Source organism: Proteus sp. TJ1640 (assembly GCF_003144445.1).
In the GTDB taxonomy this organism is placed as follows: domain Bacteria; phylum Pseudomonadota; class Gammaproteobacteria; order Enterobacterales; family Enterobacteriaceae; genus Proteus; species Proteus penneri.
Window position 1 is genome coordinate 1 of sequence record NZ_PENY01000018.1, and the last position, 57,671, is coordinate 57,671.

The window sequence follows — 57,671 nt, forward strand, 5'->3', positions numbered from 1 at the left end:
GTGGCTTGTTGTTTGCTCATCGCCGGTCAGTGGATGCGCATTATAGGGAGATCTCGGATTAGCGCAAGTGTTTTTTTAAAATAATTTTCTGTTCGGTCAAAACTCCAACAAGACGTATAAAAACCCCACAAAAAAGATTAAATATCACTCAATTTTGGCAAAATGCGTCGCAAATTCGCTTACTTTATTCCAATCTGTATATTCAATTTCTTTTGTAGGATCCGTTTCACCTTTAGTCATCTTCATAATTAACTGGATCATGACTCTATCAATCCATTTATAGCGAGGATAAAAAAGTGCACCAGCAAATACACCCGTTAACGTTGGCTTCCATGGAGTCTTATCTAGAAACTTACGCATATAAGCATTCGTCTCAGGTGTATTCTTTTCTGCTTTTCTTGCCGTAAGATTAACGCCAAAGAATGCGGACGGCATGCTATTCAATTGAACAAGATGACGAGTGATAAATTTATCGAGAGCTTTATTAAAGTAACCATAACGAATAGAAGCACCCACTAAAACTTTATTATAAGCAGATAAATTTAAACTCTGCTGAACAGAGGTTAAATCTCTCACATCGCATTCATGACCGTGTTGTCTTAATTCATTTGCGATTTGTGTCATTATCTTTTTAGTTTGACCATCAGTACTACAATACAATAATAGCGCGCTCATACATTACTCCTTGTATTAGGTTAATCACGCCAAAACGTTGGGGTAAATAAAACCAATAGTGTGAAAACTTCTAGTCGTCCAAATAACATTGTTACAACCAATATCCATTTTGCCGCTGGATTCATTGTCGTGAAGTTGTCAGCGACAATACCTAATCCAGGACCAAGATTATTTAATGTGGTAGCAATAGCAGAAAATGCAGAGAATTCATCAACGCCTGTCGCTATCAACAACATTAAACTAATAATAAATACCAATGCATAAGCAGAGAAAAATCCCCACACGGCTTCAATAATACGTTCGGGTAATGCTCGGTGACCAAGTTTGATGGTATAAACTGCATTCGGGTGAACAAGACGTTTTAATTCACGATTGCCTTGTAGAAATAAAAGCAAGATACGAATGACTTTCAATCCCCCGCCGGTTGATCCCGCACAACCACCAATAAATGCCGAACATAATAATAGAAGAGGTAAAAATGCAGGCCATTGTGCAAAACTATCCGTGGCAAAGCCCGCTGTTGTCGCCATAGAAACAACTTGGAAAAAGGCCTGATTTATCGTTATCCATCCAGAATCATATACAGAATAAAGCCAAAGAATACCGCTGCAGATAATGACCAATCCCAATTGAATTGAGATAAACATACGAAATTCAGGATCACGCCAATAGATATTTAAACTTCTTCCCGTTAGTACAGCAAAGTGCAAACCAAAGTTACAACCAGAGATCAGAAGGAATACACCAATAATGATGTTAATGGTTGGACTATTAAAATAACCAATACTGGCATCATGAGTAGAAAATCCACCAATCGCAATAGTTGAAAAACTATGAGAAATTGCATCAAACACATCCATGCCTGCAATCCATAATGCTAAAGCACAAATGATCGTTAATAAAACATAGATAAGCCAAAGTGCTTTTGCTGTTTCTGCAATTCGAGGTCGCATTTTATTATCTTTCAATGGCCCCGGCATTTCTGCACGATAGAGCTGCATTCCCCCAACACCTAAAAGAGGAAGAATAGCGACAGCTAAGACAATGATCCCCATCCCCCCTAACCATTGAAGCATTTGTCGATAAAACAAAATAGCTTTAGGTAATGAATCTAGCCCTACAAGCGTTGTGGCACCTGTTGTAGTTAGTCCTGAGAATGATTCAAAAAAGGCATCGGTAATAGAAAGATGAGGTTGTTCAGAAAAGATAAACGGCAATGCCCCAACACTACCCAGTACTGTCCAAAATAAGACAACAATCAAAAAACCTTCTTTAGGTTTAAGCTCACTTTTTTTATGTCGGTTGGGGATCCACAGCATTAACCCAATGATCAACGCTACAATAAATGTTTGGCTAAATGCACGCCCTGCACCATCTCGATATATTAGTGCGACAATACCAGGAATGATCATCGTGACAGAAAATAAGATAACAAGCAGTCCGACAATACGGGTTATTGAACGAAAATGCATTTAGCGATTTCCTTGATAGCAAAGATTATTCATTTTTATCTAACGGGATTAATTGCATACTGCCACGACTTATATCACGTAGTTTAACTTCAACTTCGCCGCTATGCACTGCAGGCAATGAAAGTATAAAAGTAACTTTATCAGTATATTCACTTGAAAGTACTTGCCCATGATATTGTTCAACGACTTGTTCAAGTAATGAAACAAGTGAATATTCACACGCTACACTAAAACGTAACTGTGGCACTTTCGTTTTTGTTGGCAAAAGCTTTAATGCTTGTTGAACGCCACTACCATAAGCTCTAACTAACCCACCGGTTCCTAATTTGATCCCACCGAAATACCGAACAACCACGGCGGTAACTTCTCCCATCCCACTCCCTAAAAGAGGTGCAAGAATAGGTTTCCCCGCCGTACCTGTTGGCTCACCATCATCAGAAAAACCTAACTGTTGTGAATCATCGGGCCTTCCTGCAACAAAAGCCCAACAGTGGTGTCGGGCATCAGGAAATTGCTCTTTGATAGACTGGATATAAGCTTTTGCTGAATCAATACCTTCAGTGTGAGCAATAAATGTAATAAAACGACTCTTCTTTATTTCTTCACTGAATTCTACAGTTTCAGCGGGGATCAAATACGCTTTCATCAGGCTAAGTGTAAGTCTCTGGTCATATTTTCAATTTTGTTATCGTGGATAATAATATTATCTTCAATACGAATGCCACCAAATGGTTTGAAATGCTCAATAAGCTTCCAATTGAAATGAGTACTGTATTTTCCTTCTTTCCAAGGCTCTAATAAAGAATCGATGAAGTAAAATCCAGGTTCAATGGTTAATACCATGCCTGGTTCAACAATACGAGTGCAACGTAAGAATGGATACATTGCAGGAGCCGCTAAATGAGTTCCTTTATCATCTTGCATAAATCCTGCCGCATCATGAACTTGCAGACCTAAAGCATGCCCTAAACCATGAGGTAAAAATGGTGTGGTTAACCCAGCACTTACCATCTCTTCTTCACTCACGCCTTTAACAATACCGTACTTATTAAGTAGCCCAGCAATACGTTGATGCATTTGAACATGGTATTCAGTATAACGCACACCCGCTTTCATTGTTGCAATCAGCGATTGTTGTGCATCATTCATATCTTTAACTAATGAAGTAAATTCATGGTTTTCTTTTGCGCTATAAGTACGAGTTATATCAGCAGCATAACCATTATATTCAGCCCCTGCATCAATAAGGAAACTACGATATTCATCCGGTGATTCATGATCTAATTTTGTGTAATGCAAAACAGCGGCATGTTCATTTAAAGCGACAATATTACCGTAAGGAACATCGGTATCACGATGACCCGTAGCCATTAAATACGCCATATTAATATCAAACTCACTTAATCCCGCTTGAAAAGCTTCTCGAGCGGCAATATGCCCGTTGACAGCCATTTTTTGTGCTTCACGCATACAAGCTAATTCATAACCTGTTTTATAGGCACGATAGTAATGATAATAATCAAGAAGAGATTGCTTGTTGATATTATCAATACTCACACCTAATGATTCTGCTCGCTGTGTATTTGGGCCAATATAAGCGGTATTTTTATTAATATAAGGTGCTAACTCTTTTTGAATATCATCAACATTTTTGAGATGAATTAACTCAATTTCATGCGTCCAATAGCTACTTGGTAAAGCTTCAACACTGTGCCAATAGTCAACAGGAGAATAGAACCATAATTTAGGTTTATTAACGCCATCCGCTAATAACCAACAATGTGGTACATCTGTTACAGGCACCCATGCTTTAAAGTGAGCATTCACTTTAAAAGGATAATCACTGTCATCAAGGAAAACACGGATAGGTTCACCAGAATGAATTAATACAGAATCAAGATGGTGTCTGGATAAAGCATCACGAGTACGATTTTGTAGAGTTTTGATATGTTCTTGGTACAGAGAGAGCAATTTTTCCATTATTAATTACCTTATCTTATTCATTGTTAATGATTCAGCTTAACACGCCAACTCTTTTAGTGGCTAACACCATAACAAAAATAGATTATTAGCGATTTATTTCACTTATTTTTATCAAATAGAGCAACAATATAAAATTCAATAAGTTAAATAATTTCACTGTGATCCCCTTTGCAGTTTTTTAATCAATAATTTGCATTTATTTAACATTGTATTCACACTCTCACTATCTGGTCATACCAGTCTATACTTTTAGGGAGAATACAAATGCTCTATCAAAGCGAAAATATTCAAGTCGATTGGGTGAAACAAGGTATTGTTGAACTCGTTTTTAACGCCAAAGGCTCTATTAATAAATTAGATACCAAAACAGTTGCGATGCTAAGCGAAGCTTTAACCGTATTAGAGGCAACACAAGATCTAAAAGGTGTTATTTTACGTTCTGAAAAACCTGCCTTTATTGTCGGTGCTGACATCACTGAGTTTCTGTCCCTATTTGATGCCCCTGAAGAAGAATTGACTCAGTGGCTACATTTCTCTAATCAGATTTTTAGTCGACTTGAAGACTTACCTGTTCCTACTATTTCCGCTATCAATGGCTATGCACTTGGTGGCGGCTGTGAGTGCGTCCTTGCTACTGATTTTCGTATTGCTTCTCCTGATTTACGTATCGGTTTGCCGGAAACAAAACTGGGGATCATGCCGGGCTTTGGCGGTTCAGTACGTCTTCCTCGTTTGATCGGTGTCGATAATGCATTAGAAATTATTACTACCGGTAAGGATATTGATGCTCAAACAGCACTTCAAAATGGATTAATTCAAGCAATTATTCCTTTAGAAAATTTAAAAGAGAGTGCTATTTCATTAATCGAACAAGCGATTGATGGTCAAATTGATTGGAAAGCAGCACGTCATCCAAAAACAGCGCCATTAAGACTGACAGAGCTTGAACACAAAATGTCTTTCAGTGTGGCTAAAGGTATGGTGATGAAAGTAGCAGGCCCTCACTATCCTGCGCCTATCACCGCAGTAAAAACGATTGAAAAAGCAGCCTTCCTAAATAGAGATGAAGCGCTGGCTCTCGAAACTGAAAACTTTGTTAAGCTCACACGTACTGATGTTGCAAAAGCCTTAGTTGGTATTTTCCTTAATGATCAGTACGTCAAAAATATCACAAAAAAACGGCATGCCGAATTGCCTAAACAGGCTGCTGTATTAGGTGCGGGGATCATGGGCGGTGGGATTTCCTACCAATCTGCCTTAAAAGGTATCCCTGTTGTCATGAAGGATATTAACCAAAAATCCCTTGAGCTGGGAATGAATGAAGCGTTAAGCCTGCTACAAAAACGTCAAGAAAAAGGTCGAATGAGTGCTGTAGATATGGCAAAAACGCTCGCCTCTATTCAACCAACACTAAATTATGCCGCTATCAGCGATGTCGATATTGTGGTTGAAGCCGTTGTTGAAAACCCAAAAGTAAAAGCAACTGTACTTGCTGAAACAGAAGCATTATTAGCCGATAACGCGATCCTTGCTTCCAATACCTCAACGATACCTATCTCATTGCTCGCAAAATCCTTAAAGCGCCCAGAAAATTTCTGTGGTATGCATTTCTTTAATCCTGTCCATCGCATGCCTTTAGTGGAAATTATTAAAGGTGAAAAAACCAGTGAAGAGACCATTAACCGTATTGTGAGTTATGCAAGCAAAATGGGAAAAACACCGATCATCGTTAATGATTGTCCCGGCTTCTTTGTAAACAGAGTCCTTTTTCCTTATTTTGCGGGTTTTTCTCTATTACTAAGAGACGGTGCTGATTTTATTGCTGTTGATAAGGTGATGGAAAAAGTATTTGGTTGGCCAATGGGTCCAGCTTATTTACTTGATGTTGTGGGTATTGATACAGCTAATCATGCTCAAGCTGTTATGGCTCAAGGTTTCCCTGACAGAATGGGGACGATTGAGCGAGATGCTATTGCTCTTTTATATGAGCAACAGCGATATGGTCAGAAAAATAATCATGGTTTCTATAATTACTCTGTTGATAAACGGGGTAAAAAACAGAAATCTGTTGATGGTCAAATTCAAACGCTTATTCAGCAAAATGCAGGCAAAACACAAGAGTTTAGCCAAGACGCAATTATCGCTCGCATGATGATCCCAATGATCAATGAAGTTATTCGTTGTCTAGATGAAGGCATTATTGCTTCACCAGCCGAAGCTGATATCGCACTAGTATATGGCTTAGGCTTCCCTCCTTTCCATGGTGGTGTATTCCGTTACCTCGATACTATTGGAACAGCGAAATTTGTTGCAGATGCACAACAATATGCGTCATTAGGGCCACTCTATCAAATCCCTGAAAGCTTAAAACAAAAAGCGCAACACAACGAAACCTATTATCCAAAACCCGCAAAAGTAGATGTTAACATCAGAGAACTCGCTTAAGGAGAGATGAAATGGAAAAGGTTGTCATAATTGATGGTATTCGTACTCCTATGGGACGCTCTAAAGGCGGTGCTTTTCGCCATGTTAGAGCAGAAAACCTCTCTGCTCACCTGATGCAAGCACTACTAAAACGTAATCCTAATATTAATCCTAATGATATTGGTGATGTAATTTGGGGTTGCGTACAGCAAACCTTAGAACAAGGTTTCAATATTGCACGTAACGCTGCATTATTAGCCGAACTTCCTCATAAAGTGCCGGCTGTCACGGTTAATCGCTTATGTGGTTCATCAATGCAAGCATTACATGATGGCGCTCGCCAAATTATGCTTGGTGATAGCCAAGTGGCATTAATTGGTGGTGTTGAACATATGGGTCATGTGCCAATGACTTATAATGCAGATTTTAATCCATCTCTTAATCTTTCTGTTGCTAAAGCCTCATTTTCCATGGGCTTAACAGCAGAAATGCTAGCAAAGTCATTCCAAATTTCACGCGAAGAGCAAGATAAATTTGCTTATCGCTCACACCATTTAGCCGCGATTGCAACACAGCAAGGCTATTTTGATAATGAGATAGTGGCTATCAATGGTCATGATGCAGCAGGTAATTTCATCAATGTCAAAAATGACGAAGTTATTCGTTATAACCCAAGTCTTGATGATTTAGCACAACTGAAACCTGTATTTGATCCCGCAACAGGCTCTGTAACAGCCGGAAATTCATCCGCAGTTTCGGATGGCGCATCAGCGATGTTTATTACCAGTGAACGTTATGCTAAAGAGCACAATTTAAAGCCTCGAGCTGTTATTCGTGCTATGGCTGTTACAGGGTGTGATCCCGCAATTATGGGTTATGGCCCAGTTCCTGCAACAGAAATCGCATTGAAAAAAGCAGGATTAACATTAGGTGATATTGATATTTTTGAGCTAAATGAAGCTTTTGCCGCACAGTCATTAGCTTGCATGAAGAAAATGAATTTACTCGATAGTATTGATGACAAAATTAATTTAAATGGTGGAGCGATTGCCTTAGGACATCCTTTAGGTTGCTCTGGATCTCGAATAACTACTTCATTATTAAATATTATGGAGCGTAAAGATGCGCAGTTTGGCTTAGCCACAATGTGTATTGGATTAGGACAAGGTATTGCAACGATTATAGAACGTGTTTAATACGGCATTCTGTCTATCCACATTCTTATCGTTGGGAAAGTATTCACTTCGATTGCATGGTTAGAAACCATTTTCCCGCCGTCAGGGGCGGGTTTTTTTATGGTTTTAAAAACGAAAATAATAACAAATGATGGGATATTATCGTTTTATCAGATAAATTCAAAAGCATCACTAAATAAGCGTGTTTTATCTGCATTGCGCTCATTACAAAAACGATCTCTGGCAATTTTAGCCATCTCAAAACGCCCTGCGATGTAAATATCATATTCTGATAAATCGCCAAAATCTTCGCTTATCGCCGTTAATACCGTACCTTTTCGACCTCGCCAATTTTCATCCGGTTGCTCGACTACAGGCACGACCGTTAAAGATGGATACAATTCTGATAATTCTTGTAATTCATTAAGGTCATAGAGGTGAACGCTTTCTCTTCCCCCCCAATAAATCGTAATAGAGCGTTGTGGGTTTTCAGCTAATGCAGCCAATAAAATTGAGTGGGTATAAGAAAATCCCGTACCGCCAGCAATTAATAGTAAAGGACGTTGACTCTCTTTTTTAAACCACGCATTTCCATGAGGAATATCAATGGTAAGCTGCTGTTTTTCTAATATCACATCAAGTACTGCCATCGCATAAAGATTGAGTTCAGACGCACCAATATGAAGTTCAATAAAGTCTTTATTTTCAGGTATAGATGCAATAGAAAAAGGGCGTTTATCACGTTCATCCATAACGGCTAAAAGATATTGCCCAGCCTGAAAATCAAATTCGCCATCGGGTAATAGCCTTACCCGATAAACCGTATCTGTCATCGGCTCAACAAGTGAGACTTTACAATTCAGTATTGCCATGTTGTTCCTCTGTTATTATTTAAGAATATCGAGCTGTTCCCAAATAGTATCGACTCGTTGCTTAACTTCATCAGACATCACAATAGGTCTACCCCATTCTCTATCTGTCTCACCAGGCCATTTGTTGGTCGCATCAAGACCCATTTTTGATCCTAATCCTGAAACAGGTGAAGCGAAGTCGAGATAATCAATAGGCGTATTTTCCATCATAATGGTATCTCTCGCAGGGTCCATTCTGGTCGTGATTGCCCAAATCACGTCTTTCCAATCTCTTGCATTGACATCATCATCGCAAACAATCACAAATTTTGTGTACATAAATTGCCGTAAGTAAGACCAAACCCCCATCATTACGCGTTTAGCATGACCCGCATACTGTTTCTTCATTGTCACAACGGCTAAACGGTAAGAACATCCTTCAGGGGGTAAATAAAAATCTACAATCTCAGGAAACTGTTTTTGTAATATCGGAACAAGCACTTCATTCAATGCAACACCTAATACTGCGGGTTCATCGGGTGGGCGCCCTGTATAGGTGGAGTGATAAATTGCATCTTTACGGCGCGTTAAATGCGTAATGGTAAACACAGGAAAAGAGTCAATCTCATTATAATATCCAGTGTGATCGCCATATGGCCCTTCTGGGGCTAATTCGCCTGGTTCAATGTAACCTTCAAGGATAATCTCAGCACTTGCTGGCACTTCAAGATCATTGGATAGGCATTTTACAACTTCTGATTTATTACCCCGTAATAATCCAGCAAATGCATATTCAGATAATGTATCGGGTACTGGTGTTACGGCACCTAAAATAGTGGCAGGATCAGCTCCTAATGCCACAGATACAGGAAATCGCTCGCCGGGATGTTTTTGACACCATTCTTGAAAATCTAACGCACCACCACGATGCGATAACCAGCGCATAATCACTTTATTTTTACCCAGCACTTGCTGGCGATAAATACCCAGATTTTGGCGCTCTTTTAATGGGCCACGAGTTACCGTTAATCCCCAAGTAATCAAAGGTGCTGCATCTTCAGGCCAACAATGCATAACGGGGATCTTTGTTAAATCAACATCATCACCCGTTAAAACGACTTCCTGACAAGGTGCTTTACTTAAGCGTTTTGTTGGCATATTTAAAACTTGCTTAAATTTAGGTAACTTATCGAAGAGATCACGAAAACCTTTCGGAGGATCAGGCTCTTTTAGAAAAGCTAATAACTTTCCAACTTCGTGTAAGGCTTTAACATCATCTTGCCCCATTCCCATTGCCACACGCTCAGGTGTACCAAATAAGTTACAAAGCACTGGCATATCATACCCTTTAGGATTTTCAAACAACAGTGCTGGCCCACCGGCACGTAAAGTTCTGTCCGCTATTTCGGTCATTTCAAGGTAGGGATCTATTTCATAGGTGATACGTTTTAATTCACCTTTTTCTTCTAGTAATGAAAGGAAATCTCTTAAATCGCGGTATTTCATCATAATCTTACGAGCCAGTGAGTGAAAGAAAAGAGGGACAATGCCCTCTTTGAGACGCTATAAGCTAAACGCATAACTCACTAAAATGCAATGCTTTTTATTTAGTAACATTCACGATACTTATAAACAGCGGAATGGAACCCACTCTGAAAGTAATTTTGTATCAAACTGTTCAGGGAATGTTTTTCCATGTTGGAAGATTTTAAAACCTTCATTTTTAGCGCTGTAATAATGTAATTCTTCACCTTGAATATGTAAGTAACTACCTTCACGGATAGCCACAACAATCTCTTCAGGGTTAATAGCACAAAACTCGGCAATACGCTCATCGCGTGTTTCACCCATATGGCCACTAATAGAAGCATCAATATAATGTGGGTTAATTTGAACAGGGAATAAACCAAGCGATGGCATAATAACAGAGGAACGTACTGGCATATCATTAGTGGTACGAATTGTCGGGGTTGCAACGTTACAACCTGCGCTCCAACCAATATAAGGAATATTACGTTCACGGACAGCTCGTTGAATAGGAACAACTAATCCTTTTTCATGCAACATTTGGTTTAATAACCAAGTATTACCACCGCTAACTAAAATACATTCCGCATTATTGATTGCATCAACTTCTGAGTCGAAATGCTCAATACAAGTCACTTCAATACCTAACACTTCTGATAAATCACGAGCACGTTGGTCATGATCAGAACGAATAACAGCATAGGCAATTAATACAGCAGAACGAATACCACGTTTTTTGATCATGCTATCGATATTATCTTTTGCATAACTTAACCAACGTGGATCCCCGGCAATTTTTCCGTTACTTAATAAAAAAACTTCCATTACAGAACCTCTTTATAATTATGAATAAAATTCTAAGATAATTATCTTGAAAGCTTTTTCTTGTTTTTACCATCACTTTTTTGTCAACTTGTTACCTCTATCTGAGATCCAATTGAAACTAACAAAAATGACCTCTTTTATTGCGTATGAACACAGCTTTTCTATTTTTTTCTAGTATAAGATCGCGTTAAACTATTTTTTATTTAACCTCAATAGATAGCTGTTACCTCAACGATAAATTTGCTATTATTTCGTAAATTAAAATCAACTAACTTATTGTCTCTACTATGAAAAATTGGTACTTGCTGTATTGTAAACGAGGACAAATCCCTCGTGCTATCGAACACTTAGAACGTCAGCAAGTGGGCTGTTTCACACCGATCGTAACCATAGAAAAAATAGTAAGAGGAAAGCGCACTGCGGTAACCGAGCCTCTTTTTCCTAATTACCTTTTTATCGAGTTTGATCCTGAAGTGATCCATACCACGACCATTAACTCAACACGTGGAGTGAGCTCGTTTGTTCGCTTTGGGAAATATCCTGTCACAGTGCCTCAAGATGTGATTGATACACTGCAGATACCTCAGCTTTCTACTCTCTCTTACAGTGAAGAAAATGTACCTCATAGTGGTGATAGTGTGTTAATTACAGAGGGTATTTTTCAAGGGCTCCAAGCTATATATCAAGAGCCTGATGGTGAGGCTCGCTCAATTTTGCTTTTAAATATATTAAATAGCGAAGTGAAAAAATCAGTGAGTAATAAAGAATTTAAAAAAGAGTCCCCCTAAAAAAATTAACCCAGCTATTGCTGGGCTAATATCATATGATTTTAGAAAATTGTTTCTAAAATTATTTTTGTTGCTCTGTTTCAGCTTCCGCCTCTGCTTCTTCAGCTTCTTCTTCAGGTGTTTTTCTTCGGCCATTACCCACATAAAAACGCGATACCATGACACCAATTTCAAACAGTAAGTACATAGGTATTGCTAATAAGGTTTGAGAGAAAACATCTGGAGGTGTCAATACCATACCAACAACAAAGGCACCCACAAGAATATAAGGACGTTTTTTCTTTAACGCATCGGGTGTTGTTACACCACTCCAGCACAGTAAAATAATCGCAATAGGTACTTCAAACGCCGCACCAAACGCCATAAAGAGCGTCATCACGAAGCTGAGATATTTACTGATATCTGGAATAAAGTTAACCCCTTCTGGGGTTGTATTAACAAAGAAACCAAACGCAAGAGGGAACACAACAAAATAAGCAAACGCCATACCGAGATAGAATAATACTGTACTTGAAACAAGTAATGGCAGCATTAAGCGACGTTCGTGTTTATACAATGCTGGTGCGATGAAAGCCCATACCTGATAAAGAATAACAGGTACAGAAGCAAAAACGGATACCATGATTGTCAATTTAATCGGAGTCAAAAATGTAGAGGCAACATCCGTCGCACTCATATTTGACCCTTGTGGCAACTTATCAAGTAATGGAGCCGAGACTAATTGATAGATATCGTTAGAAAAATAAACCAGCGCTAAAAAAACCACAAGAACTGACACCAAGCTATACATCAAACGCTTGCGTAATTCTATTAAATGGCTGATCAGCGGTTGGGTATCATTTACTGCCATGTTTTAATGCTCACCATTGACCTGATCAGTTATTTTTTTCTCTATTGTTACTGGCTGAGTAACAGGAACTTCTGTCTTTGTAACACTTTCTGCCACAGGTTTATGGCGATTAGCATCATCATTAACTTCATTAGCTTCAGCAAGTGCGGCTAAATCAGAAGGTGAAGGTTCCGTAGAGTCGGTTTTTACAGACTGCTCTTTAGTGGGATCTGGCGTTGTAGGTGCTTGATAAGTTTGTTTTAAAGACTGTGCAGCCTCTTTTAACTCATCCATAGACGCCTTCAGCTCTGGTGATAATGTTTGTAAATTCGCTTTCTCTTCAACTTTTTTCAAGCTCTCTTGGAGTTCTTGAAGTTTTAGTTCTTGAGTCAGTTCATTTTGCACATTCGCAGCCAAAGAGCGTAGCGCCCTTACCCAGCCAGCAATTGTTTTTACTGCTACGGGCAAACGTTCTGGCCCCAGAAAAACAAGACCAATCACCATGACCAATAGCAGCTGACTAAAACCAATGTCAAACACGGTTTATACCTGCTCTTTGTTTTTGCTCTCAGTTGTAGACTTCTCTTCTGTTGAAGTCTTCTGCGCTAAATTTTTAGTATCAAAATCTGCGTCGTTATTTGTTTTTTCAGCGTTGTTGGTGTCTTTATCTGCAGCTTCATCACCAATCGCTTTTTTAAAGCCTTTTACTGATGCACCTAAATCTGAGCCCAATGTGCGCAGTTTATTTGTACCAAATAATAAAACAACGATGACAGCAATGATAAGTAATTGCCAAATGCTAATACCGCCCATTTTATGTTCCTCAACTATTTTCGGGGTTATACTTAATAACAGTGCCCATTATATACAACGAATTCAATTTTCGGGAATCTCGAATTCATCTTTTAACTTGCTCAAAGACAAACTTTGATGTGTTTTTATTGTGGATTACCAGATCTAAACCAACCCAAAATCCATGCAAGAAGGCCTAAACTGATAAAAACACTGAATAATGTTTTAAAACCAGAAACAAAAAACAGGCTACCGCATAAAAACAGTGTTGTACCTATACCCAATAAAAATAGAGACTGTCTATGTTTGACTCTTTGCGAACTTATTTGTTCCGTCAATTTATCTAGCGTTAACTTCATATTTTTATGTTGCTTCAGACTATCATAAACCAGCTCTGGTATCTCTGGCATTTTTTCAATCCAGTAAGGCGCTTTACTCTTTATACCATTCACTAAGGCCGTGATACCAATTTGACTATGCAACCAATCTTCTAAAAACGGTTTTGCCGTTTTCCATAAATCCAATTGTGGATATAACTGACGCCCAAGCCCTTCAACATAAAGTAATGTTTTTTGAAGTAAAACTAACTGCGGTTGTACTTCCATATTGAAACGACGTGCGGTATTAAACAGATTAAGTAACACATGTCCAAATGAGATCTCAGACAGAGGTTTTTCAAAAATCGGTTCACATACCGTGCGGATCGCAAATTCAAAATCTTCTACATTGGTATCTGCGGGTACCCAGCCTGAATCAACATGTAATTCTGCAACTTTTCGATAATCACGGTTAAAGAAAGCTAAAAAGTTTTCAGCTAAATAGCGTTTATCTTCTTTATTTAATGAGCCAACGATACCGCAATCAATACCGATATAATATGGATTCTCAGGGTGATCATAACTAATAAACACATTACCTGGATGCATATCTGCATGGAAAAAACTATCTCTAAACACCTGAGTAAAAAAGACTTTTACACCACGCTCCGCAAGAAGTTTCATATTTGTCTTTTGTGCATTCAACGCTTCAATGTCAGAAACGGGAATACCATAAATACGCTCCATGACCATCACGTTTTCATGACAATAATCTGAATACACTTCAGGAATATACAACATCGAGCTATTTTCAAAATTACGACGTAGCTGAATAGCATTTGCAGCTTCACGCAGTAAATTTAGCTCATCAAGTAATGTTTTTTCATATTCGCGGATCACCTCTTTTGGTCGTAAACGACGACCATCAGGTAAAAACGGTAATAAGTTTGCCAAGCGATACATCAAACGGATATCCGCTTTAATCACTGGTTGAATATCGGGACGAATAACCTTGAGCACCACTTCTTTGCCGTTTTCTTTTAATTTTGCAGTATGAACCTGCGCTATAGAAGCAGAAGCCAATGGGGTTTCATCAAAATCATCAAACCATTGGTCAATAGGGCCACCAAATGATTTTTCAATATATTGTCGTGCTTTCTTACCATCAAAAGGAGCAACTTTGTCTTGCAATAAAGCAAGTTGGTCAGCAATTTGAGGAGGAAAGAGATCACGTCGAGTTGATAACATTTGACCTAATTTAATCCAAACAGGCCCTAATGTTTGCAATGCGAGTCGTAAGCGTTCACCTAATGGTTTTTCTGGATGTTGATTTTTGATCCAAAATAGTGCTCGGCATCCTAATCTTGCAGGTAAAGTAATTCGATGCTTAGGAATTAACTCATCAAGCCCATAAGATAAAAATACCTGAATAATATGATAGAGGCGCTTTAACTCACTAAGGAGCATTATTTTTTCTCCAATAAGCCTAACCGTTTTTCCAGCTCGGCGGTTTGCTGTGCAACTTCTTCTATTTCATCATAAAAATGGACGGTTTCTAATGCACTAGGTGCGGTTTTCCACTCTTCAATTAACGCGTCGCGCAAATAATCTTTTTGATGATTTAAGAGTGCAGAAAATAACTGAACGCCCTTTCCTGCAACAACAGTCAGGCTTTGCGCCGCAATGTCACCAATATAAGGTGCTAAATATTGCGCAGGGTCCCACTGCGCCATATCTAATAATGCAGACCAATTTTGGACAACCTGCATATCACCATCAATAGTGATATCGCCACGATTGATTAGTTCTGACATTTTTTGACGGTCACGAAGCTTAATCAAAGTTAATAGTTTTGTTTTTATCAAACAATCAATTTCATCATCCCACTGACTTAACACATCAACTTGTTGTTCACTAAAGACTAAGTAAATGGAACGAGGAAACTCATTGATAGAAAGCGCCAATACTTTGCCCGCAAGGCGATTGCGGGCAGGTTTAAGCACATTTTCCTGATATAAAACATGATTAAGTGCTGTCTCCATGGATGCCGTTAACAGCGGATACAGTACTTGAGAGGCAATATCATGAGAAAAAGTGGCTTTTTCCATCTCAGAATTTAAATCCTTTGTGTAATGCAACTATACCTCCAGTCATATTGGTATAGGTAACTTGATCAAATCCCGCTTCTTCCATCATACCTTTTAATGTTTCTTGGTCTGGATGCATGCGAATTGACTCAGTTAAATAACGGTAACTTTCAGCATCATTTACAATCACTTGACCAATTTTGGGTAGGATATGGAAAGAGTAAGCGTCATAAATCTTGCTTAAAGGTTCAAGTACAGGTTTAGAAAACTCCAGCACCAGCAGGCGTCCACCTGGCTTTAATACACGAAACATTGAACGTAAAGCTTTTGCCTTATCGGTCACATTACGTAAGCCAAAGGAGATAGTGATACAATCAAAATGGTTGTCAGGGAAAGGTAATTCTTCAGCATTCGCTTGTACGTAGTTAACATTACCCACAATACCGTGATCGCGTAGCTTCTCACGTCCCATTTTCAACATTGAGTCATTAATATCAGCTAAAACCACTTCCCCATTTTCACCCACAAGACGAGAGAATTTAGCCGTTAAATCACCAGTACCGCCCGCAAGATCAAGAACGCGTTGGTTACGTCTTACACCACTAGCTTCAATGGTATAACGTTTCCAAATCCGGTGAACACCAAATGACATCAAGTCATTCATTAAATCATATTTAGACGCGACAGAGTGAAAAACTCTTGCAACCATGGTTTGTTTATCATCTTTGTCAACGGTTTGGAAACCAAAATCTGTTGTTTCCTTCGTTTGTTGAGTCATATTATTTGCCCGCTAATTAATCAAAATTTAGTAAATTTAGTACTGGTCGTTTTCAGAAGTCTTTATCTCTTTATTTTATCAAATCAATCAGATGCTGATTTTTCAATGAGATCATTATCAATCGTTTTTTTTATCTCAACCCCTAAGGATTTAAAGCCTTCCGCTTGACTGATAAGATTTCCACGACCTTCAGAGAGTTTTTTCATCGCTAATAGATAGCCAGACTGCGCTTTTTGAATACTGTTTCCTAGCCCTTGCATATCATCAACGAAAAGTCTTAATTTGTCATACATTTTAGCCGCTCTGTCTGCAATTTCTTGCGCATTTTGACTTTGATATTCATATCGCCACAATGCAGCTATTGTACGCAAAGCAACAAGTAAAGTAGATGGCCCAACTAACATAATATTGTTTTTCAATGCTTCTTCTAACAAGTCAGGAGAATGACCAATTGCAACAAGATAAGCTGGCTCTATGGGTATAAACATTAAAACATAGTCTAAAGACGTTACACCCGGTAGTTTATGATAATCTTTTACACTCAATCCTTTAATATGCGCTTTAATTGAGTTCACATGCGCATAAAGCGCTTGTTTACGTTCACTATCGTTATCACTACTAAAATACTTTTCATATGCCACCAGCGACATTTTAGCGTCGATAATGACATCTCTGCCATGAGGTAAGTGCACAATAACGTCAGGTTGATAGCGACCGCCATTTTCATGGCGAATACTCACCTGCGTTTCAAACTCATGACCTTCACGTAATCCCGAAGACTCTAATATACGCGCTAATACCGTTTCACCCCAATTACCTTGGACTTTATTGTCCCCTTTTAAGGCATTTGTTAGGTTCACCGCTTCTTGTGCCATTTTGACATTTAATTGTTGAAGCTGGCGAATTTCATGAACCAAAGTATGCCGCTCTCTCGCTTCTTGCCCAAAACCATCTTGAACTTGTCGTCGAAAGCTTTCGAGTTGTTCACGAAATGGTGAAAGTAAATGTGTTAATCCTTGGCGATTTAACTCTTCAGCTTTACGCCCACTCTGTTCGAAAATACGATTAGCTAAGTTCTCAAACTGTGTAGCAAGCCGTTGTTCACTATTAATTAATAATCGCTGTTTTTCCTCTGCGGATATTCGGCTTTCTTCCCAACGAGTTGTCACTTCTCTTAATTCAGCTTCTTGAGAGGTAATAATTTCTCTCTGAGCGCGTAATTCTTGTTCTAGCTGTTCTATATGTTGTTGTAAAGATGGGATAATCACCGCCTTTTCTTGGGCGATAGCAAGCTGTGTATGATTTTCACGTAGCATGGTTTCTTTATCGGATAAACGTTGTTGGATAGACCACCAAACCAGCGCCCCCCCAACAAGTACCCCACCTAATAAACCAATGATCCCATATAACAACTGAATATCCACTAAAGTGACCTTTTTACTTTCCAGCGGGCTACGTTAAAACGCATAGATAATATTGTCTAGCAACAATTTATATCATGACTTGATTTGCGATAAAGGACGCAGTTATCCGATCCATTTCGCAAGCCATTGCAAACCAAAAGCACCGGGCGCCAAAATACCAAAAGCCCAAATCATGGCTGATGTTAAATTAGCTATTTGAAAATAACGTTGTGGCATCGCACAAATACCGGCAACTAACGGGACAATTGCACGAAAAGGTCCAAAAAATCGTCCAATAAACACCCCCCAAATCCCCCATCGATTAAAGAATTGATGACCTCTAACCAATGTTTGTGGTGAACGTGAAATTGGCCACAAATTTCTTACCCCCTCTTTATAGTGAAACCCTACCCAGTACGATACCCAATCACCAAAGAAAGCCCCTAACGCAGCAGCTAGCCAAATCGGCCAGAAAAACAGACCACTCTCACCAATTAAGGCGCCTAATCCCAATAAAATAACTGTGGCAGGAATAAGCAAAGAGATAAACGCGAGTGACTCACCAAAAGCAAGAAAAAACACGATTGGAATAGCCCAAACTTCGTGCTCTTTTACAAAAAGAGTGATGGTATGAATAATGTCTTGTACTGTCAAAATAGACGACCTTATATTCGGTTAACCTAAATAATATTAACCGAATATAAATCACTTTATCATTCGAGAAAATAATTTTGTAGGGTATCTCGGCTAGCAGCATCTAAACCGATATCTTTTTCTAGCCAAGTATCAACATTACCATAATGCTGATTAATACTGGCCAATGCCGTTTGCAGAAACTCTTCTTGTACTGAGTAAACATAGGCAAATTTATCAACAATGTTATCACTCATTGTTTTAGCATGTTCTTCTAAAAGATAGGCGCGATAAGGCGCTAATGTTTCATTAGTAAGCAAGTAATCTTCCATCACCACATCTAAAGATGCACCAAGAGCAAATAACACTAAAGCAGAGCCAACACCTGTTCTGTCTTTGCCTACCGCACAGTGTTGCACAACCCCCCCTTTTTCAGGCTGCTTTAATAACATAGCTAATTGTTTGTAGGCAGGATTATTAATAGGTAATAATTTATATAGCTGAAACATAAAGGCTTTAGCATCAAATTGCTCAAGTATTTCAGGTGTCAACTTTTCAAGGTTTGCAGAAACTTCTTTGGATAATGGGTTTGCAGGAGCATGATAATATTGCGCGCCTTCCCAGACACGGTCTGGTTTATCAACGATTTCCCCACTATCACGATAATCAATGATTTGAAAAAGATTTTTGTCAATGAGCAGAGATTGGTCAGTATTGGTTAATCTATCCAGTGAGCCAGAGCGAAAGAGCATTCCGGGTTTAATAACACCACCGTTACTCAATTTTTTACCGCCTAAATCACGAAAGTTAATTCCGCCGACTAAAGGCAACACCGAAGGATGTGTTTGTAAGATATCAGTCATAATGCCTCTTCTCATTATTGTATTGTTAAGACCTCAAAGACCTTAACAGAAATTAGTGTCTGTTAATACATTAACGTGATGAATTACCATACAAAAAAAGCCCTTAACACCAGAGTATTAAGGGCTTTTATATTTGATTAAAAAAACTTATTTCATTAAAGCACGAGCGGCTTCGATAACGATACCTAGCGCATTATTTTCAGTTTTCTTCAGTAATTCCGCATCTGGAATTTCTTGTTGAGTACGGTTTACGATAACACCCGCAACCATACCTGCACGTAAACCTTGGCTTGCACACATTGTTAGTAATGTTGCAGATTCCATTTCATAGTTCATAACGCCCATTTCTTGCCACTCTTTCATAGAGCCTTTGAAACGGCGAACAACGCGACCAGTATAGGTGTCGTAACGTTCTTGTCCTGGATAGAATGTATCTGAAGATGCAGTAACACCTACGTGAACAGTTGAGCCATTGTCTTTAGCCGCTTTATACAGTGCGTTCATACATTCAAAATCAGAAACAGCAGGGAATTCCATTGGTGCGAAATGCAAGCTTGCACCATCTAAACGAACTGCAGCAGTCGTCACAAGAATATCACCGACATTGATATGTTCTTGAATTGCACCAGTTGTACCAATACGCAAGAAAGTGCGGATACCTAGCTGTGCTAATTCTTCAACGGCGATAGAGGTAGATGGACCACCAATACCTGTTGAACAGACAATAACAGCTTTGCCATCAATTTCGCCACGCCACGACGTGTATTCACGTAAAGAAGCCAGATGAACTGGGTTATCCATTAATTTTGCAATTTTTTCAACACGCTTCGGATCACCGGGAACAATTGCTAAAGTGGCACCCTGTAGGTCATTTTTGGTTAAACCTAAGTGAAATACATCAGACATATCGGACTCCTCAATGGGACAAAACCAATCTTCATTAAATTAAAAGCTACTGTATCAGTTTTACAGACCTTTTTAGTGACCAAAATCACCTATAAGGCACCGAGCAAAGTAACAATTTCATAAAAATGTGAATACAATCACGAAAAATGACATTAAAAATACATTCTCAGTAAATACATTATCAATATTCGCTCACTTCAATCATTAACTAAAACAAACATTCATCTCATCAGTATAGACGAGGCAAATACCTTAAGGCACATATACTCAATACAAATAAATATCCTCGCGAACATCTACTCTAAATAATTCAAGGTGTAGCTAGGCGACAAATGAATGAGTCGCTAGGAACATACAATAGTATGTGACTAGTGCGAATGAGTGCAGTCAACAACGCTACAACTTGAAGTATGACGAGTAGCTAGGAGCATACATAAGTATGTGACTACTGCGAATGAATGTAGTCAACAACGCTACAACTTGAAGTATGACGAGTAGCTAGGAGCATACATAAGTATGTGACTACTGCGAATGAATGTAGTCAACAACGCTACAACTTGAAGTATGACGAGTCGCTTGAAGTATAACGAGTATAGCGCGTACACTACCCGCCCTTAAAACAAACATCTTAATGTGACAAACACCTGTCACTGGAGTAAACATGAGCTTATTTAACCAAATTGCAAGCCTATTGGGTGGCGAAAAAATCAATCAATATAAAACGGTCCTCGACTGGGTTGAGTCTCAAGGTGGCATTGAAGGCTTAATAAAGCAATTTGATACAGCGGGTTTAAGTGAGCTTATTCAATCTTGGATAAGTACAAATACAAATTTACCTATCAGTGCTGAACAAATCGTAGCGGTTTTTTCATCACCTGTTATTAATGAACTTGCGTCAAAAATTAATTTAAGTGCAACTGAAGCCTCTGAAATGGCGGCACAATACCTACCTAAATTAATTGATAAAGTCACGCCAGATGGCGTTGTGCCTAAAGACTTAGATTTAGTCAGTGCGGGGATGGATATTTTGAAAGCGAAAATTTTCGGTGGCTAAATAAATACGCTATTTTAATGCGTTTTCCCTTACAAGCCCCCATAAGAGAGAACGCATCATATTTTTAATCATCAAAATTGATTACAGCAAACCCTCTTCAATCAACGCTTCATGAAAACGTTGCTTCTCTTCTGGCGTTGCTTGAATACGTTCTAAAGGCACATCCAAAGCATAAGGGATATTCTGTTGTGGTGAATAAACGGCTAATACGTAGGTGTTTCCATTTTGCTCAATCACAATAGGCGGTGTTTTCTTATTCCCTGAATAAGTAATACGAATATCTTTACCCTCTAAATTAAGATGATAAGTGGCAATAAATTGCTTATTACTTACAACCACCTTCGCAGGAACAGCGATTAATTTTAAAGGCTGAGTGCCCACGGATAATAATGCTTTTCTCACTTTACTCGTCAGTATTTGACGATAAATAAAAAATATCACGCAAAAACCAAATAATCCGACAAAAATAATCGTGCTAATTAAACGAAGCCAAATATTATCTATCGCCACATCAACGGTCATTTTAGTCAGATCGTTTTCATCCGCAACGGGTTCAACCAATATATCTTTATTACCAAAATCAAGAAAAGTAAAATTACGTGAAACCTCGTTACCTTCATACCGTAAATCAACACTACAATTAGTTAAAATAAATAGTTTTGAACGACAAGTACCATCAACATCAGCATTAATAAATACGGGATTTTTGCTAATTTGGTAATCATAAACAATATTAGGAATTTGATAAGCACTAAATACAGTCAATGCTAACATCACAATCACTAAAAATAAGGTGCGGAATAGTCCACCATCGCCTCTTAGTGGAACTAATTTCAAAGGCCGAGTTGGAAAAGCATCTAATATTTTATCCGAAAGTTGAATGCTCGTTTGCACAATAATTATATCCATAAATTAGAGAATTTTTTGCAGTATAACAACTCTCTAGAATATCAATAATAAGATTTGCTCCTAGTTTTAATTAATACTCTTTTTTATTTATATAAAATTAGCCTGCTATTTGGATAGTGTGACTTTTTATCAAAGTAACCATTCAAAAATAACAGGCTAACAGGTAATTATTTTATTATGCGTTCTGACGTAAATATTTAGCAGCTTCAACCATATTTGCTAATGCTGCACGTGTTTCAGGCCAGCCTCGTGTTTTTAATCCACAGTCTGGATTTACCCATAAACGCTCTGCAGGAATACGTGATTGCGCTTTTCTTAATAATCCCACAATCCACTCTACATTTGGCACGTTAGGCGAGTGAATATCATAAACACCTGGCCCAATTTCATTTGGGTAATCAAAGTGTTCAAAGGCTTCTAAAAGCTCCATATCTGAACGTGATGTCTCAATAGTAATCACATCTGCATCCAAGGCCGCGATAGATCCCATGATGTCGTTAAACTCGCAATAACACATATGTGTGTGGATTTGTGTTTCATCATCAGCAACAGCGGCACTTAATTTAAAAGCATCGACTGCCCAGTCAAGATAAGCCTGCCACTCATTACGACGTAATGGTAATCCTTCACGTAATGCTGGCTCATCAATTTGAATAATACCAATACCTGCTTTTTGTAAATCATCCACTTCATCACGCAGTGCTAACGCGATCTGTTTTGCAATGGTTTCACGCGTCACATCCTCACGAGGGAACGACCAACATAAAATTGTCACAGGGCCTGTTAACATGCCTTTGACTGGCTTTTCAGTTAATGATTGTGCGTAAGTTGCCCAATCCACGGTAATAGGGGCTGGGCGACTAATATCACCGATAATCACTGGTGGTTTTACACAACGTGAACCATAGCTTTGTACCCAGCCATTTTGCGTAAACACATAACCATCAAAATGCTCACCAAAATACTCTACCATGTCGTTACGTTCAGCTTCACCATGAACTAATACGTCGAGGCCTAGGTTTTCTTGCTCCGTTATCGCTTGCTTAATATGCTCACTGATATTTGTGCGATAAGCAGCCGTATCGATACGCCCTTTCTTAAAATCAAGGCGCACAGTACGAATTTCTGTTGTTTGTGGGAATGAGCCAATTGTGGTGGTTGGCCATAATGGCAAATTAAACCGTGCACGTTGTATTTCTGCGCGTTGGGTATAAGGTGAATTTCTTTCACTGTCTTGCGCTTCAATTGCCTGTAAACGAGCTTCAACTTTTGCATTATGTACACGGGTTGAGTGCTGACGTTGACGAATTGGTGCACTGTACTGTGCCAATTGATCATCATACTCGCCTTCGGGCGCATTTAGTGCCTTAGCCAACAAAGCGACTTCTTCACATTTCTGAACAGCAAAAGCAAACCAGCTTTTTACTTCATCATCAAGTTTCGTTTCTACATTTAAATCAATTGGGCTATGCAGTAATGAACAGGATGTTCCGATCCACAAAGGACGTTTACCTTTGAGCGCAATCACTTGCTGATAACGTGCACTTAAATCAGCTTTCCAAACATTTCGACCATTAATGGCACCTAATGACAGCACCCAATCTTTGGGTAATACTTGATGTAAGTGCTGCAAATCATCTTGCCCTGCTGAAATATCAACATGAAGCCCATTAACAGGTAAATTTTTAATAATATCAAGATGATGAGAAATACCATCAAAATAGGTCGTCAGCAGTAATTTAACTTTCCCTGTTAATGTTTGATAAGCTGTTTGATACGCATTTTGCCATTCAACAGGTAAATCCAGTACTAAAGCCGGCTCATCAATTTGCACCCACTCAATACCTTTCTCTTTTAATGCAGAAATAACTTGTTGATAGATAGGTAAAATATCTTTCAATAGCGTTAATCTATCAAATTCAGGGCCTTTTACTTTACCTAACCACAAGTAAGTCACAGGACCGAGTAAAACGGGTTTTATTTTATGACCCAATGCTAATGCTTCATCGACTTCTTCTAGTAGCTCTTTCCATGCAAAGGTAAATGACTGTCCTTGCTGAAATTCAGGTACGATATAGTGATAGTTAGTATTAAACCATTTCGTCATTTCAGATGCCGCAACAGGTTTACCTGTTGGCGCACTACCACGAGCGACTCTAAATAGGGTATCAAGATCGAGTGAACCATCTTCATTACGATGACGAGGTGGCACGTTGCCTAACAATAGACTTGTTCCTAATACTTGGTCATACCAAGCAAAATCACCAACAGGTAATAATTCAACACCCGCATCTGCTTGTTTTTGCCAGTGACGAGCACGAAGTTCTTTACCAACAGCGATAAGTTCTTCTTGTGAAATCTTGCCTGCCCAATAATTTTCTTGTGCTTTTTTTAGCTCTCTATCTAAGCCAATACGAGGGAAACCCAGTGTGTGATTGCGAATTGTCATAATTAAAATCCTGTTTTTAGCCGTCTAGATGTTTACACATCCATAATCTACAGGTAGTGTATAAATCACAAGCGCAAATTTTTCATCAACAACTTGAAGGTTTCTCATGATAGAAATAAAACACTTAAAAACGATATTGGCACTAAAGCACACAGGCTCTCTTGCCAATGCAGCAAATCAATTGCATCAAACACAATCTGCCCTTTCGCATCAATTCAGTGAATTAGAGCATCGTCTTGGTTATCGAATTTTTGTGCGTAAAAGCCAACCACTGCGTTTCACGCCTCAAGGAGATGTGTTGGTTAAATTAGCCGAAGAAGTATTGCCTATCGTTCGTAGAGCACTCGATACGTGTAATGAACCTGGGAGTGTGAATTTGAATATTGCGATTGAATGCCACAGTTGTATTCAATGGTTAACACCTGCATTACAGCAATATCGCCAAACATGGCCTGAAGTCAATGTCGATTTCCATTCGGGGGTTACGTTTGATCCACAACCTGCATTACTACAACGTGAATTAGATGTCGTGCTAACTTCTGATATTTTAGATGATGCACGTTTACACTACACGCCGCTATTTGACTATGAAGTGAAATTAGTTTTATCGCCCGATCACCCTCTTGCTAATCGCTTACATATTCAGCCACAAGATTTAATTGCAGAAACCTTATTTATTTATCCTGTGCAAAGAGAACGCTTTGATGTATGGCGTCATTTTTTACAACCTGCGGGGATCACACCACATTTTAAACATGTCGATAATACGCTGTTGTTAATTCAAATGGTTGCTGCCGGTATGGGAATTGCTGCATTACCTCATTGGGCTGTTGAGAATTTTGAGAAACAAGGATTAGTAGTGACAAAAACATTAGGCGAGGGATTATGGAGCCGATTATATGCCGCTAACCGTCTTGGAGAGCAACATCAACCGGCAATTAGAGAGTTTATTCGCTTATCAGGCCAGCATGCTGTTAACAATCTTCCTTTTGTAAAACAGGTCGGTGTATCCAGCGTCGATGGATCCAAAGTGATGCAACAATCAGGCTCGCGCCTATGATGAAACTTGGCCAATTTGGATGTTGCTGCCAAATAGAAAAATTCACTAATAATCCTGCTGGAACCATCATGTTATTCATAATAGCTAAGGTTCCAGCATCAACTTGTGTGGCACCATAGTTCCACATGAAATACCCTATTCCAGAAGCGCCAATTCCTAACCAGAGTAAAACACCCCATTGTAGTGATGTTGTTGGCATTTTCTGCCAATCTGCAAAACACAATGCACCAACCAATGAAACAGCAACAGCACCAAGATAAAACCAAGAAAACGCATGATGTTGTGGAATTGGATGTACTTCCATTAATCGTTTATAACCCACTTGACCAATAGCAAAGAAAATATTAGCAAGTTGCACTAATAACAATCCATACCAAAAATCATCACTTAAATGATCATAGCGAATTATTGCCGCACCTAATACTGCTAATAATGAGCTAAATGCATAACCCCAACGTAATTTCTGACGCTCTAATAAATCATAAATTAACGTGACATAAAGCGGTGTTAATACAGTAAACAGTAAAAATTCTGCGACGGTCAAATAGTTATAAGCATGGAAGACAAACAGATACATAATGCCGAGTTGGCAGGCTCCCACACTCATATAAAGCAAAATCACCTTAAAACGAATTCCCTTCCAACGTAAGAAAGGCAAGAAGACCAAAGCAGCCAAAGAAACGCGGATAAGAACAGAGAGCCAACTATCAACCTGACCCGCGAGATACTCGCCGATCAGGCTAAAAGAGGCTGCCCATAACAGTGTTGTAATAATGAGCAACCACATAATTAACTATCTTTCTCTACTAACAACGCTTCCATTAAATCCAACTCATGTAGCAATAATTGGAGTGTTTCATTACTAATTTTTCGCGTTGCTCTTAAATGGTAAAGTTCACCACGCTCAGCACGTAATGCCGTTAAACGAAAACGTCTTTCGAGATCTTCCTCTAACGCGTTATGGAGCATCTCATCTTGATCCGCAGTACGACGTCGTAAATATCCTGTAACACGAGAAGCAACTTCATTGATTTCTTCTGCATCCAACTGCTCTTCAGTACTTGCAGCTAAGCGCTCTTCCATTTTATTCAGACTGACAATTGCCACTTCTGCCATCACTTTCCGTGCATAGCGAACTTCATTTTTATCTGCTTCTTTATCAGTTGTCTTCACGCCTTTTAATAAGAAAGGAAGTGAAATGATACCCACTAAAATCGACAATAAAATAACACCAGCAGCAATAAAGATAATTTGATAACGTCCCGGGAAAGTGCTGCCATCAGTTAAAAAGAGTGGAATAGAAAGCGCACCTGCAAGCGTAATGGCACCACGAACACCCGCAAATGACGATAACCACAACTCACGCGTTGTATAATTAGCGAAATCAAGCGGATGCTTTTTCATAAAGATCCGGCTAGTTTTCTTCATTAACCATAACCACGTAAATCGCAGGAGCAGCAGTGCAAAGTAGATAACGAAAACTGCCGCAAACAGCATCCAGACTTCAACTTCTGGGTCAAGATCTGCTTGAATAACAGAGCTAGTCCAAATAATAGGAAGCTGTAAGCCCAGCATGATAAAGACAAGGCCGTTAAAGACAAATTCAAGCATTGACCATACGCTATCAGCACGTAAGCGCATCGCAAGAGGCGCATTCCTGATAACGCCAGATTTACTGATAGTCATACCGGCGGCAACAGCCGCTAAAATACCAGAAAAACCAATATGTTCTGCAATAAGGTAAGAGGCAAAAGGTAGCAACAACATAAAAACGATTTGTGTAGCGGGGTCGTCTCCGCTCCAACGGCTCATCAATCGTAAAGATTTACTGTAAATTAAGGTGACACCAATACCTGCTAATAATCCGCCTATGGCGACTTTGAAAAATTCAAGGGTTGCACCACCCACAGTAAATACCATCGTGCCCATTGCCACAGCAACCGCAAATTTCAAGGCCACCAGACCCGAAGCATCATTCATTAGTGCTTCGCCTTCTAATATGCCCATTATTCGCTTAGGTATTCGCCCTTTACCAACGATGGAAGAGAGTGCGACCGCATCCGTTGGCGAAAGTACGGCCGCCAACGCAAATGCCGAGATCAGAGGGATGCTTGGCATCATCCAATAAATCAGATAACCGATACCCACAACGGTCACCATAACTAAAACAAGCACTAGAATAAAAATCTCACGCCCATTTTGAATAAACTCTCGTGTCGGTGTTTTCCAACCATCAACAAAAAGTAAAGGTGGGATCAATAGAACGAGGAATAATTCAGGATCAAAAGTGACATGTAAACCAAACTGAGGCCATGCCAATAAAGCCCCTATCACAATCTGTATTAATGGTAACGGAACACGAAAGGGAATTAATTTTGTGATAACTCCCGAAACTGAAACCACCAGTATTAAAATCAAAATAGTAAAGAAAATTTCCATGTTACCCTTACATGCCTATTTTTATCCTGAAACCAGCCATTTCCCCTTATAAAAGGGAAACCTACCGAACGATAAAGAAACATATTATGTAAAATTCGCGCATCGTACTTTTCTTTATCAATGTATCTATGCTTATTTTAAACAGATCCCACATAGACTCTGTGAGAATATTTAAAAATTAAGATTAATCGTAGCTAACACCGCACATTGTACATAATTTATTGTTCTCTATTTATTAACGGCATTAATTCTAGAAAGCATACGTTTTTATTTCTCTTTTTCAGTCTAAGCAATGTAATAGACCGTATAAAAACGTAAAACGTTAAGTTATTAAATAAAAAATCATAGATAAATAACAATTACGATTAAATTTGAGAGCTAACGCGTAATGCTAATGATTATTCAATTGTTCTTAACATCGACATCATAACAACATCACAATATTTACCTTCTTTAAAAGCAGCTTTACGGCGTACACCTTCAACTTCAAAACCTAGTTTCTTATACAAATGCAAACCTCTTTCGTTGTCTGAATACACTTCTAATTCTAATCGTGTGGCTGCTAACCAGTTGAAAGCATAATCAATTGCTGTCTTGATAAGTAATTTACCAACACCTTTTCCTGAGTATTCAGCGCCAACACCGATACCAAAACTGACAATGTGGCGACGACGAGGATGATTATCGATTATCAGTGCTAAATGCCCCGCGACTTGATCATCAATAGTTGCAACAAAATGAGGAATATTTTGTTCTGAAAACTCAAGTAATCTTTTTTTCCACATCGTGACCGAAGGGTAAGGAAATTGGCAAGTACAAATATATAAATCAGGATGAGTATATAACTGTTGAATTGCGGCTGCGTCGTCTGGCTCACCATGGCGTATTTTTATTTCTTGCATATATTCTACCAAAAATTTAACAACTAGACTTAATTTCGACAATAGCGAATAAAAGTAGATAAATAAATAGCAAAAAGGCGGAATAAAAATATATTCCGCCTTTTGTCTTTAAAACCGATTATTTAAATTAAATTGCCCACTCACCCGCATAAAATGCCACTAAAGCAATAGTAATTAATACAGTACCAATATTGAGTTTACGCCATTCACCTGCAAAGACACGACCAATAACCAAACAGCCGAAACCTAACATAATACCGGTGACAATATTACACGTTAAAACAATAAATACAGCGCACACCATGCCTGACATTGCATCAACAAAATCACTAAAATCTAACTTAGTGACGTTACCTAGCATCAATAAACCCACATACATTAATGCTGGTGCCGTTGCATAAGCGGGAACTAAATAAGAGAGAGGCGATAAGAAAAGGATCAATAAAAATAAAATGCCCACCACTGTTGCGGTTAATCCAGTTTTACCACCAGCGGCTGTTCCTGCAGCAGATTCAACATAAACCGCAGCTGGTGCGGCGCCAATAACGCCCGCAAAAATGCTACTAACAGAGTCAGAAGTCAGCGCTTTTCCGCCATTAATAATTTGCCCGCGTTTATCTAATAAGTTTGCTTGACCTGCAACAGCACGAATAGTCCCAGTTGCATCAAAAATAGCGGTCATTACTAATGCTAATACGCTAGGTAAAACTAAAGGTTGTAATGCTCCTTTAATATCCATTGCGAATAATAAAGAAAGTCCATCTTCACCCAATTGAGGCATTTTAAAAACACCTTGGTATTTCACATTAGGATCGAAAATCAGCCCAATAATCGAAATGGCAACAATCACTAATAATACGCCACCTGGAACTTTGCGTTTTTCTAATCCGAAAATAGCGGCTAATCCTGCAAGTGACATCAGAACAGAAAATGAAGTGAATTTACCCATTGCCACAGGCAAACCATCAAAGGGGTTTTTAACGACAAGCCCAACACTATTGGCGGCAATTAAAAGTAAAAATAAACCTATCCCTATTCCTGCGCCATGAGCAATACCTGTCGGAATATTTTTTAAGATCCAAGTACGAATGCCAGTTAATGAGAATACAGTGAATAAACACCCCATTAAGAATACGGCGCCTAATGCAACAGGCACAGAGATGTTTTGTCCCAAAACCAAGCTAAAAGCGGTAAATGCTGTTAATGAAATAGCACAACCAATCGCCATAGGAAGATTTGCCCACAATCCCATGAGAAGAGAGCCCAATCCCGCGACTAAACAGGTTGCAATAAAAACCGCTGTATGTGGAAAACCAGCTTGTCCTAACATACTAGGAACAACAATCACGGAATACACCATAGCCAGAAATGTCGTCAAACCGGCGATCATTTCTTTGCGAACAGTAGTACCACGAGCTGTAAGTTTAAAATAGCTATCCAGTTTACCTGTGCTTGCTGATTGATTAGCAGACATTACATTCCTCTGACATAAAAACGGTTCACTCTCCAAAAAAACGGAAACGATTACGTATCAATTAAAATAACCTCTTACCGATAAAAATCTTAAGAGGGAGTCAAAAAGCAAACGTTTGGTTTTGTGTGTGGACTGAGTGAGAGAATTTGACGCAAACGATTATCTGGTGATATTAGGGTAAGAATCAAGTGAAAAAATACATTTTTAATAAAAATGTCATAAAAAGATAGTTTAAAGTTAGAAAAACAGAAAAAGAGGAAAGCAGCTGCCTACTTTCCTCATTATTCTACTTTTGTACAATTATCCAATGTCATATTTATCTCACAGTGGAAAACATCTTAGTTAATTGTTTTTATTTAATTTATATTATCTATCACAATAATTAGGTATATCTATCTATTATTAGTAACTTTAATAAGTTACTTAGATAAATAATACCTTCCGTTCCCAATGTGTGGCAATTAATGATATGCAGTATTCATTATTTTTATCTGAAGATAAGTTTATCTTCTACTTCTAACGTTAGATGAATAGATGCCGTTTTAGCAAACAGTTTTCTGTTTTGTATAAGCATTTCTAGATTATTCTTAATAAATTTTAAAATAAGTTCAATTACGAAAGATAATTATAACCATTTATAGAAAACAAGAAGATAAGATCTTAATATTTAGAAATCGAGAAAAGAAAGGCTTCCTCTATCGTCATTCTATCGCTAAATAGAATACGATAGAGAAAAAATCATATTAAGATGGGCTATTATTGAGTGTTTTAACACCGAGATTCCAACGTTCCATCGTTGATACTAAGAATAAACCTGTCATAGCAACCAATAAGAATGGTAGTGAAGATGAAGAAATTTCTGACATCGCGCCAGCCAGCAAAGGCCCTGATAAATTACCAATCCCCCATAACATCGCAGCGGATGCATTTGCGACCATCAGATCATTGCCTGAGAAATATTGTCCAATTTGTACCAACGCAATGGTGTATATCGCACCCGCTGTTGCACCCAGTACCAGTAATAAAGGCCAAATCAAAAATGTATGAGACATCGTGATAGGTAATAATAAGCTTGCAAGTAAAGTCACGACACCACAAACTCGATATAACCGCGTTCTATTCATATGATCGGCAAGCCAGCCAAATGGCATTTGCATAATTGCATCACCCGCTAAAATCGCGCTTATCATCATTGCCGCAATAGCTTCAGTATGCCCTACACTTAAGCCATAAATAGGAAACATAGAAAGCACTGTGCCATCAAAAAAAGCAAAGAAAACAATGCCACCACAGATTGCTGGTGCAACTTTAACAAAGCGGATAATAGAAAAATTAGGCTCTTGTGTATCTTTTGGTAATTTATCGCCTATTTTTTGATCCATCATTAAAAACAGGACAATAGAGATAATATGAATAAAGACACTAATTAAAATCGGTGTCTTATCTGCAACGCCATAAAGCGCAATAATTGAAGGCCCTAATAACTGGCTAATCGTAAATACCGTGGTATATACCGCTAAAATCCGCCCACGTTTATTATCTGGTGAAAGCTCATTAATCCACGTTTCCCCTAAACAAATCATCACACCACTGGCAATACCCGTGATTAATCGTAAAGGAAATAGCAACTCTAAAGGCAAACTTCCCATTAAGGGCAATAAGCTTATTGCAGAAATAATGGTAGCTAATAGCATGGCAAAGCGTTTACCGATCCATTGCACAATACGCCGAGCAAAGGGTGAAATAATTAACATTCCAATAGCGGGTGCTGCGGAAATAAGCCCAATAATAGATTCATTAATACCCACTAAATTAAGGCGCAGTGCCACCATAGGAATAGTTAATCCGATAACAATCCCGATAACGCCAATACTTACCGTGATAGTGGTTATCGCAAAAACTTCAGATTGGCGATAATTTTGATGTGACATGTTATTTTGTTTCTGCAAATAACAGAAACCTCTGTAATAAAAGGAAGGTGGTTAAATAAAATATTGTCATATATTATAGGGGATAAGAAATAGATAAACATGCTTAAAAAGCAACATTAATTAGAGAAAAATCTCTATTTGACTCTCGATGATCTTTACCTTTCACAATATTCTCACTTCATCGTTATTTATCCTACAACGCTTAAAAAAAATAACGATAGATAAGCACAGTACCTGATGCCAATACAATGGTATAAATCACACTCATTAAATTAGCGTAATCATTAAAACTAGAACAGTGATCGTAAGCCTATTCACAAATACAGCAGAAACAGGATCTCATTTTTCCGAATACGGTTAATTAGTGTTATTATCTAATTACAATAACACTTTTAAACTAACGATATTTTGAATTGGCAATGAACTCACAACCCCCTAAAAAAACGAATGAATACCTTGGTAATAAAGTCAAACAGTTAAGACAATCTCGAAATTTATCACTTAATGAGTTATCAAGAAAATCGGGAATATCCAAGGCTGCATTGTCAAAATTAGAATCGGGTGATTCTAATCCTAGAATCGATACCTTAGAGGCTATCGCAATAGCCCTTGGCTTTCCTTTGGGAGATTTATTTAGTTTTACACGCGAAGAGTACCCTCGCTTAGAACGACATAAACCTATCGTGGGTGATTATGCCCAAGAGTTTAAATTTCGTATTGGCATCGGCAATATTACTGAAATTTGGCATATCGAAATGAAGCATGGCGCGATCATCAATAGCCCTGCTCACGCTGACGGCACCCAAGAGCACATCATGGTCTATTCTGGTAAATTAATGATGCGTTTTGATAACGACGAAACCGTCTTACTAGAAACTGGCGATTTTTATGCTTTCCACGGTAATGTCCCTCACTCATATATCTGTGTTGAAGGACATTTGCGTGCCTCTGTGATTATGTCTAGCCCAAATCAGCAGCATTATCATCACCGCCCTTAAGCGATATTATTGGCTCTTTCAATTAGTGAGTGAGCCAATAATATAAGGCGATTAATTTAAATAACTTTCCATTTGCTCAAAAACACGTAGATCATCGCTGAATCTCACTTCTTTTACGTCTTCAAGCTTTTCCACCTGACTAACCATTTGCATAAGACGATCATCTTTTTGCACTAATAGCCAAATACGGCTTTTATCGCTGTTTTTCATTGGTAAACACAAAATGCCATCAACGTTAAATGCACGGCGAGCAAATAGCCCACAAATATGGGTCATAACACCGGGATGGTTGCGAACAATCAATTCCAGCGCGATAGGTTGTGATTGGTTTGACATAAATTAAGCTCCTATCATCTCAATATTTGCAGCCCCAGGTGGAACCATTGGAAATACTTTTTCATGGATATCAATCATAACGTGAATTAAACACGGACCGGGTTTTTCAATTGCTGCTTTTAATGCACTCGCAGGATCCGCTTCCTGATTTAAGTCACAGGTATCTAAACCGAAACCTTGTGCAATACGAATAAAATCTGTTTGATAAGGGTAAGCCGCAGCATAAATACGTTCTTCAAAAAACAGCGTTTGTTGTTGGTGAACTAACCCCAATGCCTGATTATTTATCAAAATAATTTTGATATCTAATTGGTGCTCAGCCGCCGTAGCAAATTCTTGAATATTCATCATAATGCTACCATCCCCCGAGAAGCAGAGGATTTTCTTATCTGGCTCGGCTAACGCGGCACCAATCGCAGCCGGTAAACCAAATCCCATCGTACCTAAGCCACCCGATGTTAACCATTGTCGAGGTCGATTTAGCGGATACGCCTGTGCTACCCACATCTGATGTTGTCCAACGTCTGTTGTAATAATAGCGTCATCATCAACACAGTTTGCAGCCGCTAAGACAATGCCATAACCACTTAGAATATTCTCAGAGTTTTTCATTTCCAATGGATATTCTTGTTTCAGTGTCGTAACACGCTCGATCCATTCATTACGCTTATTTGTATTAATCAATGGTAATAACAGTGATAACACTGATTTCGCATCAGCGTGGATCGCAATATCTGGGCGTTTGATTTTGCTAATTTCAGCGCGATCGATATCAACATGAATAATTTTGGCGTTAGGGCAAAACTTCTCTGCTTTACCAATAGCACGATCGTCAAATCGCGCCCCTAATACAATCAGCAGATCCGCTTCTTCTAAAATAAAATTGGTGCTACGCGTCGCATGCATACCTAACATCCCCAAATACAGTGGATGAGAAGGTGGCATTAATCCTAAACCCATTAAGGTCATGGTTGTCGGCAGGTTATTTTTCTCTGCTAATTCAATCGCTTCTTTACATGCTTCAGAGCTAATGATCCCCCCACCTAAATATAAAACAGGATTTTTAGCTTGATTAATCATTTGCGCCGCTTGTATTACTAAATCAGTATTAAATGCGGGAACAGGATCTTTTTGTGGAATAGGTGGTAACGCTTCTAATGTAATTGTGGCTTGCTGAATATCTTTTGGCACGTCAACCCAAACCGGCCCCGGTCTTCCTGACATTGCTAAACGAAACGCATCACAAATAATGTCAGGTAAGTCCGCAATATCGCGTACTAAATAGTTATGTTTCGTGATTGGAATAGACATGCCATAGGTATCAACTTCTTGGAAAGCATCGGTTCCAATCATCGCTGAAGACACCTGACCCGTAATACAAACTAAAGGAATAGAATCCAGTTTAGCATCGGCAATTGCTGTCACTAAATTTGTTGCACCCGGCCCGCTCGATGCAATACAAACAGCAGGTTTACCATTTGCTCGGGCAATACCTTGTGCAATAAAACCAGCACCTTGTTCATGACGAGTTAAGATATGCCGAATAGATTTACTTTGGCTTAAAGCATCATATAGCGGAAGTGCTGCACCACCAGGGATCCCTGCAACTGTCGTAATACCTTGCCGTTCCAGTAAATAAACGATTAATTGCGCCCCCGTAAACGTTCTACTTGTTGTGGCGTTTTCTTGTTGATCACCCATTTTTATCTGTCCTTTGTTCTAAGCCGGACTTAATGGGCAGGTAGAAAAGAAAAACCCCGCCCGGTTAGTTCGCCGGCGGGGTTTCGAAACTGTGTTGATTCGGACCCGTTACGGCGCTTTGCCGACGACCACCACCACACGCACGACAACCACAGCCGCGATGTGCGCTGTTAGTCGTAGGCTTTGTAGTAGAGTAGTGATGATCATGGGTTACCTATCAATTAATTTAATGATGTGTTTACGTGTTATCTGTATTTAAAAAAACATAACTTCTACAAATTAACAACCTTTTTTTTCGGTTTATTTTTTATCACCGCTAAAAACGAGAGCTAGATCACTTCTAGTGAAAATCAAAAAATAATCTTGATTGCAGCACAAAAAACCAGATTAATTTCATATTACAGAATAACCAAAAATCCTTTTATCTGCGTAAACACACCAACTCACTTCATAAAAAAGCACTGGAATCAATATATGCTGATACCAGCCTATAACTAGGTACATCTACTGTAGCGATAGCGCCATAATGAGCATCACTAAAAACCCCAAGCCGTGAAAAAGACAGGACAATAAAACCTAAACCAATAATTAATAAAACGCCCACTAATTTAGCTATTAGTTAAATTATGCTTTTACAATTAATATTAATGATACATTTCAATACTAGAATAATTTAGCCAGCATCATCACAGCACTACAAATAATTAAAATTAAAGTCGCATACTGAAATATCCTGTCAGGCATTCTGATCAACAGCCACTTAGACAGTGGAATAGAGATTAGCGAACCTAAGAATAACAAAAGTGCCAAATGAATATCCGTATGCCCATCTTGCATGTAAGCTAATGCTGAAGATCCTGATAACAATGTTGTCGTAAAGATAGAAGTACCGATAGCTTGCTTAATAGAAAGATTCGCATAACGTAGCAATAACGGTAACACAACGACACCACCACCTACCCCCGTCGCTCCTAAAACAACACCTGCGGCAATCGCTGGAAGTAATAGTGCTTTAATATTTAAAGGCGCTAGTTTTGTATTTTCAACCACAACGGGAGGTAATGAGAAAAACATTCTCTGTACAAAAAGAAATAAAGAAAAAATAATCGCAGCCACCACAAGCGCATTAATTCCCCACTCGACTTGTTGCTGATACTGCTCTAATGAACCTAAATAATTAACCAAAACACTAGCCAAAAAAGTACTTGGTAGCATTATTCCTAATACAATCATTGCTCTTTTAAAAGGAATATTGCCAAGGCGAAAATGCATATAAGACGAGGTGACTTTCATCAACATAGACAATAAATTGGCTGTTGCAACTGCCATTAATGCATTCATACCAAAAAAATAGGTCAATACAGGTAAAACAATAACACCGCCCCCCACGCCCGTTGTGCTAATAATTAAACCAATAGCAGCACCTACCGCTAATGTGGTGATAAGTAACATTATTGATTTCCTTGTATAACAGCTTCTCGCCCTTTTAATAAGGCTTTTTCTGCCGACTCATTCGCTAATGTCATATATTTAAAAAACAGCACATCAAAAGCCACCATTTGTAAAACTTGTGGTGTGATCACTCCTAATTGAGAGTGTTGTTCGTCATAAAAATAAGGCAATGTATAATCTGATAATCGAGTTGCTTCATCTTGTCCAAAACGCGTTAATGCTACTGTTAAACAACCTTCATTTTTTGCCGATTTCAGCATTCGATTAATATCGGCCGTATTTCCTCGTGCAGTCACAGCAATAGCCAAATCATCAACTGATAAATTGGCGGAATAAGCCAATTGAGCATGAAGATCTGGACTAAATAAGGCGTTTTTATTCACGCGAATAAGCTTATGAAAAATATCACTCGCCACAACGGCAGAGGCGCCAATCCCAAACAGGACAATGCGTTTAGCTGAGACCATTTTTTCAGCCAGCAAATCAATACAATTGGGATCTAACAAAGCTAATGAGTCCTGAATAGCGCTAGTAAACAGATGCCCTGTTTTGGAAATAATTAATTCTGTTGAGTCTGTTTTCGCAAGATTGCCATAGAGAATATCACCACTGCTTTTTTGTTGCTTTTCTTCTGAAAGGTAATCAATTTTAAATTCAGGATAACCACGATATCCCATTTGACGAGAGAAACGGATAACAGAAGCACTACTTACACCGGCTTTAAGTGCCAGTTCAGCTGCATTCATACTGGCAATATTCTCACTATTCTCTAATAGATAATGAGCGATACGCTGTTCTGTGCCTTTGCCCTGAATGAGCAAACTCTCAAGCTTTTTGGTCAGTGTCGACATTCTGTTATCCTTTTTATTTCTGACTTATTTCTCTGGATCTGTAAATCCCATTAGCATACTGGCAATAAAACCGACAATCCATGCGCCTAATACCGCGATCAGGAACTTAATAATTTGCCCATCACCGACTAACGGAATTAATGATAACCCAGCAGTACCAAATGGAATAATGATCCCAACTTGGAAATATGCCATTAATGCACCACCAGCCGCACCACCAATACATCCTGCAATAAATGGTTTTCCAAGTGGAAGCGAAACACCAAACAATAAAGGCTCACCGACACCGAAAATACCCACAGGTAATGCGCCCATTAATGTTTTCTTTAAACGTTGATTTTTAGTGCGTAGATAAACCCAAAAACAAGAGCCTACTTGCCCCATTCCGCCCATAGCCAAAATTGGAAATAGATAATTTAAACCAAAGGTATTTAAGATTTCGGTATGAATAGGAATTAACCCTTGATGTAATCCCGTTAAGAGTAAAAATAAGAAACTTCCTCCTAACGCCGCACCAGTTACCACCGCACCACCACCTTGATTCAATAGTGATAATGATACGCCTTGTGCTAATAACTGATTAAGATAATGGCCGATAGGTTGGAATATCATAATCGCCACAAGAGAAGAGACTAAAATCGTCACAAACGGCGTTAAGATAAGGTCAAGACTCTCTTTAACGATGCTACGAAACCATAATTCTAATTTTGAAGAGAATACAACCACCATTAATACCGCAAAGATCCCGCCACTGTTTGGCTGTAATTTCTCACCAAATAAAGTGATATCGGCAAGCCCTGGCATCGCTAATAATCCCGCCATGACCGCACCAATCGATGTTGATGCGCCCAATTCTTTAGCGGTATTTATCCCAATCATGATAGAGAGATACGCAAATACCGTACTACCAATTAATTTGAATAATTTAAATAGTTCAGGGAACTGCTCAACTAAGCCCGGTGCGACTAAACGGATAATATTAATTAACCCCATAATCAAACCGCAGCCAATTAAAGCAGGAATGGTAGGAACAAAAATAGCCGCTAATGTATTTAGCATACGGCGGATTGAGAAGCCTTTTTTCACTGAGTTTGACGCTGGCTTATCTTCACTACTTGCTGAACTTTTTTGCATACGTTTATTCATGATGGAATAAACCTTTGCCGCAGTCCCCATTCCGACAATCACTTGATGCTGTTCACCATTAAATACAACGCCTTTAACGCCTTCGACTTGTTTTAAAGCGTCTGCATCAAAAAGTGAACTGTCCTTTAAAATCAGTCGAATGCGAGTCATACAATGTGTTAGGGTTGCCACATTTTGAAACCCACCAGCGTGTTTTTCTATTTCTATTGCTAACGTGTCGAGATGTTCTATTTTATTAGCCATATGCGTGCCTGCTAAAGTTTAGAGTGTTTACTCATATTGTTATTAGTTAAATAGGGCAAGTTGCTGTTGCAGCGAACGATAAGGATATTGCTGTGTGATTTGCTCAACTTTCTCCACACTCAGGTGAAGTTCATACATCAAAATGGCTTTTCTAGGATGATAATTAACCATTTGTAACAAGGCTCTGGCTCTTTCATGTGAAATTCCACACACTTCGCTGACAATACCTTCAGCACGACGTTGCAATTTCTCATTACTCGCAATCACATCCACCATCAGGTTTTTATGCACTTTCCCGAGCTTAGTCATTACACTGGTGCTTAACATCCCTAGGATCATTTTTTGAGCTGTACCACTTTTCATTCTTGTGGAGCCTGTTAACACCTCTGCGCCTACGTCTGGTGCAATAGATAGATCAGCAATCTCACTCATCTTACTTTTGCCACGCGTGGTAATAGATATTGTTAACGCTTTTAGTTTCTTACCATATTGCAAAGCCGCGACAGTGAAGGGAGTGCGGCCACTTGCGGCAATACCAATAACAACATCTTTATCACTAACATGACGACGTTGAAGCTCTTCAATTGCCGCCTCTCGGCTATCTTCAATATTTTCAACCGCTTTTAGCATTGCATCATGACCACCTGCAATAATTGCCTGTACTAATGTAGAAGGTACACCAAAAGTTGGTGGACATTCAGCACTATCTAGTACAGCTAATCGGCCACTGGTTCCCGCGCCAACATAAAAAATACGCCCACCTTTTTGCAAACGTTCAGTTATTTTTTCTACTGCTTTAGCAATAGCAGGTAATTCTTTTTTAACTGCATTTGCAACCGTCATATCTGCACTATTGATAAGCGTAACCAACTCTAAAGCACTTAATTCAGAAAACTGTGTTGTTTCTTGATTGCTTTCATTTTTAAGACATTCGCTTAATGCATCTTCTTTCATCACCACAACCTTATGAAATTATATTTCAATTAAAATTACATCCAATGAAATTACATTTCAAGCCTATTTGTCATGATGGTGTGAAATGAATCACATTAAGCCCTGTTTTTTGCTTTGTAAGAAATTCAACAGTGGCTATAAAAATAAAGTAATCAATTGATTTTAAATCAATTCCACTTACCATCTAAATAAGATAACAAGTGGAATATAAAGATATGATAGTGCGGAGGTGTACTACTTCGCTTGCGCTAAAAACTGCCCAAACTCTTCAATGCTTGGATAAGAAGATTGTGTGCCTTTTCCGGCAACACTTAAGCCTGAAAACATCACCGCTTTATTTAATGCTTCTTCAATATTATTAGTGTGAACATAATAATGGGAAAAACAACCAATAAAGGCATCGCCTGCTCCACTGGTATCTATTGCATCAACTTTAATAGCAGGAATGTACTTTTCAATTTCGCCGTTCATCCATAATGCCCCTTTTTCCCCTAACGTAACGATGACATTCTTAAAGCCTTTTTGTAGTAAAGAACAAGCGGCTTCGCGAATTTCATCCATTGTAGTGATTGGCATACCGGTCAATATTTCAAGTTCAGTTTCATTTGGAACAAAAAAATCACAACGAGCAGCAATATCAAGATCTAATGCTTTTGAAGCGGGAGCTGGGTTAAATAACACTGGAATATGGTGTTTATTGCCGAACTCAATAGCGTGATAAACCGTTTCAAGCGGGATTTCTAATTGCAGTACAATTATTTTGCATTTTTTCAGGCTATCTGTCGCTCTATCAATATCTTCTGGCGACAAATGTTGATTAGCCCCTTTAACAATTAAAATGCTATTTGATGATTGGGAAGTCACAAAAATAGGTGCAACACCACTTGTTGTACCGGGTACTTTTTCAACATAGCGTGTATTAATGCCATAAGACTCTAAATTCATGATGGTATTATCCGCGAAAATATCATCGCCGACTTTTGTTAACATCATCACTTTTGAATTTAATTTAGCAGCAGCAACTGCTTGATTAGCGCCTTTACCACCACAACCAATTTTAAATGCCGGCGCCTCAAGGGTTTCACCCTCTTTTGGCATCCTATCTATATAGGTGATCAAATCCACCATATTTGAACCAATCACTGCAATATCCATAGCGCCTCTTACTCTTATGTGAAATTTCTAAATGTGAAAATAGTGACATTTTGATAGATATATAACAGTATAATGTTATTTTTGTATCATCTGTGATTGTTATCTCATTAAAACGGCTCTAATATGTTGCCAAACTAACATGAGTGAAGAATAACAATCTTTTTACTAAGGAATAGACTATGCGTCCATTAGCTAATTATATCGATCATACCCTTCTTGCTGCAGATACAACTGAATCACAAATCAAGAAATTGTGTGCTGAAGCAATTGAACACGGTTTCTTCTCTGTGTGTATTAACACTTCTTACATCCCTTTAGCAAGAACTTGCCTTGAAGGCAGTGATGTAAAAGTATGTTGTGTTATCGACTTCCCATTTGGTGCTGGTTTAACAGCAACAAAAGCATTTGAAGCGGCTGAAGCTATTCGTCAAGGCGCGCAAGAAGTCGATATGGTTATCAATATCGGTATGTTAAAAAGCGGTCGTTTAGACTTCGTAAAACAAGATATTGAAGCAGTAAAAGCAGCTTGTGGTAATACAACTCTGAAAGTAATTTTAGAAACTTGCTTATTAAATGACGACGAAGTACGTTTAGTTTGTGAAATGTGCCGTGAGATCCGTGTTGATTTTGTGAAAACATCGACAGGATACAGTACAATGGGCGCAACAGAACATCATGTTGCTTTGATGCGTAAAACCGTTGGTGATGAAGTTGGCGTGAAAGCATCTGGTGGTGTTCGCGATCGTCAAACAGCATTAAACATGATCAAAGCAGGAGCAACACGTATCGGCGCTAGCGCAAGTGTCGCTATCGCAACAGATTCAGATGCACCTGAATCAAATTACTAATTATTTAGCGTATCTTTTTTTGGAGTACGCTATTCGATAATACAAGGATCCTTCGGTGATAGAGACCAAACAGCACGAACGTTTGCGCCGCCTCAGTGAATGTATAAAACGCTCAGGTCGCATACATCTTAAAGACGCCGCAAGGATCCTTGAAGTTTCTGAAATGACGATTAGACGCGATCTCAGCTCTGATGCTGAAAACCCGTTCCCAATGTCATTATTAGGTGGCTATATTGTTGCATTAGCCCAACCTCATGCAGGCTCACTATCAACATCATCCGATATTATTACGCCTGATCAAACTGAAGAACTTCATATTCCTAATCTTGCCGCCGGTATGGTCTCTGAAGGCGATGTTCTTTTTTTCGATAACGGACAATTTATTCCCACACTGATTGAGCTTATTCCCGATAACCTGCATTTCACTGGGATCTGTTATTCTCATCGAGTCTTTTTGGCCTTAAGCCAGAAAAAAAATGCCACGGTATTACTCTGTGGAGGTGAATACCGCCCTAAAAGTGATTCATTCTTCAATCCAACCCAACCTTCTTATCTTGATAGCATTAATCCTAAAAAAGCCTTTATTTCAGCTGAAGGTGTCCATCTTGATTTTGGCGTTACTTGTTATAACATCGACGATCTTTATATGAAGAAAAAAGCGATGGATAAATCTATTCGTAAGATCTTACTCACCAAATATCACTATTTTGATGAAACAGCGACAGCCAATATGGGTGATTTAGCGCAATTTGATGTTGTTATTACTGATAGAAAATTAACGGATGATTACGAAGATTATTGCCGAAAAAGCTCAGTAAAAGTGATTTATTAATTAAAAGTAGATAACTAACTAAAATAGGTAATAAAGAAAAATTAACCTTAAATTAAATAAATTATATTTATTCTCTTTGATAAAAATAAAGAAAAACAACACCAATTTTTAATTGCTAAAGCAAAAAAAAGTGGTTACTATGCCTGCGATTTATTATTTTATCCATTTCACTTAACTGCAAGGAGGTATCCCATGACAACAACAAATATGAATACTCTTTGCGGACAATCTCAGAAGTAATCCTTTTTTCCTTCTTTTTGCTGTCCGCCAATCAATTTATTTTTTAATCCTTTACATTATATGGATTGGTATATGGACAAGTGTGTTCATTATTTATCTGATAGCGTTTGTTATATCGCATCGGATAATACTTGGATTGAAAGCAAAGCAATCCAACAATTAGAAACAACGGCTCAACTTCCTGATATGACTTATGTCGCAGGTATGCCAGACCTGCATCCAGGTCGCGGTTATCCTATTGGTGCCACTTTTTTTTCTGTTCGTCGTTTTTACCCCGCTTTAGTCGGAAATGATATTGGCTGTGGTATGACACTCTTTCAAACTGAATTTAAAAACAGCAAGCTCAACTTAGATAAAGCAGAAAAACAGTTGAGTGAAATGAGTGATATCGCACCTTCAGAATGGTTAGAAGAGCACTTACCCGAAGAGATGCAAAATCACCCTTTCGCTGGCTCTTTAGGCTCTATTGGTGGGGGAAATCATTTTGCTGAATTCCAGCAAATTGACCAAGTGATTAATGAAGTGCTTTTCGCTGAAAGTGGTATCAATAAAAAACAGTTGTTGCTATTAGTTCACAGCGGATCACGAGGTTTAGGACAATCTATCTTACGTGCCCACACAGAACAATTTGGTCATAAAGGACTCGTTGCTAACACCGAAGAGGCAAATGAATATTTGCAAGCTCACAATAAAGCTCTTGATTATGCAAAGCTAAATCGTCGCCTTATTGGTGAAAGAATAATGCGCCAAATTCGTGCTCAAGGTGCAGTTATTTCTGATGTGAATCATAATCTTGTAGAGCCTTGTGAGTTATATGGTCAACAAGGCTGGTTACATCGAAAAGGTGCAACACCTGCACATCACAATATGGTGGTTATTCCGGGATCCCGCGGTGATTATAGCTATATCGTTAAGCCAATTGTGTCTGAATTAAGCCTTCATTCATTACCTCATGGTGCTGGTAGAAAATGGATGCGTACAGAGTGTAAAGGACGTTTATCACACCGATTTACACCTTTACAACTTTCACGAACGGCATTAGGTAGCCGTATTATTTGTGCCAATAAACAACTGATTTATGAAGAGGCTCCACAATCTTATAAATCCATTGAAACCGTGATTGAAAGTATGGTCAGCATTGGATTAATCGAAGTCATTGCACGTTTAAAACCCGTGATCACCTATAAAACGAGCGGGGAGATGGCGTAATGTTATTACAATTCACCTCCGCACAAGGCCCTGAAGAGTGCTGCTTAGCGGTTGAAAAAGCCTTAAAATACTTTTTGAAATCAACGTCAAAACAACAAGTTAATGTAACAGTTCTTGAAAAAGAGCCTTCACGTTATGGCTTAAAATCTGCATTGGTGTCTCTTGAAGGTGCTAATGCACAAACTATCGCTCAACAGTGGGCGGGTTCAATACAATGGCAATGTGCAAGCACGTTACGACCGCGGCATAAGCGTAAAAACTGGTTTATTGGAGTTGCCTGTTTTGAACAACCTGATGAAATTAATGATACAGAAATTGTCTTTGAAACTATGCGTTCAAATGGCCCCGGTGGTCAACATGTTAACAAAACAGAGTCGGCGGTCAGAGCAACACATATTGCCACAGGCATTAGTGTAAAAGTGCAATCAGAACGTAGTCAGCACGCTAATAAAAAGCTCGCTAAGCAACTTATTGCATGGCATTTAGACGCTTATATGATGAAGCAACACGCCTCATTAAATAGCCAGCGCCATATTGCTCATCATCGAGTGATCAGAGGTGATGCCACACTCTGTTTTAGTGGTAATGACTTTGTGCTTATAAGCAAATAATGTTATTACTCTAACAAAAACAAAGCCACGAGTTTTAATCGTGGCTTTTTTAAGACAAAAATACCCTGCAATAAGATTTTTTAAATTAAAAAATCAATAAAGCGTATAGAGCGTTTTAATAAATAAATCTTACTGTTAATACATTTATTTTATTTAATTAATCTTATTTCTTTTTTATAACATCACATTTATTTAAATATAAACATTATTGATAGTGATTAATTAAACGGGTGCTGGTGTATTTCTCATTTTAACAGTGAACGTCACAACAGCAGAAGCGACTAATGCAATTATCATAAACATAAATGCACTGTCATAACTGCCGCCACTCGCTTTAATTAAGAAGCCCATAACCGGTGCGGAAACAACCCCCGCCATTTGTCCACCGAAATTAACAATTCCTGAAGCACGACCCATGATTTTATTGGGGATAGTATCCATTAAAATACCCCAGAACATTGCCATGGCAAAGAACATAAACAGTGCTGAAATACACTGATATACAACAGCCATATCCGCACTTTCAACAGTATAAGTCATATATAAGAAGCCCGCGGCAATCACTGCGGTGATCATATATAACCATTTACGCTGTGCTTTGCATTTATCAGAAACATAACCGCCTAATAATGTCCCACCCGCACCAAATAAGAATGGAATAGCCGCCATTACCCCTGTTTTAGCCAAAGAGAATTCACGAACAGTAATTAAATAGCTTGGTAACCACGTTGAAAATCCCCAAAAGGTAATATCAAACAGAAACCAAATCGCCGCCATTTGCCATAACACTGGCATTTTTAACACATCTTTAAAAGGTACGGCTTCAACAGGTTTATCCGTTAATGTGCCATCCGCGGCTAGTTCATCGAGATCTTGTTGAGTAATACTTGGGTGATCTTTTGGATTATCACGAGTAAAGAAATAAATACCCGCTGCAATTAATAAGCCCGGAATACCTAAAACAATAAACACCATATGCCAGCCAAAAGCGCCGATAATACTGGCTGCAACAATGACGGCTAATGCTGGCCCTAACGTATTGACTGTTGATTGGATTGCCGTTGCACGGCCACGCTCTTTAGATGGGAAATAAGTCGAGATCATTTTCCAAGAAGCGGATGGAAAACAACCTTCACCAATACCAAATAAGAATCGCACCGCTAACATTAACGGTAATGTAAACACCATACCCGTTAAGCTGGTGAAGACTGACCACCATGCAATGCCAATTGCCATAATTTTACGAGCACCAAAGCGGTCAGCTAAGAAACCTCCCGGTATTTGGAATGCCGCATAACCGACAAAGAACGCACTGATGATTAAGCCTTGTTGTGTGGTATCAAGATTAAGATCACGCCCAATAAAAGGTAACGAAACACTCATCACCATTCTATCTAAAAATGAAAGTAACCATGCTAACCAAATTAAGGATAAAACGGTGTAACGAGCTTTCCATGTTTTCTTCGGTTGAAGGTCTGGAATAATATTTGAACTCATTTTCCTGTTCCTCAAGTAAGGGGAAACCATCACGGTTGAAGAACAACCGTGATAAACAGAGATAAGATTTAACGTTTAAGAGCGCTATTGTGTTGTTATGCTCTTAAAACATGACCGCTACAGGCGTAACTTTCGACTCCATTAATTAAAGCGATACGCCCATTGACCATCACCAGATCAATCCCTTCTGGGTATTGGTTTGGTTCAACAAACGTGCCTTTATCAATAATGGTTTCAGGATCAAGCATCACAATGTCTGCCGCATAGCCTTCTTTAATTAATCCTCTATCGGTTAATCGAAGGACTTCAGCTGGTTTACCTGTCATTTTGCGGATAGCTTGTTCCCAAGTGAGACATTTTTCTTCTCTGACGTATTTCCCTAAAACACGAGGGAATGCACCAAATACGCGAGGATGAGGTTTACCAGCTCCCATTAACCCATCAGTACAGACGTTTTGTTCAGGACGACATAAGAATTTGATAACGTGTTCTTCTGTGCCGTAAAAATCCACCATTCCTACCGCATTTTCTTCTTCGTATAGCAGATCAAAGGTTGCGTTATACGGATCTTTACCTCTCAATTTGCCTAGCTCGACAAGGCTAAGTCCAACGGCATCTTGGTTTTTTTCTGTTTTAGAGCTAGTGACATAAATATTTTCTAAGCCTGCAAAATCAATAAAGTTATCCCAACCCGGAATCCCTTTTTCGATATCTTCAATCATCTTTTTACGCAGTTCAGGAGAAGCTAAGCGTTCTAATAATTTCTCTGTACCTCCTGCGTGAACCCAAGGCGGTAAAATCACCCCAAGCATGGTACTGCCTGCCACATACGGATATTGGTCAAAAGAGATACGAATGCCCTCTTTTTGTGCTTGCTCTAACATACCAAGCATTTCGTCGATTAATCCCCAGTTTTTCTTACCGCAAACTTTCATATGGGAAATATGCAACCAAACACCTGATGCTTTGGCGATATCAATAAGCTCTTGAGTTGATTGAATAATATCGTCAGCTTCACTACGCTGGTGTACAACAAAAATACCATTATGTTTTGCTGTAACCTTACAAAGTTCGATCATTTCAGCGGTATCACCAAAGGCACAAGGCATATAAATCAATCCTGTTGATAAACCAAACGCCCCTGCTTTTAACTCTCGCTCTAAGATCTCACACATCTTGGCGACATCTTCACGAGTAGAAGGATTACCTTCTAATCCCATCGCTTCCATTCGGATGTTGCCATGAGGAACAAGGTAAGCAAGATTGGTTGCTGAGCCTCGGGCTTCCAACATCCCTAAGTAACCTTCGGTATTTTTAAAATGCCAATCAATGCTGTCAGAATCTCCATCTAACCCCGCAATATTCTTGCGCCATGCAGAAATATACTGTTCTGGTAAGGGTGCTAACGCGACACCATCTTGTCCTAACAATTCAGTGGTGATCCCTTGGCGGATTTTGGCAGATAAAGCGGGATTAAGCAGAGCAGAAAGATCTGAGTGAGTGTGGGTATCAATAAAGCCGGGGCAGACTATCTTCCCTGTAGCATCAATAATTTGATCATTCGTTTTAGCATCAAACTGGCCGATTTTGATTATTTTTCCTTCGTTAACCACAACATCAGCTTGAAATGCACTTGCCCCTGTTCCATCAATAACAGTGGCGTTTTTAAATATTGTTTTCATTCTGTTATTTCTCCAAAGAGCATCTGACTGTTTCGCCAGATACTCTTCTAGTAAGGATTTATTTGAGTAAGAATTAAAGGTGATAAAGGCTGTTCATAATGCTGTAATATCCCTTCGCCGCACCTTTTAACTGTTCAATTTCGATATATTCATCAATGGTGTGTGCTAAGTTTTCGCGAGATGGGCCAAAACCAATGGTTTTAATACCCGCTTCACCCGCATAGTGGCTACCGTTGGTACAGAAAGAGTATTGTGTGACGGTAGGGTTAAAGCCGGACTCATGCAGCCCTTTTAAAACGCTTTGCACGTAAGGATCACTCTCTTCTAATACCCAACCTGGGAAGAAACGTTCACCTTCAATAGTGGCGCCGGTGTAACATTTTTCAGTACCGTAGGCATAAGAGACTTTAGCTTTAAAATCAGCGTCTTGAGAAGTTAGTTCATCAATGGCTTTTTGTAATGGTGCAAGCACTTCCTCTTTAGTTTCACCGACTAATAAACGACGATCGTAAGTGGCACGGCAATATTCAGGTACAACCGAAGCGCCTGGATAAGGTGATGATTTAATATCCGTAAGTTCTAAGATCCCTTTTCCTAAAACAGGATGAACGGGTGGTGTTAGGGTTCTGATCTTCTCGATCAGTTTTGCCATTTTATAAACAGAATTGATCCCTGCATCTGGATTGGCGGAGTGTGCGGGCTTACCAAAGGTTTCAACAACAATCTCGGCACGACCGCGTTGCCCAATTTTGAGGTTTAATTCTGAGGCTTCACCAATCACCACATAGTCTGGCTTATAGCGCTCAGTAACTAATCTAGCGGCAACACCTTCAAAACACTCTTCATGCACAATACAAGAGACATAAATACGACCGGCAAAATTGCGCTGATTATCTTGGCCATAAAAACCTATCGCTGAAATCATTGCAGCGACGGCACCTTTCATATCACTGGTGCCACGACCATAAATCTTGCCATCTTTGATTTCTGCACCATAAGGCTTTTCTTTCCAATCACGCTCACTTACCGGCACAGTGTCGATATGACCATCAAAAACAAGGGTTTTCCCTGGGTGTTGACCTATAATTCCGCCAATAATATTGCCGTATTTATCAATATGAATATCATCAAAATCATAGCTTTTCATCATCTCTTCTATGACTTTAACAACGTTACCTTCTTCACCTGAATAGCTTTTTTGTTGGATTAATAATTGGCAATTCTTAATAACTTCATCAAATCGGTTTGCTGATAACATACTTTTTCACTCCAAAAGACTTATTTGTTTTTTAAAATTGTTTGAAGCTAGGCAACTCGCCATCCCACACGATATCGCGATAACGCTCAGGATCGGTGTCACCTTCAGTGCTGATCACAAGCACTCTTGCATTTTCATCTAATCCCAGCGCTTCTTTCACGCTTTGATAAACCGGTGATTGCATTAAAATAGAGAGCAACCCTGTTGTCACAGCGCCAGATTCACCAGAAATGATGTGCGGATCACCAGGTAAAGGGTTCCCTAAAATCCGCATTCCCCTAGTCGCGACGGCATCAGGGCAAGAGAAAAATGCCGCTGAATAATCGCGTAATAAATTCCAACCAATACTATTCGCTTCACCACAAGCAAGCCCCGCCATAACGGTTTGTAAATCTCCGCCAACGGGAATGGCATCCGCTTTTCCTGATACGGCAGATTGATATAAACAGTCGGCAATACGTGCTTCTGCCACAATCACTTTTGGCGCTTGTTTGCCATAAGCCGCGGTGACCATGCCTTGCACCATACCCGCAAAAGAGCCCACGCCGGCTTGCACAAAAATATGCGTCGGAGGTACTTCATGTAATTGCGCGAGAGATTCCAGCATTAAAGTGCCATAGCCTTGCATGATCCAAAGTGGGATCTCTTCATAGCCATCCCATGCAGTGTCTTGAACCACGATCCAGCCATACTTTTCAGCCATTTCCGCCGTCATTCTCACCGCATCGTCATAGTTCATATCAACGATTTCAGCGACGGCACCTTCACGTAAAATGGCATCTAAACGTTCTTGTGATGATCCTTTTGGCATATAGACCACCGCTTTTTGCTTTAACTGTCTTGCCATCCAAGCAACACCACGTCCATGATTCCCGTCAGTGGTTGTCGCAAAAGTGACGCCATTTAACTTTTTCCTGATCTCATCACTGATCATTACCTCATAAGGTAATTCACTTATGTCCATTTCGAGGAAATCAGCAATATGGCGCGCCATCGCGTAAGCACCACCTAACGCTTTAAACGCCTTTAAACCAAAACGGAAAGACTCATCTTTGAGATATAATTCACCCACCCCTAAAGTTTTAGCTAACTGGGGTAAATGAAATAACGGTGTAGGTGCGTATCCTGGAATAGTTCTGTGAAAATCTAACGCTTTAGCTAACTCTTCATAACGAAAAGGGGCAAGCTCAGCGGTTGGTTTTCGCGTAAATGAACTTTGGTTAATCAGGTACTGCAATTGCTCCTGCATGGAATTACCTCTTAATCACACTTTAAAATTCGCGATAACCCAATATCGCGATTAATCGAAATACATAGGGTTATCCCCTATATCGCAATATGTATGCCAACTCATTCAAAAAGCATTTAATAGAGATGCAATATTTTGATTTTAAATAGATTTATTATTTAACTGATTAAAAGATGAAATTAATCATGCAGAAAAGCTGTGATCTAGGCGGTTTTATTTAAGTGATAAATTATCAATAATAAGAAACTGTGTGAGCTTTATACAATAAATATATAACTATTTAATAAATAACAATTAAATTAACCACTCTAAATGAGTGATGATAATTTATTATCAATATTGATAATTTTAAGGTGAGAATGTGATGCACTCATTGCTAAGTACCCTACAAGATGAAATCAGCAAATATACCGATGCCATTGCAGGGATCACTGGCACTGATGTTGAAATTATTGATAACAATTTAATTCGTATTGCAGGTACAGGACGTTACCGTTATATGCTCAATCAAGATGTCTCTAATAATGGGCATATTTATCGCCATGTGCTGCAAGTACAAAAGACTATTTTGATTGAAGATCCGAAAGAAAATAGCCTCTGCCAACTGTGTCAAAATCGCTTAACCTGCACTGAAGAGCTTGATCTAAATGCCCCTATTTTTCTGAATAACCAAGTTATTGGTGTCATTGGTATTATCTGTTCTAACCGAGAACAGAAAATGTTTTTAATGAAGCAAAAACAAGCCTTTATCACCTTTATTGAACAATTTTCAGAGATGATTTCAAGTCGTGTTTTTGAATGCCTTGAAAGGCTTCGTGAACAAGAGCGATTTGGCACTTTTCGCAATTTAATTGATGTGATGGATAGAGGCGTGATTGCTATTGATAGCCAAGGTAAGATTTGGCACGCCAATCTTTCTGCTTTGCGTTTTTTTGATTGTGAGCTTATTGGTCAGTCTCTTGATATCAAGATGACAGGCGACATCCTTTATGGTGATGAAGAAGCGTGGCTGATATTAAACCAACAACGCTATCATGTTCTGTGTAAAAAAATCACCTTTTCATCGGTTGATAATGACCAACTTACCATGGTTATCTTTCATGATGCTCGTGATTATATGACACAAATAAATACCCTTTCCGTTGATGAAAACCCCCACTCTCCTTTAATTGGTAATTCACAAAATATGCTCCAATTAAAAAGCATGCTAAGTAAAGTTGCCGTAAGTCATGCCAGTGTGCTTATCACCGGAGAAAGCGGTTCAGGTAAAGAAGTGGTGGCTTACACTATTCACCAACAAAGCCTACGCACAAAGCAGCCCTTTATTACTATTAACTGTGCGGCTATTCCTGAACAACTCTTAGAAAGTGAGCTTTTTGGTTATGTGCGGGGCGCCTTTAGTGGTGCTGATCCTAAAGGACGTATTGGTAAATTTGAATTGGCACATGGTGGTAGCCTATTTCTTGATGAAATTGGGGATATGCCTTTGCATTTACAAGCCAAACTTTTACGTGTGCTCCAAGAAAAAAGCATTACCCGTGTTGGCTCTAATAATCTAATTAATATTGATGTGCGTATTATTGCCGCCACAAACAAAGATCTGCGTGAAATGGTAAATAAAGGGCAATTCCGTGAAGATCTGTTTTATCGCCTCAATGTTGTGCCGATCCATACGCCTGCATTACGTGATCACCGAGAAGATATTGCAGAACTAGCACAATTTTTTGCCGACGATTTAGCATTAACCTATCAACGGCCTACGACGAAGATCCCAAATTCCATTATTAACTGCTTATATTCCTATGATTGGCCTGGCAATATCAGAGAGTTACGCAATGTCATTGAGTATATGTATGTTATGCAAGGCGATACTGTTGATTTAAACCTTAGTCACCTTCCGCCTTATTTGTTAGAAACACCACATTCTGCTCCTTTAGAAAAAGACAAAACCGTAGTATCCATACAGAAAACAGATAATAAAGATAAAACTCAGCCATTAAACACACAAGAGCTTCTCAAAACTCAAAGCCTGACATCAGAATATCAAACCATTATGAGCATATTAGAAAAAACAGGAACAACATTGGAAGGAAAGAAAAAAGCAGCTGAAATCTTAGGTATAAGTATTGCGACTTTATATAGGAAAATAAAATGCTAAATTTGATCGATCAGTATTCTAAAATAATTAATGAAATTGATTTCACAAAATTCTCTTATGAAGAAGATAAATATTCAGGTATTTTCTTACCAATTCCCTTCGATGAATACTGGCAATCTAAACCTAAAATTATGCTAGTTGGACGAGAAACCGCTGGTTGGAATACTAATAATAATAAAAATACACTCAACCGCATTTCTCTCTTTGTCGAAAATAAAAATATTCCTGCCATTATCGATGAAGCAATAAATCGATATAAACAACATTTACAATCAGATACCACTAAATCTAAAAGCCGTTTTAAACAGTTTTATTTTAAGCTAGCTCGAGAAATTAACATTGCTCCTAAATCAGTTTTCTATACCAATCTTTTTGCTTGGGATTACAACAAAAAAACACCTTTAAATAGACCTGATAATGAATTTCAAGAAATAAAAAACATCTCCATAAAGCTATTAGCGACCCAAATTAATTATCTAAAACCAGATTTTATTATCTTTGCTACTGGCTTTTCTCGTATTGATACGATTATAAAAGAATTATGTAATCAATATTTAAGTGGTTATGAAACATCAGCCCCCGTAATACACCAAAAACTATGGGAATTTAGGGCTGCAAACGCAACTTGCTTTCGTATCGCCCATCCAAGAGCAATGTATGGACATCAAGAATATCGAATTGAAGTTATCAGGCGGATCAAAACAAAAATGGAAACAGAAGAAAATCTAAAATTATAAGATAAGCATGATTATTTAAATTTAGATGCCCCCTAATTATGGGCATTTATAATACACTCAATCTCTAACTTAACATCCATGAAGTTCAGTGCCATAGTATAGAAATTCATGCTAAACATCTCTTATAGAGGATTTCCATGGCAGTCCCAACCTACGATAAATTTATTGAACCTGTCTTACGTTTTTTAAAACATCACCCTGAAGGTATTGCGGCAAAAGATGTCCATGAAAACGTCGCCAACATATTAGAATTAGATGATAATCAGTGTGCAGAACTCCTTTCAAGTGGACAATTAGTCTATAAAAATCGTGCGGGTTGGGCTCATGATAGATTAAAACGGGCTGGACTGTCGCAAAGCTTATCTAGAGGTAAATGGTGCCTAACAGAAGCCGGTTTTAAATGGATCAAAAATAATCCATTTCCTCTCACTAAAGAACAAATCGATCACTTAGCTTTGGATTTTGTTGATGTAAAACTTAACACTAATCCTGATGTCGTATTACTCGATGAAGATACACCGCGCACCCCAGATAACTCCCAACAGATACGAAGCCCAGACGAGCGTCTAAACGATGCATTAAAAGAAATTCGTGAATCTATCGCTATTGATTTACTCGAAAATTTACTTCAAGTATCACCTACTCGCTTTGAATTTATTGTATTAGATATACTGCATAAACTAGGTTATGGCGGCCATCGTGATGATTTAAAACGAGTTGGTGGGGCTGGTGATGGGGGGATTGATGGAATAATTTCCCTAGATAAACTGGGGCTAGAAAAAATTTATGTTCAAGCAAAACGCTGGCAAGGTACTGTCGGACGCCCTAATTTACAAGCGTTTTATGGCGCCCTTATCGGTCAAAAAGCCAAGCGAGGCATTTTTATTACCACATCGGGTTATAGTGCTCAAGCCATTGACTTTGCAAAGTCAGTCGAAGGATTAGTGCTTATTGATGGTAATCGTTTAGTTAACTTGATGATGGATAACGAAATTGGTGTAAGTTCACAAATAGTCAAGTTACCTAAGTTGGATATGGATTATTTTGAGTAATGACAATGGATTGCAGACTTTGTGATACCAATAGTGTTTAATACAGACAAATCCAATTTCGGTACTTGCTTTGCCCTCTTTACGCGCATTGCTCAGTCACAAATAAATAATTATTAGAGTAGGATATGAATAAACAACAATTAGCCGCAAAGATTTGGGAATCGGCTAACCAAATGCGTTCTAAAATTGAAGCGAACGAATACAAAGATTACATACTTGGTTTTATCTTTTACAAATACCTAAGCGACCAACTAGTGCAGTTTGTCACCAAAGAAGGGATGACAGCCGAAGATATCAAAAACCTTAATGAAGAAGACACCGATACTGTTCAATATGTGCAAAGTAACTTGGGTTACTTTATTGCTTATGACAATCTTTTTTCTACATGGGTTGATCCAAAATTTGAATTTGATGAATCTAATGTGCGTGATGCGCTTTCTGCCTTCAGCCGTTTAATTTCACCTACCTACAAAAAACTCTTTGAAGGCATTTTTACGACCTTAGAAACAGGTTTAAGCAAGCTGGGCGAAAGTGCAGGTAAACGAACCAAAGCTATCAGTGATTTATTACACTTGATCAAAAGCATTCCAATGAATGCCAATCAAGGATATGACGTATTGGGTTATATTTACGAATACTTGATTGAAAAGTTTGCCGCTAATGCAGGTAAAAAAGCGGGTGAGTTTTATACTCCACATGAAGTCTCTGTACTGATGTCGAATATTGTCGCTCACGCATTAAAAGATAAAGATAATATTGAAATTTACGATCCGACTTCAGGCTCAGGTTCGTTATTGATCAATATTGGTGAAGCGGTTCAGAAATATGCTAAAAATAAAGATAGCGTCACCTATTACGCCCAAGAATTAAAAGCGAATACCTACAACTTAACCCGTATGAACCTAATCATGCGCGGTATTAAAGCCAGCAATATTAAAACCCGTAATGGGGATACACTAGAAGACGATTGGCCGTATTTTGATGAAAATGATCCACAAGGCTCATACGAAACATTATATGTCGATGCTGTGGTCTCCAATCCCCCTTATTCTCAAAATTGGGAACCTACGGATAAAAGTAACGATCCTCGCTATTCACGCTTTGGTCTCGCCCCGAAAACGAAAGCCGATTTTGCATTTTTACTGCATGACCTCTATCACTTAAAGCCTAATGGCATTATGACTATTGTATTGCCCCATGGTGTGTTATTCCGTGGCGGTGAAGAAGGTGAAATTCGCAAACAACTTATTGAACAAAATCACATTGATACCATTATCGGTTTACCCGCCAATATCTTTTTTGGCACAGGTATTCCTACCGTCATTTTGGTTCTTAAACAAAAACGTGAAAATACAGATGTATTAATTATCGATGCTTCCAAGCATTTTATAAAAGAAGGTAAAAATAATAAGTTACAAGCCAGTGATATCAAACGCATTACTGACGCAGTGATTAATCGCGAAAATATTGATAAATTTTCGCAAGTGGTCAGCAAAAAAACGCTCCAAGATAATGGCTACAACCTGAATATTCCGCGCTATGTCGACTCTTCGGAAACGCCAGAAAGTTGGGATTTACATGCTACGATGCTAGGTGGTATTCCTAACAGTGAAATTGCAGCGCTACATCAGTATTGGCAAGCATTTCCTCAATTACACCATGCGTTGTTTACACCAAAATCAGAGGCTTATAGTGAGCTTGCGATTGAAAAATCCGCGGTTAATGCTTTTATTAGCCAGCACGCTGAAGTAGTCACATTTATCAAACACTACAATCAAGCTTTTAATGGTTTTGATGATCATCTAAACCACCAGCTAATACAAAACTACAAAAACGTTAATCGTAATCAGCAAGAAGAAGCACTCAGTGTTGAACTGTTTACTCGCTTAGCCCCTATTGCCTTAATCGACAAATACCAAGCTTATCAATTTCTTAATAACCAATGGCAGGTCATTAGCGCCGATTTAGAAATGATACAAACGGAAGACTTTAACGCCACTAAAAAAGTCGATCCCAATATGGTGATAAAGAAAAAAAATGGCAAAGATATCGAAGTGCAAGACGGTTGGAAGGGTCATATACTGCCGTTTGATTTAGTACAACAAACCTATTTAAGCGATGACTTACAAGCTCTGACTGATCAAGAAACACGGTTAGCAGAAATCACCAGCTCCCTAGAAGAGATTTTTGAATCACTGACGGAAGAAGACAAAGAGCAAGAGACAGTAAAAGAGAGTAAAGACGGCTTTGCGAATACGGAAGTGGGTAAAGCGGCTAAAGTCTTCTTAAAAGAGCAAAAAGACGCAAAAACCAAATTCGCGCCAGAGAGCTATGAAGCAAAAATCATTGAAGCAAGTAAGCTTATTGATAAAGAAAAAGCGCTGAAAAAAGCGGTAAAAGACGCAAGCATCGCGCTTCATTTAAAAACAAAGACGACCCTCGAAGCGTTAAGTGATGAGCAAGTCCATACGTTGCTACACCTTAAATGGATTGTCCCACTGTGCAATGAACTTCTAACCTTGCCAAACACGGTAATTACCCAACTAACCCATCAAGTACAAGCATTAGCCGATAAATATGCCGTGACTTATTCACAAGTCGCCAATGAAATAAAAACCACTGAAAAAGAGTTGGCTGACATGATGGGCGAACTGACGGGTAATAAGTTTGATATGCAGGGCTTAGCTGAACTCTCTAACTTATTAAAAGGTGAATAAGATGAGTGCAGATAAGAAAGTACCTGAAATTCGCTTTAAGGGGTTTAGTCATACTTGGCACAATAAAGAGATAGGAAGTATCTTGACTGACATAAGACGCCCTGTTGAATTACTTGATGACGAATCATATCAATTAATTACAGTAAAACGTCGTAACGAAGGTATTGTACCTAGATCTATCCTAAAAGGAAAAAACATA

51 protein-coding genes (1 of these 51 running past the window's edge) are annotated in these 57,671 nt (G+C 38.7%); 15 read left to right on the forward strand and 36 right to left on the reverse strand.

Features of this window, described 5'->3' with window-relative positions; translation table 11 throughout:
* Window positions 1-144: 144 nt before the first annotated feature.
* The 4 genes from hemG to pepQ are packed head-to-tail and all read right to left on the reverse strand — an operon-like array spanning window position 145 to window position 4,127.
* Window positions 145-675, reverse strand: coding sequence for a menaquinone-dependent protoporphyrinogen IX dehydrogenase (hemG, locus tag DK861_RS06210; protein WP_072064490.1), 531 nt, complete (start codon window positions 673-675; stop codon window positions 145-147).
* Window positions 676-695: 20 nt separating this feature from the next.
* A complete protein-coding gene (gene trkH / locus DK861_RS06215) occupies window positions 696-2,147 on the reverse strand; it encodes a Trk system potassium transporter TrkH (protein ID WP_072064491.1) in 1,452 nt (483 codons plus the stop codon).
* 25 nt (window positions 2,148-2,172) lie between these two features.
* Window positions 2,173-2,793 (reverse strand): IMPACT family protein, encoded by a 621-nt coding sequence (locus tag DK861_RS06220; protein ID WP_109399583.1) that lies wholly within the window; start codon window positions 2,791-2,793, stop codon window positions 2,173-2,175.
* On the reverse strand, window positions 2,793-4,127 hold the full coding sequence (gene pepQ / locus DK861_RS06225; protein WP_072064492.1) for a Xaa-Pro dipeptidase: 1,335 nt from the start codon (window positions 4,125-4,127) through the stop codon (window positions 2,793-2,795). Before pepQ ends, DK861_RS06220 begins: the two co-directional genes overlap by 1 nt.
* 267 nt (window positions 4,128-4,394) lie before the next feature.
* On the opposite strand from pepQ, the gene fadB reads away from it, so the two are divergent.
* Window positions 4,395-6,575 carry a fatty acid oxidation complex subunit alpha FadB gene (fadB, locus tag DK861_RS06230; protein WP_109399584.1) on the forward strand — a complete coding sequence of 727 codons (2,181 nt, stop codon included), beginning with the start codon at window positions 4,395-4,397 and terminating at the stop codon, window positions 6,573-6,575.
* 11 nt (window positions 6,576-6,586) lie between these two features.
* Entirely contained in the window at window positions 6,587-7,750 is a 1,164-nt protein-coding gene (gene fadA / locus DK861_RS06235) for an acetyl-CoA C-acyltransferase FadA (protein ID WP_109399585.1), read from the forward strand.
* Between the two features lie 149 nt (window positions 7,751-7,899).
* Here fadA and fre read toward each other — a convergent pair whose 3' ends face one another.
* The 3 genes from fre to pepE all read right to left on the reverse strand — a co-directional run bounded on the left by fre (window position 7,900) and on the right by pepE (window position 10,932).
* On the reverse strand, window positions 7,900-8,601 hold the full coding sequence (gene fre, locus DK861_RS06240) for an NAD(P)H-flavin reductase (protein WP_109399586.1): 702 nt from the start codon (window positions 8,599-8,601) through the stop codon (window positions 7,900-7,902).
* Window positions 8,602-8,616: 15 nt separating this feature from the next.
* On the reverse strand, window positions 8,617-10,086 hold the full coding sequence (gene ubiD, locus DK861_RS06245) for a 4-hydroxy-3-polyprenylbenzoate decarboxylase (protein ID WP_036914642.1): 1,470 nt from the start codon (window positions 10,084-10,086) through the stop codon (window positions 8,617-8,619).
* A gap of 120 nt (window positions 10,087-10,206) precedes the next feature.
* The gene (pepE, locus tag DK861_RS06250; RefSeq protein WP_006535545.1) at window positions 10,207-10,932 is read right to left on the reverse strand and encodes a dipeptidase PepE; all 726 of its coding nucleotides are present in this window, start codon (window positions 10,930-10,932) and stop codon (window positions 10,207-10,209) included.
* Window positions 10,933-11,219: 287 nt separating this feature from the next.
* Here pepE and rfaH point away from each other — a divergent pair, with 287 nt between their 5' ends.
* Window positions 11,220-11,720 (forward strand): transcription/translation regulatory transformer protein RfaH, encoded by a 501-nt coding sequence (gene rfaH, locus DK861_RS06255; RefSeq protein ID WP_109399587.1) that lies wholly within the window; start codon window positions 11,220-11,222, stop codon window positions 11,718-11,720.
* A 61-nt stretch (window positions 11,721-11,781) separates the two neighbouring features.
* On the opposite strand, the gene tatC is transcribed toward rfaH, so the two are convergent.
* The 10 genes from tatC to udp form a co-directional block, all read right to left on the reverse strand.
* Window positions 11,782-12,570 (reverse strand): Sec-independent protein translocase subunit TatC, encoded by a 789-nt coding sequence (gene tatC / locus DK861_RS06260; RefSeq protein ID WP_072064497.1) that lies wholly within the window; start codon window positions 12,568-12,570, stop codon window positions 11,782-11,784.
* A gap of 3 nt (window positions 12,571-12,573) precedes the next feature.
* On the reverse strand, window positions 12,574-13,089 hold the full coding sequence (gene tatB / locus DK861_RS06265; RefSeq protein WP_109399588.1) for a Sec-independent protein translocase protein TatB: 516 nt from the start codon (window positions 13,087-13,089) through the stop codon (window positions 12,574-12,576).
* Window positions 13,090-13,092: 3 nt separating this feature from the next.
* The gene (gene tatA, locus DK861_RS06270) at window positions 13,093-13,362 is read right to left on the reverse strand and encodes a twin-arginine translocase TatA/TatE family subunit (RefSeq protein WP_006535549.1); all 270 of its coding nucleotides are present in this window, start codon (window positions 13,360-13,362) and stop codon (window positions 13,093-13,095) included.
* 125 nt (window positions 13,363-13,487) lie between these two features.
* Window positions 13,488-15,125 carry a ubiquinone biosynthesis regulatory protein kinase UbiB gene (gene ubiB, locus DK861_RS06275; protein WP_109399589.1) on the reverse strand — a complete coding sequence of 546 codons (1,638 nt, stop codon included), beginning with the start codon at window positions 15,123-15,125 and terminating at the stop codon, window positions 13,488-13,490.
* Window positions 15,125-15,766: an SCP2 domain-containing protein gene (locus DK861_RS06280; RefSeq protein ID WP_006535553.1), complete on the reverse strand. Its 642-nt coding sequence runs from the start codon at window positions 15,764-15,766 to the stop codon at window positions 15,125-15,127. The genes ubiB and DK861_RS06280 overlap by 1 nt, the downstream gene beginning before the upstream one ends.
* 1 nt (window position 15,767) lies before the next feature.
* Window positions 15,768-16,523 carry a bifunctional demethylmenaquinone methyltransferase/2-methoxy-6-polyprenyl-1,4-benzoquinol methylase UbiE gene (ubiE, locus tag DK861_RS06285; protein WP_006535554.1) on the reverse strand — a complete coding sequence of 252 codons (756 nt, stop codon included), beginning with the start codon at window positions 16,521-16,523 and terminating at the stop codon, window positions 15,768-15,770.
* 83 nt (window positions 16,524-16,606) lie between these two features.
* Window positions 16,607-17,947 carry a DNA recombination protein RmuC gene (gene rmuC / locus DK861_RS06290; protein WP_109399590.1) on the reverse strand — a complete coding sequence of 447 codons (1,341 nt, stop codon included), beginning with the start codon at window positions 17,945-17,947 and terminating at the stop codon, window positions 16,607-16,609.
* Between the two features lie 102 nt (window positions 17,948-18,049).
* The gene (locus DK861_RS06295) at window positions 18,050-18,580 is read right to left on the reverse strand and encodes a DedA family protein (protein WP_072064501.1); all 531 of its coding nucleotides are present in this window, start codon (window positions 18,578-18,580) and stop codon (window positions 18,050-18,052) included.
* Window positions 18,581-18,639: 59 nt separating this feature from the next.
* A complete protein-coding gene (locus tag DK861_RS06300) occupies window positions 18,640-19,422 on the reverse strand; it encodes a tyrosine-protein phosphatase (protein ID WP_109399591.1) in 783 nt (260 codons plus the stop codon).
* A gap of 147 nt (window positions 19,423-19,569) precedes the next feature.
* Window positions 19,570-20,328 carry a uridine phosphorylase gene (gene udp, locus DK861_RS06305; RefSeq protein ID WP_006535559.1) on the reverse strand — a complete coding sequence of 253 codons (759 nt, stop codon included), beginning with the start codon at window positions 20,326-20,328 and terminating at the stop codon, window positions 19,570-19,572.
* A gap of 661 nt (window positions 20,329-20,989) precedes the next feature.
* Here udp and DK861_RS06310 point away from each other — a divergent pair.
* Window positions 20,990-21,382, forward strand: coding sequence for a YidB family protein (locus DK861_RS06310; RefSeq protein WP_006535560.1), 393 nt, complete (start codon window positions 20,990-20,992; stop codon window positions 21,380-21,382).
* A gap of 81 nt (window positions 21,383-21,463) precedes the next feature.
* Here DK861_RS06310 and DK861_RS06315 read toward each other — a convergent pair whose 3' ends face one another.
* Both DK861_RS06315 and metE read right to left on the reverse strand, forming a co-directional pair.
* Complete coding sequence (locus DK861_RS06315; protein ID WP_109399592.1) at window positions 21,464-22,291, reverse strand: hypothetical protein; 828 nt, start codon at window positions 22,289-22,291, stop codon at window positions 21,464-21,466.
* Between the two features lie 175 nt (window positions 22,292-22,466).
* Window positions 22,467-24,740 (reverse strand): 5-methyltetrahydropteroyltriglutamate--homocysteine S-methyltransferase, encoded by a 2,274-nt coding sequence (metE, locus tag DK861_RS06320; protein WP_109399593.1) that lies wholly within the window; start codon window positions 24,738-24,740, stop codon window positions 22,467-22,469.
* 106 nt (window positions 24,741-24,846) lie between these two features.
* Between metE and metR the strand changes: the two genes are divergently transcribed.
* The gene (gene metR, locus DK861_RS06325) at window positions 24,847-25,800 is read left to right on the forward strand and encodes an HTH-type transcriptional regulator MetR (protein ID WP_109399594.1); all 954 of its coding nucleotides are present in this window, start codon (window positions 24,847-24,849) and stop codon (window positions 25,798-25,800) included.
* On the opposite strand, the gene DK861_RS06330 is transcribed toward metR, so the two are convergent.
* From DK861_RS06330 to DK861_RS06350, 5 genes are all read right to left on the reverse strand, one after another.
* Window positions 25,715-26,587, reverse strand: a complete 873-nt coding sequence (locus tag DK861_RS06330) for a carboxylate/amino acid/amine transporter (protein ID WP_109399595.1) — start codon at window positions 26,585-26,587, stop codon at window positions 25,715-25,717. The two genes, metR and DK861_RS06330, sit on opposite strands and share 86 nt — an antisense overlap.
* 2 nt (window positions 26,588-26,589) lie before the next feature.
* Window positions 26,590-28,239, reverse strand: coding sequence for a Na+/H+ antiporter (locus DK861_RS06335; RefSeq protein WP_072064506.1), 1,650 nt, complete (start codon window positions 28,237-28,239; stop codon window positions 26,590-26,592).
* A 398-nt stretch (window positions 28,240-28,637) separates the two neighbouring features.
* Window positions 28,638-29,141, reverse strand: coding sequence for a GNAT family N-acetyltransferase (locus DK861_RS06340; protein ID WP_006535569.1), 504 nt, complete (start codon window positions 29,139-29,141; stop codon window positions 28,638-28,640).
* 127 nt (window positions 29,142-29,268) lie between these two features.
* Window positions 29,269-30,615, reverse strand: coding sequence for an NCS2 family permease (locus tag DK861_RS06345; RefSeq protein ID WP_072064508.1), 1,347 nt, complete (start codon window positions 30,613-30,615; stop codon window positions 29,269-29,271).
* A gap of 743 nt (window positions 30,616-31,358) precedes the next feature.
* A complete protein-coding gene (locus DK861_RS06350; protein ID WP_109399596.1) occupies window positions 31,359-32,546 on the reverse strand; it encodes an MFS transporter in 1,188 nt (395 codons plus the stop codon).
* A 419-nt stretch (window positions 32,547-32,965) separates the two neighbouring features.
* Between DK861_RS06350 and DK861_RS06355 the strand changes: the two genes are divergently transcribed.
* The gene (locus tag DK861_RS06355) at window positions 32,966-33,544 is read left to right on the forward strand and encodes an XRE family transcriptional regulator (protein WP_072064510.1); all 579 of its coding nucleotides are present in this window, start codon (window positions 32,966-32,968) and stop codon (window positions 33,542-33,544) included.
* A 51-nt stretch (window positions 33,545-33,595) separates the two neighbouring features.
* Here DK861_RS06355 and ilvN read toward each other — a convergent pair whose 3' ends face one another.
* The 8 genes from ilvN to rbsK form a co-directional block, all read right to left on the reverse strand.
* A complete protein-coding gene (ilvN, locus tag DK861_RS06360; protein WP_006535577.1) occupies window positions 33,596-33,880 on the reverse strand; it encodes an acetolactate synthase small subunit in 285 nt (94 codons plus the stop codon).
* A 3-nt stretch (window positions 33,881-33,883) separates the two neighbouring features.
* Window positions 33,884-35,581: an acetolactate synthase large subunit gene (gene ilvB, locus DK861_RS06365; RefSeq protein WP_109399597.1), complete on the reverse strand. Its 1,698-nt coding sequence runs from the start codon at window positions 35,579-35,581 to the stop codon at window positions 33,884-33,886.
* 108 nt (window positions 35,582-35,689) lie between these two features.
* Window positions 35,690-35,788: an ilvB operon leader peptide IvbL gene (gene ivbL / locus DK861_RS06370; RefSeq protein ID WP_071788573.1), complete on the reverse strand. Its 99-nt coding sequence runs from the start codon at window positions 35,786-35,788 to the stop codon at window positions 35,690-35,692.
* 456 nt (window positions 35,789-36,244) lie between these two features.
* On the reverse strand, window positions 36,245-37,033 hold the full coding sequence (locus DK861_RS06375; protein ID WP_072064514.1) for a sulfite exporter TauE/SafE family protein: 789 nt from the start codon (window positions 37,031-37,033) through the stop codon (window positions 36,245-36,247).
* Window positions 37,033-37,884, reverse strand: coding sequence for a MurR/RpiR family transcriptional regulator (locus DK861_RS06380; protein ID WP_109399598.1), 852 nt, complete (start codon window positions 37,882-37,884; stop codon window positions 37,033-37,035). The genes DK861_RS06375 and DK861_RS06380 overlap by 1 nt, the downstream gene beginning before the upstream one ends.
* A 24-nt stretch (window positions 37,885-37,908) precedes the next feature.
* Entirely contained in the window at window positions 37,909-39,273 is a 1,365-nt protein-coding gene (locus DK861_RS06385) for a PTS transporter subunit EIIC (protein WP_109399599.1), read from the reverse strand.
* A gap of 42 nt (window positions 39,274-39,315) precedes the next feature.
* Window positions 39,316-40,227: an N-acetylmuramic acid 6-phosphate etherase gene (gene murQ / locus DK861_RS06390; protein WP_072064517.1), complete on the reverse strand. Its 912-nt coding sequence runs from the start codon at window positions 40,225-40,227 to the stop codon at window positions 39,316-39,318.
* Window positions 40,228-40,461: 234 nt separating this feature from the next.
* The gene (gene rbsK / locus DK861_RS06395; RefSeq protein ID WP_072064518.1) at window positions 40,462-41,382 is read right to left on the reverse strand and encodes a ribokinase; all 921 of its coding nucleotides are present in this window, start codon (window positions 41,380-41,382) and stop codon (window positions 40,462-40,464) included.
* Between the two features lie 179 nt (window positions 41,383-41,561).
* On the opposite strand from rbsK, the gene deoC reads away from it, so the two are divergent.
* The 4 genes from deoC (at window position 41,562) to prfH (ending at window position 45,122) form a co-directional block, all read left to right on the forward strand.
* Entirely contained in the window at window positions 41,562-42,230 is a 669-nt protein-coding gene (deoC, locus tag DK861_RS06400; RefSeq protein WP_109399600.1) for a deoxyribose-phosphate aldolase, read from the forward strand.
* A 55-nt stretch (window positions 42,231-42,285) separates the two neighbouring features.
* The gene (deoR, locus tag DK861_RS06405; RefSeq protein WP_109399601.1) at window positions 42,286-43,062 is read left to right on the forward strand and encodes a DNA-binding transcriptional repressor DeoR; all 777 of its coding nucleotides are present in this window, start codon (window positions 42,286-42,288) and stop codon (window positions 43,060-43,062) included.
* Window positions 43,063-43,362: 300 nt separating this feature from the next.
* The gene (locus DK861_RS06410) at window positions 43,363-44,511 is read left to right on the forward strand and encodes an RNA ligase RtcB family protein (protein ID WP_204101256.1); all 1,149 of its coding nucleotides are present in this window, start codon (window positions 43,363-43,365) and stop codon (window positions 44,509-44,511) included.
* Window positions 44,511-45,122: a peptide chain release factor H gene (gene prfH, locus DK861_RS06415; RefSeq protein WP_109399603.1), complete on the forward strand. Its 612-nt coding sequence runs from the start codon at window positions 44,511-44,513 to the stop codon at window positions 45,120-45,122. Before DK861_RS06410 ends, prfH begins: the two co-directional genes overlap by 1 nt.
* Before the next feature lie 222 nt (window positions 45,123-45,344).
* Here prfH and DK861_RS06420 read toward each other — a convergent pair whose 3' ends face one another.
* The 4 genes from DK861_RS06420 to dpaL all read right to left on the reverse strand — a co-directional run bounded on the left by DK861_RS06420 (window position 45,345) and on the right by dpaL (window position 50,808).
* A complete protein-coding gene (locus DK861_RS06420) occupies window positions 45,345-46,619 on the reverse strand; it encodes an MFS transporter (RefSeq protein ID WP_072064521.1) in 1,275 nt (424 codons plus the stop codon).
* A gap of 95 nt (window positions 46,620-46,714) precedes the next feature.
* The gene (locus DK861_RS06425) at window positions 46,715-48,301 is read right to left on the reverse strand and encodes a D-aminoacylase (protein WP_109399604.1); all 1,587 of its coding nucleotides are present in this window, start codon (window positions 48,299-48,301) and stop codon (window positions 46,715-46,717) included.
* A 73-nt stretch (window positions 48,302-48,374) separates the two neighbouring features.
* A complete protein-coding gene (locus DK861_RS06430; protein WP_109399605.1) occupies window positions 48,375-49,559 on the reverse strand; it encodes a YgeY family selenium metabolism-linked hydrolase in 1,185 nt (394 codons plus the stop codon).
* A gap of 31 nt (window positions 49,560-49,590) precedes the next feature.
* Entirely contained in the window at window positions 49,591-50,808 is a 1,218-nt protein-coding gene (dpaL, locus tag DK861_RS06435) for a diaminopropionate ammonia-lyase (RefSeq protein WP_109399606.1), read from the reverse strand.
* Between the two features lie 364 nt (window positions 50,809-51,172).
* Between dpaL and DK861_RS06440 the strand changes: the two genes are divergently transcribed.
* The 5 genes from DK861_RS06440 to DK861_RS06460 all read left to right on the forward strand — a co-directional run.
* Complete coding sequence (locus DK861_RS06440; protein WP_109399607.1) at window positions 51,173-52,966, forward strand: sigma 54-interacting transcriptional regulator; 1,794 nt, start codon at window positions 51,173-51,175, stop codon at window positions 52,964-52,966.
* On the forward strand, window positions 52,960-53,703 hold the full coding sequence (locus DK861_RS06445) for a hypothetical protein (RefSeq protein WP_109399608.1): 744 nt from the start codon (window positions 52,960-52,962) through the stop codon (window positions 53,701-53,703). The genes DK861_RS06440 and DK861_RS06445 overlap by 7 nt, the downstream gene beginning before the upstream one ends.
* 137 nt (window positions 53,704-53,840) lie before the next feature.
* On the forward strand, window positions 53,841-54,755 hold the full coding sequence (locus DK861_RS06450; protein ID WP_109399609.1) for a restriction endonuclease: 915 nt from the start codon (window positions 53,841-53,843) through the stop codon (window positions 54,753-54,755).
* Between the two features lie 125 nt (window positions 54,756-54,880).
* On the forward strand, window positions 54,881-57,472 hold the full coding sequence (locus DK861_RS06455) for a type I restriction-modification system subunit M (RefSeq protein WP_109399610.1): 2,592 nt from the start codon (window positions 54,881-54,883) through the stop codon (window positions 57,470-57,472).
* 1 nt (window position 57,473) lies between these two features.
* Window positions 57,474-57,671, forward strand: partial view of a restriction endonuclease subunit S gene (locus tag DK861_RS06460; RefSeq protein ID WP_109399611.1) — the beginning only. Its footprint extends 1,032 nt past the window's final position; only the first 198 of its 1,230 coding nucleotides appear in the window; its start codon is at window positions 57,474-57,476; its stop codon lies beyond the right edge, outside the window.

Coding starts and splice junctions, on each gene's coding strand:
- hemG (WP_072064490.1), bottom strand. CDS start 675: ATGAGCGCGCTATTATTGTATTGTAGTACTGATGGTCAAACTAAAAAG.
- trkH (WP_072064491.1), bottom strand. CDS start 2,147: ATGCATTTTCGTTCAATAACCCGTATTGTCGGACTGCTTGTTATCTTA.
- DK861_RS06220 (WP_109399583.1), bottom strand. CDS start 2,793: ATGAAAGCGTATTTGATCCCCGCTGAAACTGTAGAATTCAGTGAAGAA.
- pepQ (WP_072064492.1), bottom strand. CDS start 4,127: ATGGAAAAATTGCTCTCTCTGTACCAAGAACATATCAAAACTCTACAA.
- fadB (WP_109399584.1), top strand. CDS start 4,395: ATGCTCTATCAAAGCGAAAATATTCAAGTCGATTGGGTGAAACAAGGT.
- fadA (WP_109399585.1), top strand. CDS start 6,587: ATGGAAAAGGTTGTCATAATTGATGGTATTCGTACTCCTATGGGACGC.
- fre (WP_109399586.1), bottom strand. CDS start 8,601: ATGGCAATACTGAATTGTAAAGTCTCACTTGTTGAGCCGATGACAGAT.
- ubiD (WP_036914642.1), bottom strand. CDS start 10,086: ATGAAATACCGCGATTTAAGAGATTTCCTTTCATTACTAGAAGAAAAA.
- pepE (WP_006535545.1), bottom strand. CDS start 10,932: ATGGAAGTTTTTTTATTAAGTAACGGAAAAATTGCCGGGGATCCACGT.
- rfaH (WP_109399587.1), top strand. CDS start 11,220: ATGAAAAATTGGTACTTGCTGTATTGTAAACGAGGACAAATCCCTCGT.
- tatC (WP_072064497.1), bottom strand. CDS start 12,570: ATGGCAGTAAATGATACCCAACCGCTGATCAGCCATTTAATAGAATTA.
- tatA (WP_006535549.1), bottom strand. CDS start 13,362: ATGGGCGGTATTAGCATTTGGCAATTACTTATCATTGCTGTCATCGTT.
- ubiB (WP_109399589.1), bottom strand. CDS start 15,125: ATGCTCCTTAGTGAGTTAAAGCGCCTCTATCATATTATTCAGGTATTT.
- DK861_RS06280 (WP_006535553.1), bottom strand. CDS start 15,766: ATGGAAAAAGCCACTTTTTCTCATGATATTGCCTCTCAAGTACTGTAT.
- ubiE (WP_006535554.1), bottom strand. CDS start 16,523: ATGACTCAACAAACGAAGGAAACAACAGATTTTGGTTTCCAAACCGTT.
- DK861_RS06300 (WP_109399591.1), bottom strand. CDS start 19,422: ATGACTGATATCTTACAAACACATCCTTCGGTGTTGCCTTTAGTCGGC.
- udp (WP_006535559.1), bottom strand. CDS start 20,328: ATGTCTGATGTATTTCACTTAGGTTTAACCAAAAATGACCTACAGGGT.
- DK861_RS06310 (WP_006535560.1), top strand. CDS start 20,990: ATGAGCTTATTTAACCAAATTGCAAGCCTATTGGGTGGCGAAAAAATC.
- DK861_RS06315 (WP_109399592.1), bottom strand. CDS start 22,291: ATGGATATAATTATTGTGCAAACGAGCATTCAACTTTCGGATAAAATA.
- metE (WP_109399593.1), bottom strand. CDS start 24,740: ATGACAATTCGCAATCACACACTGGGTTTCCCTCGTATTGGCTTAGAT.
- metR (WP_109399594.1), top strand. CDS start 24,847: ATGATAGAAATAAAACACTTAAAAACGATATTGGCACTAAAGCACACA.
- DK861_RS06330 (WP_109399595.1), bottom strand. CDS start 26,587: ATGTGGTTGCTCATTATTACAACACTGTTATGGGCAGCCTCTTTTAGC.
- DK861_RS06335 (WP_072064506.1), bottom strand. CDS start 28,239: ATGGAAATTTTCTTTACTATTTTGATTTTAATACTGGTGGTTTCAGTT.
- DK861_RS06340 (WP_006535569.1), bottom strand. CDS start 29,141: ATGCAAGAAATAAAAATACGCCATGGTGAGCCAGACGACGCAGCCGCA.
- DK861_RS06345 (WP_072064508.1), bottom strand. CDS start 30,615: ATGTCTGCTAATCAATCAGCAAGCACAGGTAAACTGGATAGCTATTTT.
- DK861_RS06350 (WP_109399596.1), bottom strand. CDS start 32,546: ATGTCACATCAAAATTATCGCCAATCTGAAGTTTTTGCGATAACCACT.
- DK861_RS06355 (WP_072064510.1), top strand. CDS start 32,966: ATGAACTCACAACCCCCTAAAAAAACGAATGAATACCTTGGTAATAAA.
- ilvN (WP_006535577.1), bottom strand. CDS start 33,880: ATGTCAAACCAATCACAACCTATCGCGCTGGAATTGATTGTTCGCAAC.
- ilvB (WP_109399597.1), bottom strand. CDS start 35,581: ATGGGTGATCAACAAGAAAACGCCACAACAAGTAGAACGTTTACGGGG.
- ivbL (WP_071788573.1), bottom strand. CDS start 35,788: ATGATCATCACTACTCTACTACAAAGCCTACGACTAACAGCGCACATC.
- DK861_RS06375 (WP_072064514.1), bottom strand. CDS start 37,033: ATGTTACTTATCACCACATTAGCGGTAGGTGCTGCTATTGGTTTAATT.
- DK861_RS06380 (WP_109399598.1), bottom strand. CDS start 37,884: ATGTCGACACTGACCAAAAAGCTTGAGAGTTTGCTCATTCAGGGCAAA.
- DK861_RS06385 (WP_109399599.1), bottom strand. CDS start 39,273: ATGGCTAATAAAATAGAACATCTCGACACGTTAGCAATAGAAATAGAA.
- murQ (WP_072064517.1), bottom strand. CDS start 40,227: ATGAAAGAAGATGCATTAAGCGAATGTCTTAAAAATGAAAGCAATCAA.
- rbsK (WP_072064518.1), bottom strand. CDS start 41,382: ATGGATATTGCAGTGATTGGTTCAAATATGGTGGATTTGATCACCTAT.
- deoC (WP_109399600.1), top strand. CDS start 41,562: ATGCGTCCATTAGCTAATTATATCGATCATACCCTTCTTGCTGCAGAT.
- DK861_RS06410 (WP_204101256.1), top strand. CDS start 43,363: ATGGATTGGTATATGGACAAGTGTGTTCATTATTTATCTGATAGCGTT.
- prfH (WP_109399603.1), top strand. CDS start 44,511: ATGTTATTACAATTCACCTCCGCACAAGGCCCTGAAGAGTGCTGCTTA.
- DK861_RS06420 (WP_072064521.1), bottom strand. CDS start 46,619: ATGAGTTCAAATATTATTCCAGACCTTCAACCGAAGAAAACATGGAAA.
- DK861_RS06425 (WP_109399604.1), bottom strand. CDS start 48,301: ATGAAAACAATATTTAAAAACGCCACTGTTATTGATGGAACAGGGGCA.
- DK861_RS06430 (WP_109399605.1), bottom strand. CDS start 49,559: ATGTTATCAGCAAACCGATTTGATGAAGTTATTAAGAATTGCCAATTA.
- dpaL (WP_109399606.1), bottom strand. CDS start 50,808: ATGCAGGAGCAATTGCAGTACCTGATTAACCAAAGTTCATTTACGCGA.
- DK861_RS06440 (WP_109399607.1), top strand. CDS start 51,173: ATGCACTCATTGCTAAGTACCCTACAAGATGAAATCAGCAAATATACC.
- DK861_RS06445 (WP_109399608.1), top strand. CDS start 52,960: ATGCTAAATTTGATCGATCAGTATTCTAAAATAATTAATGAAATTGAT.
- DK861_RS06450 (WP_109399609.1), top strand. CDS start 53,841: ATGGCAGTCCCAACCTACGATAAATTTATTGAACCTGTCTTACGTTTT.
- DK861_RS06455 (WP_109399610.1), top strand. CDS start 54,881: ATGAATAAACAACAATTAGCCGCAAAGATTTGGGAATCGGCTAACCAA.